Genomic DNA, 51,005 nt, shown 5'->3' with positions numbered 1-51,005 from the left:
GAATTCACACGATCTAAAGGAAGCTTCCGATGGACAGCCTGGTAAGCCGTATATCCAGCGGTAGGAAGAGCAGCCGCTTCAGCAAAAGACACTCCCGACGGAATGCGGGACAGAATATCCGCATCTGCTACATCAAATTCCGAGTATCCTCCGCTCGTGCGCAGATCCCCGTGATAGACGACCGGGTCTCCAACTTTCCATCCTTGTACATCCTCTCCGACCCCGGCAATCGTACCCGCAACGTCCAACCCGAGAATATGAGGATAACTCCATGCCGGGTTGCCGTTCGTACCTGTTTTATAGTCCACTGGATTCAGTCCTACCGCCTGTACCTCCACCAGTACTTCTCCATTGCCAGGATCCGGGGTAATCACTTCTTCTATCTGCATCTCACGCCATTTATTTTTATTCTTAAGAACCAATGCTTTCATGATGACACTCCTTTATTTAACATTCACACTTTCATCCTCTATACTAAAACAGATGCCGGTCTGCGGACAAGAAGGCACTTTTCCGTAACGTAGTTACCAGACAGTAACATAGGCGGTTTATTTGGAGGAATGAATATGAAGAAATTACAACCGGAATATACATGCGCCATCGATCTCGTCATCGATATCATTGGAGGGAAATGGAAGGTGCTTCTGTTATGGAACTTGAACGAGGGTACGAAGCGTTTCAACGAACTGCAGCGATCCGTGCCGGGAATCACACGTAAGATGCTGGCACAGCAATTAAGGGAATTGGAAGAACACGGCTTGGTGGAACGCACTGTTTATGATGAGGTACCCCCGCGGGTAGAATATACAACGACAGATCTCGGCCGCGGTCTGCAGCCTGCTTTGTACGCGATGTGCCGCTGGGGTGATGAGTACGCAGAGGGCCACGGAATTCAAATGAACAGGTGTTGGACGCAAACGGATTTTATAAAGGAACAGAACTAAAAAAGGAGGCCCTGTTACGGCCTCCTTCTTTATCACGCCTCATACTTCACTCAGGTAAGAAATAAAATACTTAGGACATCCATTTCGGGGGAGTATTCTTCTCCCAGTATACCTCACCGATTTGATGGTGCTTAACAAATTGATCATCTTTCAAATGGTAATGGAAATTGAACCAGTACCCTTCGCCCGGCCGTTTATCTCTGCGGACATGGAATCTGGCTATTTCTTCTTTTGTCCGTTGGTTATATACATTAAATATCTTCTCTCCATAACCTGCTGTCGGCTCTTCTGTTATCTCCAAATATGGTACTTCTTCATCCCCGGCGTTCACCAAAAGATCTGTGACGACCTCTTCTATTTTCGGAAGAATCTCCGAAGTCATATCAGCGTCCACTTTTTTTATAATTCTTGGTCCCATCTTGATCACCGTCTGTGATTTCGCAGACTCCGTTAATTGTTGAATACGCTGCTCTGATGTCTGCGCTTCGAACGGCGGTGCGTCTAAATCAAGTTCTTCTTCGGAAAGAAGGCCGCTCTGTTCTTTAATGGACCCTTCCCCTGCGATATGTTTCTTCTCTGCAGCATCTGCATCTATATGAATGGGAGGGACATACATCCCCAATGTCATAACGGATATAAGAACAACGAATATTCTCTTCATCAACGGTTTCATTGCATTTACTCCCTTTTATGTAATCACTTATTTATAATTGTATACCATTTTCAGACAGCTTGTCCATACATGCGCTGAAATCGCTTCCAAAATACTATGCATCATTTACTATTCATGAATACAGCCAGCTTGGGAATCCATAAGATGTACCAAGATCTTAAGGAGGATGTATCTATGAACGTAACTCAAAACCAAGCCCAACAACAGGCGCAAATGCCGACGAACCATACGAGCCAGGCCCATGGAGGGCATGAGCTGTTTGACGCTCATGAAGTCATTGCTGGAATCATAACGATGCTCGACCAGTATCAAATGTACGACCAGCATATAAAGGATCAAGAGTTGAGGGATATTTTAAAGCGTCAGGAAATGTTCGTCACTCAGCTCTACAATACCATTGTGGAAAGCTTCCGCAGCGGACAGGATCCATCTGTAGACACACAGCAGTATAAAATGCAGCAGAGTAATGAAGTCGTCTATGGAATCAAGCCTGGGCAACCGAAAAAGCCGAATCAGTCTGTCAATGATCTTTCTGAGAATGGTCTTTCCGCCTATATGCTCGGCCAAACGAAAGGACTTGCAACACTCCTTTCCATGACCGCGCTTGAGATGACAAACCCCGTTCTTCGTCGTGTCATCGCAGACAGCGTTCCCAACTTCATTGAAATGAGCTATGAGATTTTTCTTTATCAGAACAAACATGGCTATTACCAAGTGCCGCAGCTGCAGCAGCAGGACATGAATCAAATGCTGCAAAGCTATACGACGGTGCAGTCCCAAAACCAAATGCACTGATCTACAGGAAAGAGATCCGGCTGCCCGGGCCTCTTTCCTCTTTCATATGTTGAAAAGAAGCATCGTATAATAGAAACAACCGCTCCCATAAAGGAGGAATTGGATGTTTTTCAGTTACATACTACTCGGCATCTCCCTATCCGCTCCCCTCGGTCCTATTAACGCCGCCCAGTTGGACAAAGGAGTTCGTTACGGTTTTCTCCATGCATGGCTTGTCGGAATCGGAGCGATGGCAGCAGATGCCCTGTTTATGCTGCTTATTTATCTTGGACTGGCCCAGTATGTCGATTTCCCTCTTGTTAAGAGTTTCCTCTGGTCGTTCGGGGCTTTCGTTCTTCTCTATACGGGAGTGGAAAGTATCCACTCCTCCGGAGGGTGGAACGAAGAGGAGCACATATCCGGCAGCTCGAAAAGGAAATCGTTTCGGACAGGCTTCCTTATGGCCCTGACAAATCCTTTGAACATTCTGTTTTGGATGGGGATTTACGGTTCCATTCTCGCCGAGGTTTCGTCCAGATATGATGACGCAGAGATACTTCTATACAGCGGCGGCATATTTCTCGGCATCATGTTATGGGACATCCTGATGGCACTCGCCGCATCCGGCGCACGCCGTCTACTCACCGGACGACTGCTTCGCGGCGTATCCATTACGTCCGGAATCATGCTGATGGGCTTCGGAGTGTATTTTGGCTTTCAAGCATACCGAATGATTTTCGGATAGACAAACACCCTCATTCTCCTCCTTCCATACGATAGGTATGTATCCCCAGGAAGGAGCGCGCTTGTTTATGCTTTACAGAAAAACAGAACTGGAGAATGCTCCGGAACGAACCACTTGGCAGTCTAAAGCCTTCACAAGCTTTTCCGAAATGATGCTCTCCAGAGAGAGCCCCTATCCATGTGTTCCCGGTATCCAAGGATTCAAAGCGGATATGCTGCGGTTCGCATTTTTATCCGATCCAAGCGGATCCGCTGCGCCGGAAACACTTGGACAAATTTTAAAGCAATACGGAACAATTTCAAGAGAAACGGGTGATTACGCTTCTCTTGTCGTTTTGTGTGAGCCTTGCCTCCATTCTTATCAAATCAAAGATTATGAGTCGTTGTTCTGGAACCTTCTAAATGAATGTCACGCTGCGGACGAAAGAGAATGGCCCGAACATATCCCACTTGATCCATCAGATCCTGCCTGGGAATTCTGTTACGACGGAGAGCCTTACTTCGCTTTCTGCGCGACTCCCGCTCACGAACGAAGGAAGAGCAGACACTTTCCTTATCTGCTTCTCGCCTTCCAGCCCCGCTTTGTATTTGAAAAAATAAACGCCTCCACTCCGCTAGGGAGAAAACTGCAGAATGTTATAAGGAAACGTCTTTCTATTTATGATGACCTCCCTATCCACCCTTCCCTTAAGTGGTACGGAGAAGAGAATAACCACGAATGGAAACAATATTTCCTGGCAGAAGAGAATACCTCGCCTTCTAAGTGCCCGTTTATGGCAATGAAACAGAAATGGAACAGTCTCCGATCATGACTTCATGATCGGAGACTGTTTTTGCTTTATATAGGTGGCAATTGCGATCACAATGAGAAACAGCAGACTTACATAAAAGCCGGTTCTTGCAATCTTTTCAAGAAGTGTACCTGTCACCGCTGACAATAGAAGCAGGAGACCGGTTGTAACCCTGATCTTGGCAAACCATGCCCGAGCCATTAATTTATAATAAGAGAGGAGGATGAATGCCCAGTTATAAAGAAGGAGCAGTCCCGCAGCCGTGGTGATATACTCGAAGATCGTCTCAGGCAGCCAGACGGCGAGAATAACCGAAGCGGCGACCACGATCACAGTAAGCAAGAATGCTGCTCCGGAAACCCTTCCCGATTTCTCTTCCTTAAACCGAGCCGGAGCATCCCCCTCCTCACTTAAAGTCATTAACATCGTAGTGACAGCATACAGCGAGGCGACCATCGTCGAAAATCCGGCAACAATCAAAAGACCGTTGAAGATATCAGGGACCAACGGAAGGGAGAACGTCTTCAAGGCCGAAAGAAAAGGACTCTCATCGGGCGATATCGCTGCCCACGAAACAATCTCCATAACAAGCCAGAACCCCAGAATATAGAGGACCGTCAACGCAAGAAGCATCCACTTACCCGACCTTAATGCGTCCTTAGGATCTTTTAATTCCTTTGCCATCAGCCCCATCACTTCTATTCCACCAAAGGCATAAAAACAAAAGATCAGAGCTGCCCATATCCCGTTGAACCCCTGCGTGAAAAATTCTTCCAGCGGAGAGGAAAGGGTTTGTCCGGCGGATTCCTCAAAGCCCCCGAAGAGAGCGACAATCGCTAAGATAAGAAACATGACGAGTGCTGCCAATTTAATCAGCCCACATATATTCTCAAGTTTCTCAATTAATTGTGTACCGATCCACAACACACTCAGACCAAGCACCGCGAAACAGGCCGCACACAACCAAAGAGGCACATTCGGGAACCAGAACCTGGCGAATATTGCTAAGGCAGTTAATTGACTCCCCATAATAAGCATTTCGGAGCACCAGTACAGCCAACCGTTCCCAAATCCCGCCCACGTTCCAAATGCCTGTTTCGCATACGTACGGAAGGACCCTTTCTCTGGATGGTGTGCCGTCATAGAAGCAAGGGCGTGAAAAACGATATAGGTACCGATTCCGGCTGCCAGATAACAAACAAGGACCGACGGCCCGGCCAGTTCTATCGCTATGCTTGACCCTAAGAAAAATCCTGTTCCGATAATACAGCCCACGCCTATGAAGGACATCTGCCACCAAGTCAGCTTTCCATCCACGGTTTTCTCCCCCTTTTTATTTCTTAGTCTTAGGGGAAATGAGAAGTTTATGTAAACGAATGGATAAAGCACGTAGGGACAAACTAAATTTAAAAATGACCAGGGGGAACGTGTTATGCTGAATCCGAACTGCTGGAATGAATTTGATCGTTTGAAGACTGTCATCGTCTGTACACCATCCTGTCTCGATATTCCCGATCAGAAAACTGCGGATTATGTGCAGTGGGAAAAGCCCGTCCAATCCGACAAAGCTAGGGCCTCTTTCGAAGGCATGGTGGATGCGATGAAGACAGAGGGTGTGGAAGTGATCAACTACTGCAATTACTTGTCTAAAGAGGACCAAAACACCCATAAACAATTAATCAACCGTTATTTCACAAGAGATCTTGCCTGCAGTTTCGGATCGATATTCATCCCTGGTGAAGCTGGCACCTCTCTAAGACGGCCGGAATACCGGCTTGCGCATCCTCTTTTTGAGAAATGGACAAGTCCTGACCAATATTCTGTTGACTGGAACGATCCTCTGCACGCGCTCGAATTTGGAGATGTTCTCCTTCTCAGCAGAGATGCCGTCTTTATCAATGTAGGATTACGCTCCAGTCACGAGAGCGCACGACTTTTGAAAGATCGACTGCTTGCAAGCGGATTCTCAGAAGTCGGTATCATTGATCTGCCCCGACAAGGAGCGGAAATGCACTTGGATATGAACTGCGCCATCATAGGTGCGACTTCCATCCTCTGCAAAAGCTACATGCGTTTCTTTCCTGTGGAAGTATGGAAGGAGGATGGTGCTTCGTATATGATGACAGGCCCCTTCCTTGAGCGTCACGGTTATTCCCCCGTGTGGACCGATGATGTAAAGCATACTGTCGCAGATATTAACTTTCTTAATTTGGATCCGGAAACCATCCTGATCAGTACGAAAGCCAACAAAAAAATTCTTAAAGAAGATGTCTTCCGAAAGAAGCGGCTGATTGAAATTGATGTTGATGAACTGGAAAAAGGCGGTGGTGGAATACGCTGCATGACGCTGCCTGTGACAAGAGAATAAAAAAAGCTGCTCCTTCAGGGGCAGCTTTCTGTTTTTTAAGCATAAAAAACCACCAATAGTATGTATTGGTGGAGACGGTGGGAGTCGAACCCACGTCCGGAGATATCGGCACTCGGGCTTCTACGGGCGTAGTTGATATATTATCATTCACTACCTCTTCGGCCTATCAACAGGCTTCCGAGGAGCTAGCCTGATTAGTCTCTTCGTCTCTCCTCAGGCGGTGGAGAAACGCGTAGCCCACTTCAGTTTGAGACCCTTCATCCAGCACATGGGCGATGCCGGGAAGGATCAGCTATAGACTACTTACGCAGCTACAGCTAGGTTTTGTTTAGATTCGCCAGTTATTATAGGCAAATGACGGTTTACGAGACGTCGCTCGACTCGCGACCCGAGCTCGACCTATCCCCGTCGAATCCGTAACGTCCCCGTTAGGATTAAAAGGGAGTACAGTCAAGCTGTATCCAATGTCATATTGACGACAAATATTATTATAACAGAAACATTTATTTTTTCAACCCGGAGCTACCGCAGGCTGTCTTTCATGGCGCGGTCAATTTCCCGCTTCTGCTGTTTCTGCTTCAAGTCTTCCCGTTTGTCATATTTCTTCTTCCCTTTACCGAGTCCAATTAAAACCTTCGCTACCCCGTTTTTTATATAGACTTTGAGCGGTACGACCGAATACCCTTTCTGCTGGGTCTGACCAATAAGCTGGTTGATTTCTTTTCGGTGCAGAAGCAGTTTACGCGCCCGAGTCGGGTCGTGATTGAAGATGTTCCCCTGTTCATAAGGCGAAATATGCATGTTATGGAGAAACACTTCCCCTTTATTAATCCGGGCGAAGCTGTCTTTCAAATTTAGGCGTCCATTACGGATCGACTTGATCTCCGTGCCCTGAAGGACAATGCCCGCTTCAAACGTCTCTTCTATATGGTAATCATGACGTGCTTTTTTATTTTGTGCTAATGTCTTTCCGTTTCCCTTAGGCATAAGCTTTCCTCCTCTTTCGCGTACCTTCTATTGTACCAAATGTACCCGTTGTTTCCAATTCCAAACGAACGTCGCAATTATCTGATTTATTAGAATAGACTTCTTTAAACGGCATATGAGAAGATGGATGTATATATAGAAAAGGAGAACAAGCGATGGCTGATATAAGGCGCTTAACACGAAACGACTATGATGTCTTTAAGCGAATGGATACAGGAATAGAAGATGATTACGTGCTGCGTATCTTTCCACGTTTAGTGGAATCGGATAGCGAGTACTTGTACGGGATGTTTGAAGACGATGCCCTCCTTTCCATCTGCGGCATCAGTCTATATGGCAAGGGACGTTATGCGATGCTGGGGCGGCTGCGGAGTGACCGACGGCACCAAGGAAAGGGCTGCTCCACCAACCTGCTTTCCCGCGTTATTGAAGATTTTCAAATAAATGAGAATATCCGTTGGTTCGGAGGGCACACACAAATAAACAACAAAGCAGCGAGAAGAGTATTTTCCAAACTCGGTTTTCACGGTGAATCGGTTACTCATGCCGTCATTCTTAAGAAACCAGAGCACTTGAAAGGGCACACACCAGGGCCTGTCTGGGAGGAAGTCACCGATCCCTCTCATAAACGCAGCCTTCTGATGCAGTACGTTTCAAAGGTTTTCCCTTATGAATGCTACTATCCCCTTCCCTACGACGAGGTATTCTTTACAGATGCTTACATGAAAGCTTCCTCTTTCTACATAAACAAAGCAGAGGATCGTTTTATGATCATTAGAAATGATGTAAAAGGTGAAGCATATGCCCATGTGAAATACAGTTGGGATGATGCTTTTCATCAACCCGGTTTTTATGAAACCGTGCTGGAGTACTGGAAGAAGAACAGCGAAAATGATGGGTGCTGGTTTGACTTTACCGAAGCAGGCTTCCAAACCATCCCAAACACGACTGCCTTTGAATTTCAGGACCCTTGGATCCTGTACGGACAATGGAAGCGGAACCATCTTGACTTTTTAATGAAATCAACCTGTAAGTATTGACACGAGTGGGTTTAGTCTTTAAAATCCTGATGGTGAAACTTCTTCTCCAGAAAGGATAAATGATAAAATGAACTTTATTCAAGCCGTACAGCTGTTGGACGAAGGTAATGCATTACGACGTACTTCATGGACAAGTGCTGGATATATAACAAAAGACGAACAAGGAACGATAAGCTTCTTCGATCACAATGAACCGGCTATCTATCAACTCTCCACGACAGACGCTCTCGCAGACGACTGGGAGCAGGTAGAAAAAGACCGCTGGACGATTGTTTCCGTTTCTCACGATCGTGAACTGATGCAGGGCAGACTGTTCGTTTCCTACCAAATCTGCGCAGAACACAACGGCGAGGTTTTGAACAATCATTTGATCGACGAGCAGGAGCTGCCTCAATGGGCGCGCTATGTCGATGTAGACCTAAAGACCTCTGCCCGTCACCTCAACGAAAAAGACATCGAGAACGTACAGAACAAACTCAGTGCCTAAACAAAAAAGCCGTCCGCAATGGACGCTTTTTTGTTATTTTTTCTTTTTCTTGCTTCCTTTTTTAGGAACGCCTTTATTTCTATAAAATGGTTTGTTTCCTTTTTGCTTGTTTTTCTTCTTATCTTTCTTCCGTTCCGGTCCTTTGGATTTAATCTGCTTTGGACGCTCCGGACGGGGACGCTGTTTACGGGGCTTCATACCGTCAATTTCGAAATCCACAACCCGTTCATCAAGATTTACATTCGTCACACGGATGGTGACTTCATCTCCAATACGGAAGACGTTCCCGGTCCTTTCTCCAATCATAGCGAACTGGTTTTCGTGGAAGGAATAGTAATCATCTGTTAAAGTACTAACATGAACAAGGCCCTCCACTGTATTTGGTAATTCAACGAACATACCGAAACTGGTGATGGAACTGATGACACCTTCAAACTCTTCCCCGATTTTATCCTGCATGAATTCCGCTTTTTTCAAATCATCTGTTTCCCGTTCGGCATCAACTGCCGCCCGTTCCATTTCGGACGAATGGCGGGCGATCTCCGGCATTTGATCTTTCCAATGCTTACGCGTCTTATAATCCAGCTTATCTTCTACAAGGTAAGTGCGGATCAGGCGATGCACAATTAAGTCCGGGTAACGGCGGATCGGAGATGTAAAGTGCGTATAGAAATCCGTTGCAAGACCGAAGTGTCCAAGGCTCTGCGGATCATACTTAGCCTGCTGCATGGATCTGAGCATCAGTTTTGATATGATCATGTCTTCCTGCGTCCCTTTGACTTCTTCCAACACTTTCTGCAGCGCCTGCGGGTGAACACTCTCGGCAGAGCCTTTCACGACATAGCCCAGGTTTGCTACAAATTCAAAGAACTTTTGCAGTTTCTCTTCATCCGGGTCCTGGTGAATCCGGTGAATGAAAGGGACCTCCATCCAGTGGAAGTGCTCCGCAACGGTTTCGTTGGCTGCAAGCATGAATTCTTCAATCAAACGCTCTGCCACCGACCGTTCCCGAAGCTTGACATCGACTGCTTTTCCTTCTTCGTCCACAACGACGCCGGCTTCTTTGAAATCGAAATCGATAGCTCCGCGTCCCATGCGTTTTCCGCGCAGCGTGCTGGCCAGTCTTTCCATTTCCCGGAACATCGGTACAAGGCTCTCATATTTCTTAATGAGTTCCTCATCCTCATCTTCAAGAATGCTGTTTACATCTTTATATGTCATTCGTTCATTTGTCTTGATCACACTTTGGAAAATTTCATGTTGGACTACTTCACCGCTGCTGTCGATTTCCATCTCGCAGGACAACGTCAACCTGTCCACCTGAGGATTCAGAGAGCAGATTCCATTCGATAACCGGTGAGGAATCATAGGAATAACCCGATCCACCAAATACACACTGGTCGCGCGTTCCCTCGCTTCTTTATCAATAGGAGATCCGTCTTTGACATAATAGGAAACATCTGCGATATGAACACCGAGTTTGAAATGGCCGTTATCCAGTTTCTTCACTGTAACCGCGTCATCCAAGTCCTTCGCATCCGCCCCGTCAATCGTAACGATCGTTTCATCACGAAGATCCCGACGGTTCTTAATTTCATCTTCACTGATTGTCTCCGGTGTATCCGCTGCCTGCTGCAGCACTTCTTCCGGAAAGTCCACCTTAATTCCGTGCTTATATATAATGGAAATGATATCGATACCCGGGTCATTTTTGTGACCAAGTATTTCAACAATTTCACCTTCCGCACTCATACGCCCTTCAGGGAATTTGGTGATATTGACGATGACTTTATGGCCGTCCACCGCACCATTCGTCTGTCCCTTCGGAATGAAAATATCATTAGGGATACGTTTATCATCCGCAATGACAAAACCGAAATTGCGGCTGGATTCATAGGTCCCCACCACGCGGGTTGTCGCTCTTTCAAGAATTCTGATAACCGCACCTTCCGGCCTTGTTCCATCTTCCTTCCGCTTCTCAATTCGAACAAGTACTTTGTCATTGTTCATGGAAGAATTCAAATCGGAATGATGGATGTACACATCATCTTTGTCTTCCTCATCAGGAATGAGGAATGCGAAACCTTTGGCATGCATTTGGATTCGGCCACGGATCAAATTCATCTTCTCCGGTAGACCGAAGCGGTTTTTCCTAGTACGAACGAGCTCCCCTTCCTCTTCAAGACTGTTCAGCGTCTTCATTAATTCCTTAAATGAATCAGCCCCATCAAGTTCCAATGCATCCTGCAATTCTTCGACGGATAATGGTTTGGAAATATGCTCCTGGAATAAATCTAATATCTTCTGCTTTAATTCTGAACTCAATTTGTCTTACCTCCTTTTAAATGAAGGACAAGACTCCGGTGTTTATGACCAATCCAATGATTCAAGGAATTCAAGTATATCTTCGTGAAGCTGTTCCTTTTCCTTATCCATCGTAATGACATGCCCGGAGTTTTTGTACCATTTAATATCTTTTTGATCTGCTTCCACCTGCTCATAGATGTAGTCAGCACTATCTGTGTTGATCATGTCATCCTGTGCAGCCTGGACAACGAAAGTCGGTGTGTAGATTTGGTCGACTTCATCGTGTACGCTTGTGATAAAAGCGCCAAGTTGTTTGAACATTTCAGACGATTCATCGAGCAGCTCAGCTACCTCTTTATCAATCGTTTCTTTATCTTTGCCTTCCAGTTGTTTGTACTGTCTTGCTTTGAATTCAAATCCTTGTGTGAGCTGTTTTTCGTTATCGAAGAACATCGGTGCACACATCGTAACAAGACCTTTAATCGGTTCGGAATAAGCGGTTTTCAATCCGAGCACACCGCCTAGGGAAAGACCAGCGACTGCAATCTTCTCGTAACCGGAATCCCTTAGATGGTTTAAGGAATCCTGTACATCCTTCCACCAATCCTCCGGTCTTGCATCGATCAAAGCTTCCAGTTCACGGCCGTGCCCTCTGTAAATGGGCGCATGAGCCGTATATCCGTTCTTTTGAAGGAATCGTCCCAGCATTCTCACATCGGCAGAATGCCCCGTGAATCCATGTAGTAATAATACCGCACGTTCTCCTCCTTCAAACGTAAATGGCTGAGGTTGTTTGATTTTCATATGTCATTCTCTCCTTACCTTCATCATTGTCCTAATTACGCAATTTCATTCTCTTACACAATCGTTTCTATTTTATCAAATGCAAGAAGAAGTGGCATTTCCTTTCCATGCATGCAGATCATGGAAGCAGGGGAATAAATAGAAAAACCGCGCTTAAAATAGGCGCGGTCTTATGTGCATCATTTTGTTTTACCCGAGAATATATGTCGCCAAGAAAGCGAAAACGAAGAACAGAACTCCTGTCACGATAGTTGCTCTGTGAAGGACTGCATCAATCCCTCTTGCTTTTTGCTTACCGAACAGCTGTTCCGCTCCGCCGGAAATAGCTCCGGACAGCCCGGCACTCTTTCCTGACTGCAGAAGAACCAGAATGATCAAAATAACCGTATCAATCGTCAATAAAGTAATCGCAAGTGTTTCCATAATATCCAACACCTCCCGGAAGACGTACAAATAACTAGTTTAAATGTAGCATAAACACCTTGTTCCAGCAAGATAATTATCCATTCCACTCTAAAATTTTTTGTAGGTTTTTCGCGTATTTTGACGAATTTCGTGTATAATGTTGAAAGTTATTGATTGTTTTTGATTATTTTTGGTTGCTTTATGTAAGTGCTTACTTTATTATGGTTGTAGGAATCATCGGAGAGGAGGATCGTGCATGCTCACGCCAGATCGTCACCAACTCATCCTGAAAGCAGTCAAAAACAATCACACAGCTAAGATACAACAACTGGTCGATGCTACGGGTGCTTCTGAATCAACGATCCGTCGTGACTTAGATCATTTGGAAAAGGAAGGGTTGCTGAGACGCGTCCACGGCGGTGCCTCCCTGAAGAGCTCTGCGAATACGGAACCGACGATGCGCGAGAAAGCTACCAAGTTTCACAAAGAAAAAACTCACATAGCAAAATTTGCCGCATCCCTTGTACAGGACGGCGATTGCATATTTCTTGATGCGGGTTCCACAACATTCGAAATGATTCCGTACCTTAAGCAAAACGACATCACTGTTGTAACGAACGGTCTATCCCATCTGGATGCCCTCAATGACCATCAGATAGCGACATACGTCTTAGGTGGAAGGGTCAAACACCGGACCGGCGCAGTCATAGGAGCCGGCGCTTTGGATAACTTGAAGCAGTATCGCTTTGATATCTGTTTCATGGGAGCGAACGGCGTCACCCTGGAGGACGGTTTTACGACACCGGATCCTGAAGAAGCTGTTATCAAACAAACGACGATCCGTTTTTCGCGGAAGCGTTATGTATTGATTGATCACTCGAAATTCGGGGAAGTCAGCTTCACTAAGATTTCCGATCTATCGGATGCTGAAATTGTGACAGACTATGATGGAGAAGACTTGAAAGAATATCAAAGCAAAACGAACATAAAGGTTGTGACTACATGATTTATACTTGTACATTGAATCCTTCCATTGATTACATTATGCATGTAGATGGATTCGAAGCCGGTGAATTGAACCGCGCAGAACGGACCTTCTACTACCCGGGCGGAAAAGGAATCAACGTGTCCCGCGTCATGGGCAGACTCGGTGTCGAAACAAAAGCACTCGGGTTCCTCGGCGGGTTCACGGGAGCGTTTGTAAAAGAAGCTCTTGAAGCGGAAAATGTATCCCACGACTTCATCGACACGAAGCAGAACACGCGTGTCAATGTTAAGTTGAAGAGCCAGGGTGAGTCTGAAATTAACGGTCCAGGACCTGAAATCTCAGAAATATTACAGGAAACCCTCCTTACACAAATCCGCAGTATGGATGAGAACGATACGCTTGTGCTTGCAGGAAGTGTCCCTTCCTCCCTGCCATCTGATTTCTACGTAACCGTTGTAGGTATCTGCGCAGAGAACGGAACGAAAGTAGTAGCCGATACTTCAGGAAAAGCACTCGAACAGCTGATCGGCCTTCCTTTATTCCTGCTGAAACCCAATCACCATGAACTTGGAGAGTTATTTGATGTAACGATAGACTCCAAAGAACTCGCAGCGGAGTATGGGAAGAAACTTTTGGACAAAGGTGTGGAGCACGTCATTGTATCAATGGGCGGCGAGGGCGCCGTTTATGTAGGAAAAGAGAGCGTTCGTTACGCCAATGTTCCGAAAGGTGTATTGAAGAATTCAGTAGGAGCCGGCGATTCTGTCGTATCCGGTTTTCTATCTGCCCTTCACCACGGCAAGCCGGAAGAGGAAGCATTCCGCTACGGCGTAGCTTCCGGAAGTGCTACAGCCTTCCAGGATGACCTTTGTCAGCAGGAAGACGTGGAGAAATTACTGCCAGAAATTAAATTAACTACTATTAAATAAGGAGTGTAACCATATGAAAATCACAGATCTTTTGACAAAAGACACCATTTTGTTGAACATGTCTGCCGCTTCTAAGCCGGAAGCGATCGATGAACTTGTCGGTAAGCTTGATACCGCAGGAAAATTGAATGACCGCGCTGCATTCAAACAGGCCATCGAAGCTCGGGAAGAACAAAGCACAACAGGAATCGGTGACGGAATTGCTATTCCTCACGCCAAAACAGCTGCTGTAAAAAATCCAGCGATCGCTTTTGGACGTTCCACAGAAGGATTGGATTACGAGTCACTGGACGGACAGCCGACAAACTTGTTCTTCATGATTGCGGCTTCTGAAGGTGCAAACAACGCTCACCTGGAAACGCTGTCCCGCCTTTCTTCCTTCTTGATGGACACGAATTTCCGCGAGAAGCTGGAAGCAGCAGAGACGGATGAAGACGTTCTCGCTGCTATTAACGCTAAAGAAGCGGAAGAAGAAGGCGAAGAAGAAACAGGAGACGGCGCATCCGGTAAAGTCCTTGCAGTCACTGCATGCCCAACAGGTATCGCTCACACGTACATGGCGGCTGATAAGTTGAAAGCAACAGCTAAAGACATGGGTGTCCAGATCAAAGTACAGACTAACGGGTCCAGCGGTGTAAAAAACCGTCTGACAGCAGAAGATATTGAAGAAGCAGACGCTATCATCGTAGCAGCTGATGTCAATGTGGATATGTCAGGATTCGCCGGCAAGCCGGTCATTCAAGTACCTGTTGCCAAAGCAATCCACGAAGCGAAAGAACTTATTCAGAAAGCAGTAGATAAAGACGCACCGATCTATCAAGGCGGAGGCGAGAAGCAAGACAGCGGCTCTGATGCTAAAGGACGTTCCGGATTCTACAAGCACCTGATGAACGGTGTATCCAACATGCTTCCATTTGTTGTCGGAGGCGGAATTCTGATCGCTATTTCTTTCTTCTGGGGAATTAACTCCGCAGATCCGGCCAGCGGCGAATACAACCGCTTCGCAGAAATGCTGAACATCATTGGCGGCGCAAACGCATTCTTCCTGCTCGTTCCTGTCCTTGCCGGTTTCATCGCATCCAGTATTGCTGATAAACCAGGTTTCGCCCCAGGTATGATCGGTGGTTTGATTGCCGTTACTCAAACAGTTGAAGGTGCTGGAAACGGTTCTGGTTTCTTAGGCGGATTAATCGCCGGTTTCCTAGCCGGTTATTTGACACTCCTTGTGAAGAAAATGCTTGAAGGCCTGCCAGCTGTTATGGACGGATTGAAGACGGTTCTTCTATATCCTCTTTTTGCGATTTTCCTTACAGGAATGATTATGTTACTCATCAACCCTGCTCTAACAAGTGTATACACATGGCTCTTTGATTTACTTGACAGCATGAGCGGTTCCAACCTTGCCCTTCTCGGGTTAATTGTCGGCGGTATGATGGCTGTAGATATGGGTGGTCCCGTAAACAAAGCGGCTTACACGTTCGGTATCGCAGCTCTTGAGGCTGGAAACTACACGTTCATCGCAGCAGCGATGGCAGGTGGAATGGTTCCACCACTGGCTATGGCTCTTGCCACAACGCTGTTCAAAAATAAATTTACGAAAGAAGAACGCGAAACTGGAAAAGCAGCCTATCCACTCGGCGCATTCTTCATTACCGAAGGTGCGATTCCGTTTGCAGCAGCGGACCCGGCGCGTGTTATCCCGTCCATGGTGGCTGGTAGCGCCCTCGCCGGAATGTTGACAATGTTGTTCGGCATCGACCTACAGGCACCACACGGCGGAATTATTGTAGCTCCGTTGGTGGCAGGTGGAATAACGCAAATTCTGCTTTACCTGGTGGCAATTATTGCCGGATCGATTCTTGGCGCAATTATTGTAGGATTGTTGAAAAAAGACCTAAGAAAAGCTTAAAATGATAAAGTTAGGGTATTTTCATCATTAACACTAATTCTTAGGAGGAATTATCATGGTAGAAAAAACTTTTAAAATTACATCTGCTGACGGTGTACACGCTCGTCCAGCCACTGTTCTTGTTCAGAATGCTGGTAAATACGAGTCTGATATCAACTTACATTACAAAGAGAAGGCCGTGAACCTGAAATCCATCATGGGAATCATGAGCCTTGGCATCCCTGCCGGCGCAGAAGTGAAGATTACTGCAGAAGGCAACGATGAACAAGAAGCAATCGATCATTTAGAAAACACTATGAAGAATGAAGGCTTGGGGGAATAACAGCATGACACAGCTTCAAGGTATTGCAGCTTCCAGCGGCATCGCCATAGCGAAAGTATATCGTCTGGAAGCTCCAGACCTTTCGTTCACGAAAAACGATATTGAACAACCAGAAGAAGAAGTAAAACGCCTGCATGAGGCTTTGAACACTTCTAAATCAGAATTGGAGAAAATCAAGGAACATACGAAGAAATCACTTGGTGACGAACATGCAGAAATCTTTTCTGCTCACCTTTTGGTCCTTAGTGATCCGGAGTTGATCCAGCCTGTAGAAGATAAAATCAAGAGTGATAATGTAAATGCTGAGTTTGCCTTATCTGAAACGGCGGATATGTTTATCAACATGTTTGAAAGCATGGATAACGAGTACATGCGCGAACGTGCTGCTGATATCCGCGACGTTACAAAACGTGTTATGGCCCACCTTCTGGGTGTGACCTTCCCGGATCCAGCATTGATCAACGAAGAAGTAGTCATCGTTGCCGATGATCTTACTCCTTCTGATACAGCTCAATTAAACAAACAGTACGTTAAAGGGTTTACTACAGACATCGGAGGACGTACATCCCACTCCGCTATCATGGCCCGCTCGCTTGAAATCCCTGCGGTCGTAGGTACGAAGAACATCACTTCCCAGGCTGATAAAGATACGATGATCATCGTTGACGGTATCAGCGGAGATGTCATCATCGATCCTTCTGACGAGCAGATTGCAGCGTACAAACAGAAGCAGGATGATTTCGAGAAGCAGAAACAGGAATGGGCGAAGCTTAAAGATGAGCCGACCATCACTTCTGAAGGGGAGCACGTGGAGCTTGTTGCCAACATCGGTACTCCGGAAGACGTAGAAGGAGTTTTGAACAACGGCGGTGAAGGTGTCGGTCTGTATCGTACAGAATTCCTATACATGGGCAAAAGCCAGCTTCCAACAGAAGAAGAGCAATACGATGCGTATTCCTCCGTTCTGAAGCAAATGGGAGACAAACCAGTTGTTGTCCGGACGCTTGACATCGGCGGCGACAAAGAATTGGACTATTTGGAACTTCCACATGAAATGAACCCGTTCCTCGGCTATCGTGCTATCCGTCTCTGCCTTGAGCGCGACGATATTTTCCGTGTGCAGCTGAGAGCACTACTTCGTGCGAGCGTTCACGGGAACCTTAAAATCATGTTCCCAATGATTGCTACGCTGGACGAGTTCCGTCAGGCAAAAGCTCTTCTTGAAGAAGAGAAAGCCAACTTGGTGAAGGAAGGTCAGGAAGTATCGGATGACATTGAAGTCGGTATGATGGTTGAGATCCCTGCTACGGCGGTCATCGCTCGTCAGTTCGCTAAAGAAGTCGACTTCTTCAGTATCGGTACAAATGACCTTATTCAATACACGATGGCTGCTGACCGTATGAACGAACGAGTATCCTACTTGTATCAACCATACAACCCTGCCATCCTGAACCTTATCAATAACGTGATTGAAGCTGCTCACGCCGAAGGCAAATGGGCCGGCATGTGTGGAGAGATGGCGGGAGACGAAATCGCTATCCCTATCCTGCTTGGACTCGGCTTGGACGAATTCAGTATGAGCGCCACATCCATTCTTCCTGCACGTACACAAATCAAAGATCTATCCAAGAAAGAGCTTGCTTCCTTCAAGGATCAGATTCTTTCTATGGGTACTGCAGAAGAAGTCGTTGATTTCATTAAAGAAAAGACACAGAAATAAAACTGGTATAACTAATTGCTTTGTGGGACAATAAGTGTGTGCTGATGCAAGTCTCAGTACGTCGAATCTGACGAAAGAGATGTGTTTCCATGACATTGACGATTCTCTTAATCGTGTGCATCGGTATTGTACTACTGATAGCCGCTATGTTTGGTTTTGCTGTCTCTAAAGGCTATGACTATAAACACACCGTCGATCCTTTGCCCGCAGAGGATCTCCATGAAGACAAACACAAAAAAGCTGACGCCCCTTAAGCGTCAGCTTTTTTTCTTTATTAGAGACCTTCTATGATCTTTCTGCCTATTACAAACCCCAAACCCTGCCACGCAACGAAAACGCTTCTAACCATGGTCTTTGTCGCTTATAATGCCCACGTCGGGTTCACTCTGTTTATTATCGATCGATAATACTCAACTTCTTACCTATCTCCGTCCGCAGCTTCGGCTTAGGAACTCTCGCCGGATACCCCATCTGCAACACAGACACGAGACGGTGAATGTGCGGATCCAATCCGATATCACGGACGAACTCCGAATCGTACAAATAAGGATTCGTCGTCCACAGAACACCCACTCCAGATTCCCAGGCGAGAAGCTGAACATTTTGGATATAGGCGCATACCGCAGCATAATCTTCATCGTATTTCCTCTTATCCGGGTCCTTCTCCATATAAATAAGGGCATGATGAGGAATGCGCAATAAGAAATCACGGATACCTTCTCTCACTTTTGTTTGACGGTCTTCTTTGTATCCCGAGAAGAAGCCCTGCCTCTCATAGCTGCGGAGCACATTGTCCGCATACATTTTCACCCCCGCCCCCTGGTACATATAAATATTCCAAGGCTCCTTCATATGGTGGGTGGGAGCCCAGGAAGCTTTTGTGAAAATTCCCTCTAATACTCCTTCGGGAACCAACTCCTGTTTATACTCATGAACGGATCTTCGCCCGAGAATCGCATCTTCCAGCTCCATAAGTCACCTCACACAATTAAAATCTTCGTTACCTGCTGGCCCATCGAGTACCCCCACTCCTTCAGGAAAAAGGGTACTTTCGTTTCCAACGTCTCATAAGCACTATATTTCGTCGGGACGCCTCGTACGTTCATTCCCTGGTTCTTCGCCATCCCTACCGCACGCTTGAGGTGGAATTGATCACTGACGAGAATATACGTGTGAATCCCTTTTTGTTCGGCTACCTCTTTTGCATTCGTCAAATTCTCTTCCGTCACCATGGAACGATCCTCATAAAGAATATGCTCTTCCGGGACCCCATGCTCCATCGCATAGGCCTTACCAGTCTCCCCTTCCGAAGAAGCTGCGTTTTCACTTCTACCACCTGTCAAGACGAGGTAGTCCACTTTCCCGTCCTTATACAGTTCAATCCCCTGTTTCAGTCTTCCTTCAAAGACAGGGCTTGGTTTTCCATTCCATTGAGCGGCTCCGAGGACGATGGCTGCATCTGCTTTTTGAACAGGCTCCTCTTCTCCATAGGTCCACACAGAATATGCGGTATAAATACTGTATATAAAGACAATTAAACATACGAATTTGGCTACTCGTTTCATACATTCGTTCTCCTACTCCTGATAATCTTTTCCTATCATATCATAGAAAAAAGCCCCTCTGAATAATCAGAGAGGCTCAATTTGAAAAAATTATTTATTCAGGTTGTAGAACGCTTTTTCACCTGCATAGTTAGCTGTTCCAAGCAACTGATCTTCAATACGAAGAAGCTGGTTGTATTTAGCTACACGGTCTGTACGGGACGGTGCACCAGTCTTAATTTGACCAGCGTTCGTCGCAACTGCGATGTCAGCAATAGTAGCGTCTTCTGTTTCACCGGAGCGGTGGGAGATGACTGCTGTGTAACCTGCACGTTTAGCCATTTCGATCGCTTCGAATGTTTCTGTAAGCGTACCAATTTGGTTAACTTTAATCAGGATAGAGTTGCCAACGCCTTCTTCAATCGCACGGCTTAGTTTAGCTGTGTTTGTAACGAACAAGTCGTCACCAACAAGCTGTACGCGGTCGCCGATACGGTCTGTAAGAAGCTTCGTACCTTCCCAGTCGTTCTCATCAAGACCGTCTTCAATTGATACGATCGGGTACTTGTTAACAAGCTCTTCGTACCAGTCAACCATTTCTTCAGAAGTACGTACGACACCTTCACCTTTAAGGTTATATTTGCCGTCTTCATAGATTTCAGAAGATGCTACGTCCATAGCAAGCTTAACTTCTGCATCCGGCTTGTAGCCTGCTGCTTCAATTGCTTCAATAATAGTAGATAGTGCTTCTTCGTTGGATTGAAGGTTTGGAGCGAATCCGCCTTCGTCACCAACACCAGTGTTGTAGCCTTTGTTCTTAAGAACTGTCTTAAGGGAGTGGAAAATTTCCGCACCCATACGTAGAGCTTCTTTGAAAGTAGGAGCGCCCACAGGCATGATCATGAATTCTTGGATATCTACGTTGTTATCCGCGTGCTCTCCACCGTTTAGGATGTTCATCATCGGTGTTGGAAGAGTAGAAGCAGTGAATCCTCCAAGATATTTGTAAAGTGGAAGACCTACAACATCTGCAGCCGCGTGTGCAACAGCCATGGAAACACCAAGAATTGCATTCGCACCAAGGTTTCCTTTGTTTTCTGTACCATCAAGTTCTCTCATCATTTGGTCGATAAGGACTTGTTGTGTAACGTCCATTCCAAGAAGTTTTGGAGCAATTGTTTCATTTACGTTGGCAACTGCTTTTTCAACACCTTTACCAAGGTAGCGTTCTTTGTCACCGTCACGAAGTTCAACTGCTTCATATTCACCAGTTGAAGCTCCACTTGGTACAAGTGCTGTACCGAAAGCTCCGGATTCTGTATAAACTTCTACTTCTACAGTTGGGTTACCACGAGAGTCAAGGACTTCGCGTGCATATACGTCAGTAATGTATGGCATATAAATTCTCTCCCTTAATTATTTGATTAATGATTTTCCTGTCATTTCTTCTGGTTGCTCGACATCCAATAGTTCAAGAAGCGTCGGTGAAAGATCGCCCAGAATTCCGCCTTCGCGAAGTTCTACGCCTTCTTTCGTTACGATTACAGGAACCGGGTTCGTCGTGTGTGCCGTCATCGCATCACCGTCCAAGGTCGTCACCTCGTCGGAATTACCATGATCGGCCGTGATGATCGCATGGCCGCCTTTTTCAAGGATTTTGTCTACGATTTTACCTAGACATTCATCGACAGCTTCTATCGCTTTGACTGTCGGCTCAAGCATGCCGGAGTGACCAACCATATCCGGGTTGGCAAAGTTGAGGATGATAGCATTATGCTTATCCGCATCCAATTCACCCAGTAGAGCATCCGTTACTTCGTAGGCGCTCATTTCCGGTTTAAGGTCGTATGTCGCCACTTTCGGAGAATCGATGAGGATGCGCTCTTCCCCTTCAAATTCCTGCTCGCGGCCACCGCTCATGAAGAACGTTACGTGCGGGTATTTCTCCGTTTCCGCAATACGCAGCTGCTTCATATCATTAGATGCAAGTACTTCTCCGACCGTATTCTTCAGATTGTTCGGAGGAAAAGCAACTTTACTGTTCACTTGATCGCTGTATTGAGTCATTCCTACGAAGTGAAGATTCTTAGGAGCTTCTTCTCCACGATCGTAGTCACTGAAATCATCGTTGGCGAACGCCTTGGAAAGCTGGATCGCACGGTCAGGACGGAAGTTGAAGAATACAACACTTTCTTCATCTTCTACCGTTCCGAGCGGTTGTCCGTTTTCATCAGTCAGAACGACCGGCTCAACGAATTCATCGTACACGTTTTCTGCGTAGGAATCATCCATCGCTTTAATTGGATCCTGATACTTAGATCCTTCTCCATAAGCGATGGCGTCATAAGCCTTCTTCACACGTTCCCAGCGATTGTCACGGTCCATCGCAAAATAACGACCGGAAAGCGTCGCAATTTGACCAATACCAATTTCTTTCATCGCTTCCTGTGCCTGCTTGATGTACGTTTTCGCTGACTGCTGTCCTACGTCACGACCATCTAGGAATGCGTGGATAAATACTTTCTCCAGCCCTTCCTGTTTAGCAAGCTTTAATGTTGCAATCATATGATCGATATGACTGTGAATTCCACCGTCGGAAAGCAGACCGAAAATGTGAAGCGCTTTGCCGTTTTCTTTTGCATGGCGAACGGCGTTCAGCAATACTTCATTTTCAAAGAAATCTCCTTCACGGATGGAAAGATTGATTCTTGTCAAGCTTTGGTAGACCACCCGGCCTGCACCAATATTTAAGTGACCCACTTCTGAGTTACCCATTTGACCTTCCGGAAGCCCAACCGCTTCTCCACTAGCCGTAAGCTGGGAGTGGGGGTAATTGTTCCAGTACCGATCAAAATTTGGTGTGTTCGCCTGTTTGACGGCATTCCCCTTCTCTTCCTCGCGGATAGCGAAGCCGTCAAGGATGATCAAGGCAGCAAGGTTTTGATTACTCATGCTTACCTGCCTCCACTAATTTCAAGAAAGAATCCGCTTCTAAGCTGGCACCGCCGACAAGTGCGCCGTCGATATCAGACTGGGATAGAAGTTCCTCTACGTTAGCAGGCTTCACGCTTCCACCGTACTGGATACGTACAGCTTCTGCAGCTTCTGTGTTAACAAATTCGCTGACAACTTTACGAATGTATGTGCATACTTCATTTGCCTGCTCGGAAGTAGCTGTACGACCGGTACCGATCGCCCAGATAGGCTCGTAAGCAATGATGGATTCTGCACACTGTTCATTTGTAAGACCGTCCAACGCTTTCTTCACTTGCGTTTCAACAACGTCCATTGTCTGGTCCGCTTCACGCTGTTCAAGGGATTCCCCTACACAGATGATTGGAGTCAAACCGTGCTTGAATGCCGCATGGACTTTCTTGTTTACTTCTTCGTCTGTTTCTTTGAAGATCTCGCGACGCTCGGAGTGACCAAGTACGACATGGGACACGCCAAGTTCTTTCAGCATAACCGGACTAACTTCCCCAGTGAATGCTCCGTTTTCTTCAAAGTGCATATTCTGTGCACCGATTTTCAGGCTTGTACCTTCCGTCTCTTCTACCAGTTTCTGTAGAAAAGGGAACGGAGCACAAACGATGGATTCCACTTGCTCGGAAGAAGGAACCTCATTTTTTGTCGTCTGAACAAAATCAGCCGCTTCACGGTGATTCTTATTCATTTTCCAGTTACCTGCAATGACTTGTTTACGCATAATGATTCACCTCTCCTTTATTATTTATCGTTCAATAGAGCGACGCCTGGAAGTTCTTTACCTTCCATGAATTCAAGAGAAGCACCGCCGCCTGTGGATACGTGATCCATGGCGTCTGCAAATCCGAATTTCTCGACAGCCGCCGCAGAGTCGCCTCCACCAATGACTGTATATCCTTCCGTTTCAGAAAGAGCGTTGGCTACAGCTTTCGTACCGTTAGCGAAAGATTCAATTTCAAATACGCCCATTGGTCCGTTCCAAATTACAAGTTTGGAATCCTTGATGACTTTAGCGTATTTCTCTCTCGTTTTCGGTCCGATATCAAGCGCTTCCCAATCAGCAGGAATGCTGTCGATCGCAACTTCTTTTTTATTGGCAGAATCAGAGAAGTCGTCGGCTACGACAACATCTTCAGGCATATAGAAGTTCACGCCTTTTTCTTCTGCTTTCTTCATGTATTCCTTCGCCAGATCGATTTTATCTTCTTCCAACAGGGATTTACCAATTTCGTGGCCAAGAGACTTCACGAATGTATAAGCAAGTCCTCCACCGATAATCAGATTATCGACTTTGTCTAGCAGATTATCGATCACACCAATTTTGTCTTTAACTTTCGCGCCGCCGACAATTGCCGTGAACGGACGCTCCGGATCTGATAGAGCTTTACCGAGTACATTGATCTCTTTCTCCATCAAGAAGCCAGCTACAGCAGGAACATGCTCGGCAATACCAGCTGTAGAAGCATGTGCACGGTGAGCTGCACCGAAGGCATCATTCACATAGAGGTCAGCCAAATCTGCGAATGCTTTCGCCAAATCTGCGTCATTCTTCTCTTCACCAGGGTGGAAACGGACGTTTTCGATTAGGACGATGTCGCCGTTTGCCATGTCAGACACAGCTTTGTTCACTTCGTCTCCTACTACTTCGTCTGTCTTCGTAACCGTCTGCCCCAGCAGATCGCTTAGACGCTTCGCAACAGGATCAAGACGCAGGTCTTCTACTACTTCTCCCTTAGGACGTCCAAGGTGACTTGCAAGAACGACTTTCGCTCCGTTGCCAGTCAGGTGTTTGATGGTAGGAAGGGCAGCTTTAATTCTAGTGTCATCTGTCACTTCTCCATCAGCCATAGGTACGTTGAAGTCCACACGGCAGAAAACCGTCTTCCCTTGTACTTCTACGTCGCGGATTGTTTGCTTGTTCATAGAATGACAACCTCCTTAGAGTTGTGTTTGATGTCCCCTTATGTACGTTTCCACATCTTCCTGATATGGAAACGCCGTCTGAACGGGAACCAATAAAACATGGATAAAGGAGGAGGACATGAGACCCCCTCCTTTCCATTTTTTTATAGTATTTTCAAATCAGGCTTTCGGCTTACAGGCCTTGATTTTTAAGGTAAACAGCTAGGTCTACACAACGGTTGGAGTATCCAGTTTCGTTATCATACCAAGATACAACTTTAACCATGTTGTTTTCAAGGATAAGAGTAGATAGACCATCTACTACAGAAGAGTGAGTGTTGCCATTGTAGTCAGTAGATACAAGTGGCTCGTCGCTGTATCCAAGGATACCTTTAAGTTTGCCTTCTGCTTCTGCTTTAAGCGCTTCGTTAACTTCTTCAGCAGTAACGTCTTTGTCAAGCTCCGCAACCAAGTCTACGATAGATACGTTCGCAGTCGGTACACGCATAGCCATACCGCTAAGTTTACCATCAAGGTGTGGAAGAACTTTAGCAACTGCTTGAGCAGCACCTGTTGTTGTAGGAATGATGTTTTCCGCTGCTGCACGCGCACGACGGTAATCCTTGTGTGGAAGGTCAAGGATCTGCTGGTCATTTGTGTAAGAGTGAACAGTTGTCATCATACCGCGTTTAAGACCGAATTTCTCGTCAAGTACCTTAGCATATGGAGCAAGGCAGTTAGTCGTACAAGAAGCGTTAGAGATTACATGGTGAGAATCTTTGTCGTATTTGTCTTCGTTAACTCCCATTACGACTGTAAGGTCTTCCCCTTTAGCTGGAGCAGAGATGATAACTTTCTTCGCGCCTGCATCCAAGTGTTTCTTAGCATCTTCACGTTGAGTGAAACGGCCGGTAGATTCAATTACGATATCTACACCGTGATCTCCCCAACCAAGTTGCGCAGGATCTTTTTCAGAAAGTACTTTAATTTCTTTACCACCAACGATAAGGTTGTCACCGTTTGTAGATACTTCCTGATCCAACTTACCATGTACAGTATCGTACTGTAGAAGGTGTGCAAGCATGTTAGCGTCTGTAAGGTCGTTTACTGCAACTACCTCAACGTCGTTGTTTTTCAACGCAGCGCGGAATACGTTACGTCCAATACGTCCAAAACCGTTAATACCAATTCTTACTGTCATGCAAAATTCCTCCTTGATGATTAAAAAATCATTTATTTAAAGGGATAAACCCCTTATTAACTCTTGTGCAGCCCCTTCATCCGTGATGAGGACATTACTTTGTCCGGGCTGGAAATAAGATGCGATCGCCTGGGCTTTGGAACGGCCGCCTGCGACAGCGATGACGTGCTCTGCATCCTTCAGATCTTCTAATTGAAGGCCGACGGTGCGGACTTTATGAACAACTTCCCCACTTCTATTGAAGTAATATCCGAAAGCTTCCCCGACAGCATGGTTCTCTTTAATGAGCTCCAGCTGTTCCCGGGATGTTTTCCGTCGTTCAGCCATCGTCAGGGCGTCTCCTACTCCGTGGATGACGATATCCGCATGGCGGATGATTTCAAGCACTTCTTTAATGGAAGGCTCTTTTTTTATCGTCATATAGGATTCTTCACTAAGTGGATCGGGTACATAAAGAAGACGATAGTCTCCTTTTGCTTTTTTGGCCATTTCAGCACAGATCGTATTGGCCTGATTCTCCACTCTCTCCCCAAGACCGCCGCGGGCAGGCACATACAGGCACTGGTCGGCTCCACGGTATGGACGCATCATTTGTGCGACAGCGGCCATCGTGGATCCACCTGTAATGGCGATTGCTTGATTCGGGACAATATGCCTTTTCAAATATTCGGTACACGCTTTTCCCATCTCTTGTTTAACCCAAGGGAGCTCATCGCTGTCTCCAGGAACAACAACAGCATAATCTAGGTTTAATTTATCCTTAAGCTGCTGTTCTAAAACCTTTATTCCCGTGACCTCTTTAATAAACTCGGCTAGCTGCTCAAGAATGTTCTGCCCTTCATATGTCAAATGCATACCTCTGGACGTAATCTCGACGGCGCCTTGTTTATTAAGAAAATCAACCTCACTTCGAACGGTACGCTCAGCGAGTGCTATGTTCTCCGCCAACGCCCTCCGCCCGACTGGCTGCATGATCTGAATGTAGTACAACAACTGATAACGCCGCTGCATAACGTCCAGAACGTCGGGGAATAATTTCTTCTGTAAGTCGATGAACGCTCTCATGGAAAAAGCTCCTTCTTTGAAATAATACCAACCGGGATAATTTATGTCCCAGCCAGTCATATTCTGTCCCGCTTGGAGCAAAAAAATATCTTATTACAGGTTTAATATTAACAGTCGCTCCGGCTAATCGCAAGCAGAATACGACACGTTTTTTATTGTAAACGCTTTTCCAACTGGAAATAGTCTATGCTTCTATAATCCAATGTCTCGCCTGAGATATCGACCACCGGTATTTCAAGTATATATTTCTCCAATAGATCTGGATTATCCTCAATATTTACTTCCAATACATGTGCATCGAACAGTTCGATCAACTGTTTTACCTCTTCACACAATTTACAACCCGGCCTGCTGTACAAGACTACCTCCTTCATATGAACACCCCTTTCCTTACAAAAAAGGCACGCTTATGAAGCGTGCCCGGTCTTATCGTAAAAACCATTGTCGATTTTCATTTTCCTCTTTTTCAGAAAGTCCGTTAACTCTTCGCCTACATAATTCTCGGGTGTACGTTTCAGCGACTCATAATTGAAGGACAGCTTCCGCTGACGCTGCATGTCGAACACGTGGATCCGTCTGTCTTCAGATATTTCCTCAGTCGACAACATTTTGTAACGGATTAGGTTTGTCATATATACCCCTTTTCTATTCCAAAGCGAAAAGTATCTCATCTATTATATAAATTCTAACATACTCCGACCCTTTAAGGAACTACATTACGATAGCAAAACCAAATAAATGTTCGTATCGTATTTGTGCGTATTTTGTATAACTTTAATCTAAAGAACATCTTTGTAACCGCAGTTCATCCTTCGAAAATCATTATATTTATATAATAACAGATACGCACAAAATAAAAACCCCGATCTTCTCAATGAATGATCGGGGTTTTTATCACATTATGTATTTTCAGCGCGCCTGAGAGGATTCGAACCCCCGACTGACGTAGAACCGGAATCTACCGCTCTATCCAACTGAGCTACAGGCGCATTAGCGACATGCAAAATCTATTATAAGGTTATTCTTAAAAAAACGCAACCTTTTCCACTACATTCCTGAAATCTTATTTATCAAGGAGGGAAATAAAGAGGAAAGGCAGAAAAATTATTCAATTACGACGTGCGACGTTTAGTAAGGAAATTTAAGGGTATGATGGTAGAAGGAAAATCGAGAAAAAGGTCGATCGTTTTTGTTTGACCTTCATTGACCTTAATTGTATGATTAATGTATTCCATCATATTGACTTGATGATAAGGAGGAATTTGAAATGAATCTAGTCCCAACAGTTATTGAACAGACAAACCGTGGAGAGCGTGCTTACGACATTTACTCCCGCTTACTTAAAGACCGTATCATCATGCTCGGCAGCCCGATCGATGATAATATCGCGAACTCTGTCGTTTCCCAGCTGCTATTCCTTGCCGCTGATGATCCGGAGAAAGATATCTCTCTATACATTAACTCTCCGGGTGGATCTATTACCGCAGGTATGGCCATCTATGATACGATGCAGTTCATCAAGCCTGATGTATCCACCATCTGTACAGGTATGGCAGCGTCTATGGGTGCGTTCCTCCTTAATGCAGGAGAACCCGGCAAACGTTACGCACTTCCTAACAGTGAAGTAATGATCCACCAGCCGCTTGGAGGTACGCAAGGACAAGCGACGGACATCGAGATTCACGCGAAACGAATTATTAAAATGCGTGAAAAATTAAACCAAATCCTTTCCGAGCGTACAGGTCAGCCGATTGAAGTAATCGAGCGCGACACAGACCGCGACAACTTTATGTCCGCACATGAAGCGGTAGAGTATGGTTTGATTGATAAGGTTATGACAAAAGTTACAGACAAATAACTCCAAAAAATCCTCTCCGGCGGTCAGCCGAAGAGGATTTTTTATTTTTTTGAAATCGATACCTGCTTTGCGCTCATTCTTTCACAAGAATGTCGTCAATTCTTCACGAATGCTGTCAGACGCTCTATCGCTTCCTGTTCATCTGTACCGTCAGCAATCAATTTGATTTCCTCGTCTGTTCCGACAGCAAGACTCATTAATCCCATAATGCTTTTCGCATTTACACGCTTCTCCGCCTTTTCTATAAACACATCAGCAGAAAACTTGTTGGCTTCCTGGACAAACTGCGCGGCCGGTCTTGCCTGAAGCCCTGTGTCCAATTCAATTTTCACTTGTTTCTCAATCATCACTCACGCTCCTCTCTATAAATACCGCTCCGTTGTAAGCGGATTCAGTCCGGTGTAAAAAAGAACGCTTTCCAAAATTATGAAAGCGTTGGATTACCTAATATTATAGCACGGATTTGTTGAGCTTACATCAGTTTCTTGAGTTTTCTGCAACTTCTCCTCTGCGTACCTTTTCAGCAAACTCGTCTATTTTCCGTAAACGATGATTGATTCCTGATTTACTGATGGCACCGCCTGAGACATACTCGCCCAGTTCTTTCAAGGAAACTTCCTGATATTGAAGCCGAAGCATAGCTATCTCCTGGAGTTTATCCGGAAGAGCTTCTAAACCAACCGTACGTTTTATGAACTTGATGTTCTCTACCTGACGGAACGCTGCACCGATCGTTTTATTCAAATTCGCCGTTTCGCAGTTGACGAGACGGTTCACCGAGTTTCGCATATCGCGTACAATACGTACGTCTTCGAATTTGAATAAAGCCTGGTGTGCTCCGATGTTACTAATCAATTCTGTAATTTTATCTGCTTCTTTCAAATACGTGATATAGCCCTTTTTTCTGCTCAGAGTGCGTGCATGAAGACCGAAACTGTTCATCAACGTACACAACGCTTCGTTGTGTTCCTCATCGGATGAGTAAATCTCTAAGTGATAGGAAGATGTCTCTGGATTGTTAACAGATCCCCCTGCAAGAAATGCGCCTCTTAAGTATGCACGTTTACAGCAGGTTTCTTGCAAATACTTCTCGGGAATCTCAGGATTTATCGACAGCGGCCCCTTTAATATTTCCAAGTCCTCCAGAACGATTTTCGCATTCTCCGTCAGCCTGACAATATAGACATTATTCTTTTTCAAACGCATTTTTTTCCTAACAAGCAGTTCTACCGGGTAGGGATAGAGCTTCTTGATGAGCGTATAGATTCTCCTCGCAATAGCCGCATTTTCCGTTTGGACATCGAGGATATATTCTCGATTTGAGAAGGAAAACGTCCCGTTCATTCTCACTAAAGCCGCCAATTCTGATTCCATGCAATGTGTGTCCGACTCTACATTGGTCAATTCTTTCTTAATTTCTGATGCAAATGACATGATGTCCACCCCCTTTGTCGAGAAGTTACCGTTTAAAGCATGGATTGCAGTAAACGGGCAATTTTCTCTGTATCATGACGAAGCATTGGCTTGCTCCTGTCTATGATGTCTTCTTCTATTACTTCTATTCCCATCGATTTGATCCGATCGATGTCATAAACTACCGGTTCTGCATTTTCCTCGGCGTATGCCTTCCTGACACCTCGATCAATCGGCTGATTATGGACAATGACCGACTGGAGTACACCTTCACCGATATGATCGAACAGTGCCTGGATGTGATCTGCTGCCGTATAACCGGAAGTTTCCCCTTCCTGGGTCATCACATTGCAGATATACGTCACTTTTGCTTTCGTTTCCCTTAATGCCTCTCCAATTTCCGGGATGATGATATTTGGAAGGATACTGGTATACAGGCTCCCCGGAGAGATGACAATCAAGTCTGCAGCATTGATTGCTTCGACCGCTTCCGGAAGTGGCTGCACCGGTGTAGGGCTTACAAACACCTTCTTGATCCTTTTATTCTGCTTAGGAATGAGCGATTCACCTGTAACAATGGTTCCGTCTTCCATTTCTGCATGCAGGCTCATCGAATGATTGGCGATCGGGTATATGTTTCCGCGCACGTTCAGCACCCGGGAGATTTCTTTAATACCCTGATAGAAGTCCCCGGTCATCGATGCCATCGCAGCCAGTAAAAGGTTTCCCATAGAGTGACCGGATAAGCCGTTCCCATTTGAGAATCTGTGCTGAAACAATTCCAGAAGCATTGGTTCTGCATCCGACAACGCAGCTACCACGTTTCGAATATCACCAGGAGCCGGGATTGCCATTTCCGTCCGCAGACGACCCGAGCTGCCTCCGTCGTCTGCTACGGTAACAATTGCGGATAAATCAATGGGGAGATACTTCAAACCGCGTAACAAGACCGGCATTCCAGTCCCGCCTCCTACGACGACGACGCGTGGTTTCGTCTTCTTATCCATCCCTTACCGACCCTTTCCCTTCTCAATGTCTCGATGAGTCACGTGGGTGACAAAGTCTGAGGAGAAATATTCGCACAAATGCTCAGCCAATGCGACAGAGCGGTGCTGACCGCCTGTACAACCGATCGCAACTACGAGCTGGCTCTTTCCTTCCCTTTTATACTGGGGAAGCATGAATTGGAGAAGATCCTTCAATTTCTCAAGGAATTTCTGAGTGTCCGACCATTTAAAAACATACGAAGACACCTCTGTATTCAATCCGGTTAGAGGACGCATGTGTTCCACGTAATGGGGGTTTGGGAGGAAACGAACGTCAAACATTAGATCTGCATCAATAGGCACCCCGTACTTAAAACCGAACGACACCATCTGGACAGAAAAGACCTGCTGTTCTCTCTGACGATAGTTCTCTATGATTTGTTCACGTAATTCTTTAGGCTTTAATGTGGTGGTGTCAATAATTTTCTGTGATCTTCCCCGAAGCTCATCCAACATCTTACGTTCTTTCCTTATCCCTTCAAGGGGAAGCCCGTCTTTCGCAAGTGGATGAGAACGCCTTGTTTCTTTATAGCGGGACACAAGTGATTGATCCTCTGCGTCGAGAAATAGAATATGCTCCTGCAACCACTCTTCTTTACCCAGCCGGTCCAGCGAGTCAAATAAGGAATCAAAGAATTCTCTTCCACGCAGATCCATGACAAGAGCCACGTTTTGTATATTATTGCTCGAATCTTTCATCAGTTCCAGGAACTTTGGAAGGAGAGCGGGTGGTAAATTATCGACACAAAAAAAACCGAGATCTTCAAAACTTTGAACAGCCACGGTTTTTCCTGCACCTGACATTCCTGTGATAATGACTAACTGCGTTTCATCTGTATCCATATGCATCGTTTGCATCGCTCCTCATTTTTCAGGCTGAGACGGTCCAGTTCCTTATCAAGCAACTGGAAGTCCGTCGTATATACAAATGTTCCATATACTTGTTCCTTACTGTTGAGAAGATGGCGGAAAATTTCCCGGTCTCCTTCAGCCATCGGCTTTTGAAGCACGTCGTCTACGTGTACCCACTCCAGTTCACCTTCTTCGCTGATTTCGAGGAGTTCTCCTGTATAGGAAGTGCTGTAAAAAGTGAACATCATCCATTCCTGAACGGTCGTTCCTTCTTCACGCATGACGAACGTGAAAGAACCGCGCATTTCAGGATCTGTGACGGTCAATCCCGTCTCTTCCCAAAATTCACGGACAGCTGAATCTTTGATGTTTTCGCCTGCTTCCATTTTCCCGCCCGGTGCTACATACCATCCTCGGCGCGGCTTTTTCAATAACAGTACATAATCATTCACATGTAATACACAGTTTGCTACACGTTGCATTCTCCAGTCACCTCTGTTTCTTTCTGAAAAGGCATCTTCCCCCATTATACAATGAATACACAGACGCCCACAATGATTGGATTGATACGCCTGGTCCAAAGCGCAAAAAAGGCACAGATGACATGCACCTGTGCCTGATGGAAAAATCTATTAAAGGGGGGTCAATTGCTTGATTTCATCATAACAAGTGAATGTTTCACACGTGTTACACATGCGTTAAAAAGCTGTGTTAATTGACCACTTTCAATTCTTCTAAAAGGTTCTCGATGTAGTGCTGCGCAGATTGAGCGGCGATACTGCCGTCACCAGTCGCAGTGACGATTTGCCGCAGCTCTTTCTCACGAATATCCCCGGCTGCAAAAATACCAGGAACTTTCGTTTCCATGTTTTCGTCTGTTTCAATATAACCTTGTTCATTCGTAATCCCAAGGCTTTCAAAAGGCTTACTCAGAGGATTCATTCCAATATAAATGAATGCACCGTTCGTATCAAATTCCTGCGTTTCGCCTGTTTTATTGTTGTGAAGTGTGACACTTCCCACTTTCCCGTCTTTATCATTGATGGATTTAACAACCGTATCCCAGATGAATTCGATCTTATCGTTATCAAATGCACGGTCTTGAAGGATTTTCTGTGCACGAAGCTCATCGCGACGGTGTATAATCGTAACTTTGCTGGCAAAGCGAGTGAGATATACCCCTTCTTCTACAGCGGAATCTCCGCCTCCTACAACGACGAGTTCTTTATCACGGAAGAAAGCTCCGTCACACACCGCGCAATAGGACACACCACGACCTCCGAGCTCTTTTTCACCCGGTACACCTAGTTCTTTATACTGGGCGCCGGTCGTCACGATGACAGCACGGGCTTTATACTCCTTATTACCGGCACGGACCGTTTTATATTCCTTGCCGTCTATAACTTCTTTAATATCTCCGTACGCATACTCCGCACCGAATTTCTTCGCGTGCTCGAACATTTTATTGGAAAGGTCCGGACCAAGAATGCTTTCATATCCAGGATAGTTCTCTACATCTTCCGTGTTTGCCATCTGACCGCCGGGTACGCCGCGTTCAATCATAAGCGTATCCAGGTTGGCACGGGAAGCGTATACGGCAGCAGTCATTCCAGCAGGACCGGCTCCTGCAATGATTACATCATAAATACGTTCTTCCGTCATTGATTATCCACTCCTTCGTTAGCATAGACACTGTTGTCTGATGTCTTAATCATAATAAATCAAGTGCAACCCGTCCATCAATGTGCTTAAATAAGCGGACTGCAAAACCGCATCGACATAAGACAAGCGCCGCAGTGAAGGACTGGACTTCACAGAAGCGCTCAGCTTATGTCCGTGTATGCAGGAAGGGAAGCCGCAGGATATTTATTATACCTCTTCCCACGGTCCGCCTTCATCCGCCATCTTAGGAAACTGTTTGCAGCCTTTTTCCCAAAGCTGAAGGGCCTTGGAAGGGTTGCCTGTATGATATACAGCAATGCTGTACCATTTATAATAGCCTCTCCGTCGAGTCACTTGTCTATCCTTCAATAGACGGAACCGATCCACGGCTTCCTGATAGTGGCCCGCCCTTGTAAGAATTTCGGCAATTGCCACCTTCTGTTGCTCATGCATCGGATAAACATTACGCAGCAGACGGACATAATTCATCGCTTCCTCCGTCTTTCCCTGTTTTAATAAAAAGACGGCCAGATTCACATAACTTTGGATGTTAGAATGATCTTCTTCCAATATCGAACGTTCAAATTCCAAAGCCGCCTCCTGATCGCCGTTCATAAATAATGCATAGGCATATTTATGCTTCGCAAGCGAAAATTCCGGAAATGATTCCATCATTTCCTCCAGAACACTCAATGCCTGAGGCCACTCTTCGTGCTCTAGGTGATAAAAAGCTGTCTCCTGATAGATAAGAAGTTCATCTTCATCTTCAAATGCCCAATCATCTTCTTCGTCCTCTTCTTCTAAGTTATCCAACATGTCCCGAAGCTGTAAGGCAGCGTCCTCGAACTCTCCGTCCTCTGCCTGTTCCAAATAGGTTTCTACATACTTCTTCGCGTCACTTAAAAGACCAAGATGTGCATAATTGTTCGCCATCAAATAATAGCAATCGACATATTCTTTGCCGAACTGCGCCAACACTTCCGTCAATACCTGATTGGCAGCATGATAAGAACCAACTTCCGTGTACACGACAGAAAGTTGGCACTGATAGAGCGGTTCATCGGGAGAAGCTTCCATCGCTTTTTTCAGCCACTTCACAGCAGCACTGAAACGACGCTTTTTGAAAGCCTGAATCCCATGGGTGAAATAAAACGACCCTGATGGAAGAAATGGGATAATATTCGTATCCTTTTGTGCCGCTGTTTCTTTTAGTGATGTCGTCATGACTGTCCCCCTATTTCCGTTTCCAATCTCACTAGTTATGCAGTATAACATAAATGTCGATATAGAAATAGGAGAAAAAGGTAACAAAATCAGGAGTGTCTCTGCTCCAACACTTTCAGCACTTCATCAAGAGGAACACCACAATCCGTCAGAACCATCATCAAGTGGAACAGAAGATCGGCCGATTCCATAGCCAGTTCTTTCGGATCGTCGTTCTTCGCTGCGATAATCACTTCCCCGGCTTCTTCTCCTATTTTCTTAGCGATTCTGTCGATGCCTTCTGCAAACAGCTGCCCTGTATAAGAATCCTCAGGGAGTGATGCTTTCCGTTCTGCAAGAATCGTCTGCAGTGTATCAAGAATCTGATACCGCTCTTCTTTAGGCTCTACGCCTGTGTTTGTCAGCTCCTCTGAAAAACAGCTGTAGTCCCCTTTATGACAGGCAGGACCAGCCGGGATAACCTGTACGAGCAAGGCATCCTGATCACAGTCATAGTGGATACTTGTTACACGCTGCGTATTCCCGGAAGTCTGACCCTTGTACCAAAGTTCTTCTCTGGAGCGACTGTAAAACACCGTTTCTTCTTTACGAAGGGTTTCTTTCAAAGATTCTTCACTCATGTAAGCAAGTGTCAATACAGTTTTAGATCTTGCATCCTGGACAATCGCAGGGACCAAGCCCTTTTCATCGTACTTCACATCGCTCATATTCATCGCACCGGCACTCCTTTTTCCTTCAAATAGGTTTTCACATTTGCTACGGATGTTTCTTTATAATGGAAGATCGAAGCTGCCAGGGCAGCGTCTGCATCGACCTCCGTGAATACTTCATGAAAATGTTCGGCGTGCCCCGCTCCTCCGGAAGCAATAACAGGAACGGAGACGACTTGCTGAACAGCTTTCAATAGCGGAAGGTCAAATCCGGTTTTTTCGCCATCTTTATTCATGGAAGTAAGGAGGATTTCACCGGCACCCAGTCGAACTCCTTCTTCCGCCCATTCGGTCACAAGCCAGTCTGTCGGTGTCCTCCCGCCGTGCGTGTAAACCCTCCAGTCTCCCGCTTCTTCGTCATACCTTGCATCAATGGCAAGCACGATGCATTGACTGCCGAAAAAATCTGAACCTTCTCGTATTAAATCCGGCCGTAATACTGCTGCGGAATTAAGGGACACCTTGTCTGCGCCGTTCCGAAGCGTCTCCTTCATATCTTCAAGGGTGCGAATGCCGCCACCTACAGTGAACGGTATCGCAAGCTCGGAAGCGACAGCCCTTACGACGTCAATCATCGTTTTCTTCCCTTCATGGGTTGCGGAAATGTCAAGGAAGACCAGTTCGTCCGCTCCTTGTTCATCATACACCTTCGCCAGTTCCACAGGATCACCGGCATCACGGATGTCGACAAATTGGATACCTTTGACAACCCGTCCCTCTTTTACATCCAAACATGGAATGATCCGTTTCGATAACATCAGTCCTCCTCCACTTCTAATGCTTCACGCAAAGTGAATTGATTCGTGTATAGCGCTTTACCGATTATAGAACCGACTACGTGCTTATCGCTGTATTCTTTCAGTTCTGTTAAATCATCCAGTCCTTTAATTCCACCGGAAGCAATGACATTAACACCGGTCTCTACGGCAAGCCGGGCTATTTCTTCCGTATTTGGTCCGGAAAGCATTCCATCTTTAGCAATGTCCGTATAAATAAACGTTTCCGCTCCTGCTTCGGCCAGCTCTTTACCTAAATCCACCGCACGAACCTTGGATTGCTCCAGCCATCCGGCTGTAGAAACGAAGCCATTCCTTGCATCAAGACCGATGGCAATCCTTCCGCCGTATTTCTTCAACAGTTGCTTCGTGGCTTCTGTGTCGCTGACGGCAAGTGAACCGATAATGACACGGTCAACTCCTTTATCCAAGTAGTAGCGTACATCATCTTCCGTACGGATGCCCCCGCCGATCTGGACACGACAATCGAGCTCTTCAGCTGTACGAATAACATATTCCGCGTTCTTTCTTGAACCCGCTTTGGCACCGTCAAGGTCCACCATATGGATCCATGATGCACCGGCTTCCGCGAACTCTTTTGCTACTTCAAAAGGGTTCTCGCCATAAATCGTCTCTTTTGCGAAGTCCCCCTGTTCTAAACGAACACACTTGCCGCCACGCATATCGATGGCCGGGTATATAGTGAAAGTCATGATTATACCACTCCCTGTTTACACATTACTTTGCAAAAATTCTCGAGCAGCTGCATCCCTGCCCGCCCACTCTTTTCCGGATGGAATTGACTTGCAACGAGATTTTCTTTACCGATGATCGCAGGAACTTCGACATGATAGTCGGAAGTCGCATAAAGAATTTCCCTGGCTTCAGTCCTGGCCACATAAGAATGGACAAAGTAGACATGTTCCGCTTTCACATTGGCAAGGAGAGGCTCGCCCGGCTTGTGAATATCAAGCTCGTTCCATCCCATATGAGGAACCTTATAAGACTTACCTTCTTCATCTACACCTGGAAAACGGGTGATGGTTCCTGGAAAGAGGCCTAAACCCTCCGTCCATCCGCCCTCTTCACTGGATTCGAATAGCAGCTGCATACCAAGACAGATCCCGTACAACGGAACACCTCTCGATACCTCCGCTTTGATGAATGGGATGAACCCATGAAGATCGAGAGCTTTCATCGCATCTGGGAAGGCTCCCACACCCGGCAGTATGTAGCCGTCGCAACCTTCCAGCAGTTCGGGACGGTCTCCGATACAATAGTCGACACCGATTCGCTCCAGCGCCTTGGAAACACTGAATAAATTGCCCATTCCATAATCAATTATTCCGATCATTTCACAAACTTCCTTTCGTACTCGGCACACCCTTCACACGCGGATCAATGGTCGTTGCTTCATCTAAGGCTCGCCCAAGCGCTTTGAACATAGCTTCGATAATGTGATGGGTGTTTATGCCGTGGTGTAGAACAATATGTAGGTTCATCCGCGCTTCGACTGCAAGCTTCCAGAAGAACTCATGGACGTTCTCCGTATCAAATGTACCTACCTTATCTTTGGGAAGTTCTGCTCTCCATTCCAAGTGCGGTCGATCACTCAAATCAACAGCCACCGTTACAAGCGTTTCATCCATAGGGAGCGTCATAGACCCGTAGCGCTTCATCCCGTACTTATCCCCGACAGCCTTCCTCAGTGCCTGTCCAAGGCAGATGCCTATGTCTTCGGTCAAGTGGTGATCATCCACTTCGATGTCCCCTTTACCATCCACCTTTAAATCGAACAGTCCATGCTTCGTAAACAGCTCCAGCATGTGTGACAGAAAGGGCACCTGCACATCCAAATCCGCTTTCCCCTGCCCGTCTACATTGAATTCCAGTCGGATATCTGTTTCTCTTGTCGTACGTTCAATTGCTGCACTTCTCGTCAATTCCATCGCTCCTTCCTGATTTCTACTGCTCTGGCGTGACCTTCGAGACCTTCAAGACGCGCAAAGCGGGCAATTTTATCTGCATTTCTTTTCAAGGCTGCCTCGCTGTAGGATATAACACTGGATTTCTTTAGAAAATCGTCGACCGTCAAAGGGCTGGAGAACCGGGCTGTACCGTTCGTCGGAAGCACGTGGTTGGGTCCAGCAAAATAATCCCCGACAGGTTCCGAGCTGTAAGGACCTAAAAAGACGGCTCCGGCGTTTTTGATCAGAGCAAGGTCGCGGAACGGATCCTCTGTTAGAACTTCCAGGTGTTCCGGTGCTATTTCATTCACCGTATCCACGGCCTCCTGCCATGTATCACAAATGATGATCATTCCGTAGTCTTCTACACTCTTTCTGGCAATATCTGACCTTGGCAGCACTTTAACCTGCGTCCGCACTTCTTCCTTTACAGCTTCTGCGAGCGCTGCACTTGTTGTTACAAGCACGCTTGAAGATCGCGCATCATGTTCCGCCTGGGAAAGGAGGTCGGCCGCCACTTCACCCGGAAACGCTGTGTCGTCAGCGAGGATGGCGATCTCACTGGGACCAGCTATCATATCGATATCCACATCCCCGAAAACTTCCCGTTTCGCAAGAGCCACGTATATATTGCCGGGACCGGTTATTTTATCAACAGGAGCTAAACTTTCTGTTCCATATGCCAATGCCGCAATCGCCTGGGCACCGCCCACTTTGAACACATTATCCACGCCCAGAATACGCGCCGCGACCAGGACACCCGCCGGCACTTTGCCATCACTTCCAGGAGGAGTGACCATGACAATACGTTCCACTCCGGCTACCTGCGCGGGAATGACATTCATAAAAACAGAAGATGGATAGGCAGCTGTCCCTCCCGGCACATACACACCTGCTGCTGCGATTGCTGTAATCTTCTGGCCGAGAATCGAACCGTCCTGCGTGGTGTCAAACCATGAATTCGGGAGCTGCTTTTCATGGAATCGGCGAATATTTGCCGCTGCCTCTTCCAAGATTTCTACATACCCGCCCTCTAGCGATTCGTAAGCCTCCTCGAATTCTGCTTCCGACACTTGGATGGAATTCAGCATAATACCGTCAAACTTTTGTGTGTAGTCTATAAGTGCCTGGTCCCCCATGACTTTAACATCCTGGATGATAGACTGCACCGTCTTCCGCTGCTCTTCTGTTCCTTGATCAACACTTCGCTTCAAGGAGATCCGGTCACTCTTCTTTACTATCTTCATGCCTTTTCTCCTTCCATGACCAGACTCAAATTGGTAACCATCTGTTCGATTTCCTCACTTTTCAGTCGGTAGCTGACCGGGTTCACAATTAAACGGGACGTAATTTCTGTGATTTTTTCATATTCGATCAGACCGTTCTCCTTAAGCGTACGACCTGTCGATACAATATCGACAATTCGATCAGCGAGACCGATCAGCGGTGCCAGTTCGATGGAACCATTAAGCGGAATGATTTCTATCTGTTCTCCCTGTTCACGGAAATAGTCGGAAGCGACTTTGGGATACTTAGTCGCAATCTTTGGAGCAATTCTGCTGAGCGGCTGATCAGGAAGACCAGCAACAGCAAGGTAACAAGGGCTGATTTTCAAATCGAGAACTTCATATACATCCCGGTCCTGTTCAAGTAGGACGTCCTTGCCGGCGATGCCGATATCTGCTGCCCCGTACTCGACATAAGTCACGACATCCATCGGTTTTGCCATCATCACTCGGATATTCTCATCAGGAAACTCCAAAATCAATTTTCTTGATTCATCAAGATCGGCGCCCAGTTCATAACCTGCCCGCTTCATTAGTTCCGCTGCTTCTTCATAAATACGTCCTTTCGGCATGGCAATCGTCAATGGTTTACTCATTCCCGCTACCACCTTTCGTTACATCCACCGTTTCTGCTAACTCCTTACGAAATGCTTGAATATCCGGGATTTGATCCATATGCTGAAGCAATACTTTTCTCCCCGTCTCCCGATAGTCAGAAGCTAGAGAAAGACCCTTCTGAAAGCTGTCATCATCGACAATGATTCCTACCCGTTCGTCGCTTCCTTCCCTCTCGTCCAATGCTTCCACTAGACGTTCCAGGTGAATGGCAAAGCCTGTAGCTGATGCATTCAGCTGGAAAGAAGGAAGCAGTGTATCGTATCGGCCGCCGTTGCAGAGCAGCGCACCTATGTGTGGTGCATACCCTTCGAATAGAATTCCTGTGTAGTAGTCCATATGGCTGATCAAATTCAGGTCGAAATGAATGTAGCGTTCGACGCCATATTGTTTGAGCAGTCGGAATAACTGCTTCAATTCATTTACCGCCTGCATACATGATTGATTACGGGCAAGGGACCGGCTTGCATCGAATATTTCTTCTCCGCCCTTCAAGTTTAAAAGCTGGAGCAAAGCATCCTGCTTATCCCCGCTGATCGTAAGTTCCTTGACCGCTTCTCTATATCCCACATAATTCTTACGGTATAAGTAATTCAAGAGCTTTTCCATTGTTTCCTGCTCTTCTCCGAGGAGGTCCTGGAAAAATGCCTTCACATAGCCGATATGCCCGACTGTAACGACAAAGTCCTGCAGCCCCGTCCGTTTCAAAGATTCGACGAGTAGTGCGATTACTTCCGCATCGGCATATGACGAATGATCACCAATCAGCTCCGTGCCTACCTGCTCGAACTGGGCAGGCTTCCCGCCTTCCGTCTGTTGCGCACGGAACACCGGTCCATCATAAGCAAGCCTGAGAGGGAACTCTGAGTTTTTAAGCTGGGATGCAGCCACTCTTGCAATTGGTGCGGTCATATCCGGGCGCAGCACCAACGTGTGTCCCTGCTGATCGAGAAGCTTGAACAATTGTGTATCAAGCGTAGCACTCACTTTTCCAACTGTTTCGTGATATTCCATGATCGGCGTATCCATAAAAGAATAGCCATAAGATAAGATTGTATCGGCTAATTTTTTACGTGCATTCGTTTTTTGATTATGAAAGAAGGGCAGCGTGTCTCGCATCCCTAAAGGTTTTTCAAACATTAGACGTTTAACCAACGGAACTCATCCTTTCCCCAAATCCTTTAGTCTGCTAACATGCTAACAAAATAAAGATAGTGCGTCAAACATCTTTTCCTTTTTTTGCTTTTATTCATCAATGATAGCAGAAAATGTCGAAATATTTCTGTAAATACGACATCTTATCATAAAAATATGCTTGAAATAGACGCTTTTCTCGTTTATTGCTAAAAATGGATTATATTTATTGCCTTCTGTTAACCTTTTCTCGAAGCACAGAAAAAGAGCCCCTCCATTAAGAAAGGCTCTTTTATCTTTCCCTTGTATTCATTAAAAATAAGAAAGCAATTAAAGAGGCTGGAATCTTCCCCCTCTCTTTCCACTCAATCAAACAGCCGGGCATCTTCTCAAACCGGTCCGCCGCTTCCGAAGGGATCGCACCACGCTTGATCATTGCCCATTCCTTACCAGCTTGATCTTTAACAAGAAAATGACCGATAAAGGCATCCCCTTCTGCAGTCCAGCGCTTATTATCCGTCCCGACATAGACAATCGTACGTTTCCCGGATTCCCGGTCTTTTGTTTCTTTGGTATAAGCGACGTACTCACCCGCATGGTTCTGAACGTACCCTCGCCAAGCAAATCCTCCTTTTTTCTCCATCGTGTACAAGAGGTTTCCTTCTCTGTCCGTCACTTCACATTCAAAGGAACGAATGTCAGACACAGAAAGCAATACAGAAAGCTTTCTCCAAAGCGGATACTTCCCCAGTTTCCTTTCCTCTGCTTCTGCATATACGGCTCCATCCATATCCACCAGCACCGCATGGGCGGAATCTAATGTTTTCTGACCGACATACATCCTGCCTGGGACCCTCTCAATGGTCAAGGACGTTTCGTCAGCCTTGACATGCATATCCGTTTTCTTTGCTTTCTTCCAATCAACAAAACCAGTTCGCAAAAGGCCGATTCCGCCCAGCGTGAAAGCGAATGAGTATAAACCCATGAATGCAATAGAGACAGACCGGTACCAAAATAGTTCAACAAGGAAAAGAACCGCTAATATGGACAGCACCGTCCCTGCCAGCAGTTGGCGTTTCGCATCCTTTTTAATAAGTTCCTCTACACTCGTCATATGTATCCCTCCTCTAACTGTTTCTACGGTTTGACTTAGAGAAAGGTTCCACTTCGCTGAAAACTGACTGTTGTTAACAAAAAAGCCTCTCCTAATTTGGAGAGGCTTCTTTAGAACGTCTTTATACAAACTCCACCGGTTTAACTGCTTCTTCAAGCAGAAGGTTCAGTTCTTTCGTGTACTCTTGTTTCTGCTGTTCGGAATACCCAAGTGCAGTCGTCAAGTATTCAATAACGGAATCCTTGTGCTCATGTACCCAGTTGATATCAAAGAACAGGGCACCTGTACGGCGGACAAAGAAATCGACCGGCTTCATAACCAGTTCATTCTCCAATCCGTACGTAAGCTGAGCGAATACAACAGGATCCACGCCGGCTTGTTCCGCTTCCTGCCTGCGATTCTTAAGGTTTTGGAAAACCTTATCGACATTAGCACCATACAGGCGGATCAATTTATCCGCTACTTTAGCGTCCAGGCCGATGGAATCTCCAATTTTCATCCGTTCTTCTTTGAATTTCTTAAAGCCTTTGGATCCGCCGACTTCCCCACCGGAAATAGGCATATGTTTCGTTTCTGAATCAGAGTAACGAATGCCGTACTCTTCCGTCAATTGATCACGAACAAGATCAACGGCTGTCTGTGCCATTTTACGATAACCGGTAAGTTTACCTCCGGCCATGGAAATAAGCCCGGAATCCGAAACGAAAATTTCATCCTTACGGGAGATTTCAGACGGATCTTTTCCTTCTTCATGAATAAGTGGACGAAGACCGGCCCAGCTGGATTCCACGTCATTGGCGTTAATTTCTACAGACGGGAACATCATATGAATAGAATTCAAGATATAGTCGCGGTCATCTTCAGTCATAGTCGGATGCGCAATATCTTCGTCATACGTCGTATCTGTTGTACCCACATAGGTCTTTCCATCACGAGGAATGGCAAAGACCATGCGGCCGTCCGGAGTATCAAAATAAATCGCTTGTTTCAATGGGAACTTGGCTTGGTCAAACACAAGGTGGACACCTTTCGTCAAATGAAGGGTCTTCCCTTTTTTGGAACCATCAATTTCACGTAATTCGTCTACCCACGGACCACCTGCATTAATAATTTTCTTCGCTTTCACGTGGTACTGTTCATTCGTTACTGTATCTTCGACTTTAGCACCGGCAAGCTTGCCGCCGTCATCATAAATGAAATCAACAACTTTCGTATAGTTCGAAGACAAGGCGCCGTGTTCAACTGCTTTCTTCATGACTTCCAGAGTCAAACGGGCATCGTCTGTTTTATATTCTACATAATAGCCGGCACCTTTCAGCCCCTCACTCTTAATCAAAGGCTCACGTTTAAGCGCTTCTTCCGCACTCATCATGGTACGGCGTTCTGATTTTTTAACACCTGCCAGGTAGTCATATACCCGCAGACCGATGTTCGTGGAGAACGGACCGAAGTTACCGCCTTCATGGAACGGCAGCAGCATCCATTCAGGAGTCGTTACATGTGGACCGTTCTCATAGACGATCTCCCTTTCTTTCCCTACTTCAGCGACCATCTTCACTTCAAATTGCTTCAAATAACGCAACCCTCCGTGAACGAGCTTTGTCGAACGGCTGGATGTACCTGCTGCATAGTCCTGCATTTCTACGACAGCTGTTTTCATTCCCCGGCTTGCCGCATCTAAAGCGATTCCGGAACCGGTGATACCTCCACCAATTACTAGAACATCCCACTCTTCCTGTGCCAAACGATTTAATTGATCCTGTCTTTCATAACTAGAAAGTGATTGCATACGATCTCTCCTTCTTCCATTGATGTTCAATTTAATCGGTCTGATAGGGGTATTCCCTAAAACGGGCCCAAATATGTGTCCGATTGCTCATCGAGCGGCCGTCTCTTCCGTAGGAGAATACAAAAAAAGAGACCACGAACACCTTTATGTATAAACATAAAGTTTCGTGGTCTCTCCGTATCTCCGACCAATTTGATTAACTTATGGGTATATTATATCCTACGCTCATACGTGTGTCAAAGGCTTTACTCTTCCTGTTTAAACACCCTTGTCGCCTCCACAGCCTTCTGCCAGCCTTGATAAAGTTTTTTCCTCTTCTCTTCCTTCATGGCAGGGTCGAACTCCCGCTCCATTTCCCATTGGGAATCTATATCTTTACGGTCTTCCCAGAATCCTACCGCAAGTCCCGCCAAATAGGCAGCACCAAGAGCCGTCGTTTCATTAATTCTCGGACGCTCCACCGTAACATTCAGAAGATCACTTTGGAACTGCATCAATAAGTTGTTTTTGACCGCTCCTCCATCAACACGCAGCTTTTTCAACTCAATTCCGGAATCCTCCACCATTGCATCAACGACGTCTTTCGTCTGATACGCAAGAGAATCGAGAGTTGCACGTACAAAATGGGCTTTCGTTGTTCCGCGCGTCAGTCCGAACACAGCTCCTCGTGCTTCACTATCCCAATACGGCGTTCCCAATCCTACAAAGGCAGGTACGACATACACACCTTCCGTTGAGTTGACACTGCCGGCAATTTCTTCACTGGCAGGAGATGATTCGATCATCTCCAGTCCGTCCCTGAGCCACTGAATAGCAGAACCGGAGACGAAAATGCTCCCTTCCAGTGCATATTCCACTTTTCCATCCAACCCCCAGGCAATTGTGGTCAGCAGGCCGTTATTGGACTTAACCGCCTCTTCTCCGGTATTCATCAACATGAATCCACCAGTACCATAGGTATTCTTAGCCATGCCTTTCTCAAAACAAGCCTGCCCGAACAAAGCTGCCTGCTGATCGCCTGCTATGCCGGCAATGGGAATATTTTTTCCGAAGAAGTGATAATCCACCGTTTCTGCATAGACTTCTGATGATTCTTTTACTTCCGGAAGCATACTGGACGGAACACCAAGAATTTCAAGGAGTTCATCATCCCACTTCAAATCGAAAATATTGTACATCAATGTCCGGGAAGCATTGGAATAATCCGTTACATGAGCCGCCTTCCCGGACAACTTATAGATAAGCCACGTGTCAATCGTTCCAAACATCAACTCTCCTTGATCCGCTTTTTCACGTGCTCCTTCTACATTGTCGAGAATCCATTTGACCTTCGTACCGGCAAAATAGGGATCGAGCAGCAGCCCCGTCTTTTCACGGAACGTCGGTTCATGTCCCTGCTCTTTTAACTCATTGCAGATCGGCTGCGTTTGTCTGCTCTGCCATACAATTGCCTTATGGACCGGCTTCCCTGTATTCTTGTCCCACACAACGGTTGTTTCCCTCTGATTTGTTATACCGATGCCGGCTACTTGATCCGCTTCGACATCCGATTTTCTAAGTACATCTGCAATACACGCAAGCACAGATGTCCAGATTTCATTGGCATCATGCTCCACCCAGCCCGGCTTAGGAAAATATTGTTCAAACTCCTTTTGACCGGTCTCCACGATTTCGCCTTCTTTATTGAATAAAATTGCTCGTGAACTGGTCGTCCCCTGATCGATCGATAAAATATATTTTTCCATCTTCATCACTCCTTTAATTGACTTGAGCCGCTTTTCTTAATTCCACCCTCATGGATGAGAGCAGGATGGCACCGACAAGGATTGTCCCGACCCAGAAAACGATCGTTGGTTCGCCCTCAAAAATGGCTTTATAAAACAATCCTCCATACATACCGCCGATGGCAGGACCAAGCACTGGTATCCAGGCATACCCCCAGTCCGACCCGCCTTTACCCGGAATTGGAAGAACCGCATGAGCGATCCGCGGTCCAAGATCACGGGCGGGGTTAATGGCATATCCCGTTGTAGAACCGAGCGACATCCCGATCGCTACAATCAATAATCCGACAATAAGCGGATTCAGACCATCCGTGAAATCATTGGCACCTATGAATAACAATCCCATCACCAATACGAATGTTCCAATCATTTCACTGACAAGGTTGGAGATTGGGCTCCGAATCGCGGGATCCGTACAGAAAATAGACTTTATAGCAAGCTGGTCCTCTGTATCTTTGAAATGGGGCAGGTAATGAAAATATACAATTGCAGCACCAATGAAGGCACCAATCATTTGAGCGGTGATATACTGTGGCACCTTTGACCATGGGAAATCTCCGACAATAGCGAATCCGAGCGTCACCGCTGGATTAATATGAGCATCGGTGATCCTTCCTACAGCATAGACACCTAAAGCTACCGCAAGCCCCCACGCGATGGTGATCAACACCCAATTCCCATCGGCCTTTGTTGCTTTTAAGTTAGCACCTGCGATGACACCGGCACCAAAAATAATCAAGATCATCGTCCCGATCAGTTCCCCGACGAATTCCGTCATATGCAACGACATCCCCTTTCTCCTATTGAACAGATCGAACAAAAAAACCACACAATATTAGTCACGCTAATGATTGTGTGGATCCGTCTGTCCCCTCACGAAAGGTGGTATGTATTCGTGATGCTAAAACTTCCATAATTCTGAACGTGAGGTGGAAACAGCTGAAGCTCCGGACGCAAGCGCTTTCTCAACCTCTTCATCTGTGCGTATCAAACCACCCGCAATCACCGGAACTCCTATACGATCCTTAATCTCTTTTATCATACCCGGCAAAATACCCGGTAAAACTTCCACATAGTCCGGGGATGTCTTCTGGATGATCTTCACGTTGTGTTCTATCGCCTGACTGTCTATCAGAAATAAACGTTGGACGGAGAGAATGCCATACTTCTTAGCCTGATGGATGACATGGGCTCTTGTACTGATCACACCATCCGGTTTTACTTCCTGACCAATGTATTCCATGCCGTAATCATCGGCCTTCAAACCTTGAATCAAATCGACATGGACCAATACTTTCTTACCTGCTTTCTGCCCCACCTTCACGAGCTTCCGCAATAGTCCGAGCCGGCTCTCCAGAAGAATAATGTAATCCGTGTTACTTTCCAAAAGCGTTTCAAATTCCTTTATTTTCTTAACAGCGGGCAGTACCGGCTGGCTGAAGCTCATAACGTCTCCTCTTTTCCCTGCATGTTGTTCCTCTCTTCCATTTGGTCTTTCGTATAGATGATCTGCATCGGGTTACCACCGACAAAGGCTCCGGCAGGAACGTCTTTATGCACAAGCGTCCCTGCCGATACAACAGCTCTGTCTCCAATTGTGACACCAGGAAGAATCGTCGTGTTTGCACCGATCAAGACTTCATCTCCAATGTCAATTATCCCCAAACGATATTCATCGATTAAATATTCATGAGCAAGAATCGTCGTATTGTAGCCGATAACCGAATTCCGTCCGACACGGATCTTCTCCGGAAACATAATATCCACCATGACCATGAGCGCAAATGCCGTCTGCCCTCCGACTTCCATCCTTAAAAAGGTTCGATAAAGCCAATTTTTCAACCCGAGAAACGGCGTGTATCTTGCCACCTGAATAATGACAAAATTTTTTACCACTTTAGTGAACGGAACGGTCTTGTAGATGTGCCAAAGTGAGTTGCCGCCTTCCACCGGATAACGATCCGTCTTCCTCATTCCTTCAACCCCTTGTAATGGAAAGCAGGTCGCGCATGTTGGACAGCATGTAATCCGGATTTAACTCATCCAAAACGCGTCTTCCCTTTATTGTCCACGCCACGCCTGCGGTCTTTGTGCCGGCGTTCTGTCCTGCTTCAATATCATGCGTGTTGTCTCCGACCATCAATGCTTCCGATGCTTTGGAACCTAAATGATCGAGTGCTTTGACAATTGGTTCCGGATGCGGCTTCGCATTCGTGACATCATCCAGGGTGATGATCGTTTCGAACATACCGGCAAGACCGGTCATTTCCAGCCCCATCTGGACGGTGTGACGCATTTTCGTAGTGACGATTCCGAGGTGGTATCCCTCTTCCTTCAATGTCTGAATCGTCTCCACCACTCCTTCATATGCTTTCACATACTTGTCATGATTTTCCACATTGTGTTCCCGATAAACTTCAATCATTTCCTGTACTTTATCAGGGTTAACTTTCCTCAGACTTTCTATAAGAGGCGGACCGATAAAATCAAGGATTTCCTCCCTGCTGTAAGGACGATCTGCAAATTGCTCAATGGTGTGTGTAAAGGAAGCGATGATCAGTTCGTTCGTGTCGATCAGCGTTCCGTCCAAGTCAAAGAGAATGGTACGTATGCTCATTAGTAGAATCCTTCCTATCTTGGTGTAGTCTGTTCCAAACAAAACCGATGACCGCAGTCAAAATAACAGCCGTGAGCAACCGGATAACAAGCAGAGGCCATACCGGTATTCCGAGCGGGATAAAGACAAGCGTATCTTCGACCACTGCGTGACAGGAGACAAGAAAGATCACTGCGAGTGTCATATCTTTCTTTGAAACGCCGTCTTCTTTGACCGCCTGAATCATCAACCCGGCCCCATACGCGAGACCGATCGTTAACCCGGCAACAAGCGTCATAGACGTGTTTCTCTCCATACCGAGGAAGCGGGTCGCAGGCGCAATCCAGCCCGAGAAGCGATCGAGCCACCCTCGTTCCCTTAAGTACTGCATGACAATCATGAGCGGAATAACAATCAATGCCAGTTGGACGATCCCCATGAAGGCCGTCTGAACTCCGTGAAAGATAATTGCTGACCAGCCTTCCGGATCAGCTGCCTGCTCAGGAGCGAGGCCGTATTGGGCGATTTCACTGCCGCCGTTCCAGACGAGGTTGACCGTCACCGCAGCAAGAAGTGCCAAACCCACGCGGACGCAGATAACGATCCACCAGCTGACTCCAACTTTCTTGGCAACCGTCGATTCAATTAATAGGTTGTGCGAGAAGGACAGCATGATTGCCATGATGAATACTTCTTTGACCGTGAATTCAAATGACAAGATTGCGGCTATTCCCGCATACAAGTTCAATGCATTACCTAAAACAAGTGGAACCGCCGCTTCTCCAGATAGACCAATCCACCGCATCATCGGTTCCAACCGATCAATGACCCAAGGTAAAACAGGGGTGTATTGAAGAATCGTTACAATCAACGTTACAGGAAAGATGACCTTCCCCAACGTCCATGTCAAATCAATCCCTTTTCGAGCCCCTCTTTTCGCAACACCCATCATGGCACATGCTCCTTTATTTTACTTTTTTTCCACTATAATATTTATCCGCCATTCCTGACTTCCTGCGATAAATGATCAGAATGACAGATAAGACAATCAGCACGATCGAAATGAACTGAGCTGTGCGGATTTCAGCAAATAGATACAGGCTGTCCGTCCGCATTCCTTCGATAAAATAGCGTCCGACGGAATACCAGATGACATAGCTCAGGAAAACTTCTCCTCGACGAGGATCGAATTTGTGACGAAGAATCAGCAATAAGATGAATCCGATGATGCTCCAAAGCGATTCATAGAGGAACGTAGGATGATAGACGGTCCCTTCTATACACATCTGTTGATTAATAAAGTCGGGCAGATACTGCATGTAATTATTATAGAACGATTCAGAGACCGGGCCTCCGTGCGCTTCCTGATTCATGAAATTACCCCAGCGTCCGATTGCCTGTCCGAGAATGATGCTCGGTGCGGCAATGTCGGCCATCTGCCAAAAGGACAGCTTCTTCGCACGGGTATAAAGATAGGCGGTTAATACAGCTCCGATCAAACCGCCGTGTATAGCAATTCCGCCTTCCCATACGGCGAAAACTTTCCACCACGGCCCTCCCGCATACCGATCCCATTCAAACAGAACGTAGTAGGCACGGGCACAGATAATAGCTGCCGGAATCGCATAAACCACGATATCCACCATGTAATCTTTCTTTAAACCAAGTCGTTCCGTCTCCCTTGTTGCTATGAGCAGCCCAAGAAAGGCTCCGGTGGCGATAATCAACCCATACCAGTAGATGGTGAGAGGACCGAGCTGGAGGAACACCGGATTCAACGGTTCTGGTGTACAAACTTGCATGATGTATTTCCTCCTTTACTCCGTCTCTTTATCTTGGTCAATCACTTTAGTCAAACGTTCTGAGAACTCTTCTGCTGCATTGACGCCCATCCGTTTCAAACGGAAATTCATTGCTGCCACTTCGATGATAACAGCCAGGTTTCTTCCCGGTCGTACAGGAATGGTCGCCTTCGGAACTTCGACATCCATGATCTTCATCGTTTCTTCTTCGAGACCGAGACGGTCGTATTGTTTATTCTTATCCCAAAGCTCCAGATCAATGACAAGAGTGATTCGCTTGAAACTGCGGACAGCACCGGCACCGAACAATGTCATCACATTGATAATGCCGAGACCACGGATTTCCAATAGATGTTCAATCAAAGGGGGACTGTTCCCGATCAATGTATCGTAGTCTTCTTGACGAATCTCTACACTATCGTCCGCAACGAGCCTGTGCCCTCTCTTGACAAGTTCGAGCGCTGTTTCACTTTTACCGACGCCGCTTT

The 51,005-nt window shown here is 46.2% G+C and carries 55 protein-coding genes, 1 tRNA gene, 1 other RNA gene and 1 pseudogene; 14 read left to right on the top strand and 44 right to left on the bottom strand.

Features of this window, described 5'->3' with window-relative positions:
- A partial coding sequence (locus D479_RS04475; protein WP_008634138.1) for an alcohol dehydrogenase catalytic domain-containing protein occupies positions 1-431 on the bottom strand: 431 nt, incomplete at its 3' end.
- 135 nt (positions 432-566) lie between these two features.
- Between D479_RS04475 and D479_RS04470 the strand changes: the two genes are divergently transcribed.
- Positions 567-944, top strand: a complete 378-nt coding sequence (locus tag D479_RS04470; RefSeq protein WP_008634136.1) for a helix-turn-helix domain-containing protein — start codon at positions 567-569, stop codon at positions 942-944.
- 70 nt (positions 945-1,014) lie between these two features.
- On the opposite strand, the gene D479_RS04465 is transcribed toward D479_RS04470, so the two are convergent.
- Positions 1,015-1,617: a YpjP family protein gene (locus tag D479_RS04465; protein ID WP_008634133.1), complete on the bottom strand. Its 603-nt coding sequence runs from the start codon at positions 1,615-1,617 to the stop codon at positions 1,015-1,017.
- Positions 1,618-1,791: 174 nt separating this feature from the next.
- Between D479_RS04465 and D479_RS04460 the strand changes: the two genes are divergently transcribed.
- The 3 genes from D479_RS04460 to D479_RS04450 all read left to right on the top strand — a co-directional run bounded on the left by D479_RS04460 (position 1,792) and on the right by D479_RS04450 (position 3,947).
- Positions 1,792-2,412, top strand: a complete 621-nt coding sequence (locus D479_RS04460) for a spore coat protein (protein WP_008634131.1) — start codon at positions 1,792-1,794, stop codon at positions 2,410-2,412.
- A 103-nt stretch (positions 2,413-2,515) separates the two neighbouring features.
- A complete protein-coding gene (locus tag D479_RS04455) occupies positions 2,516-3,136 on the top strand; it encodes a LysE family transporter (protein WP_008634130.1) in 621 nt (206 codons plus the stop codon).
- A gap of 67 nt (positions 3,137-3,203) precedes the next feature.
- On the top strand, positions 3,204-3,947 hold the full coding sequence (locus D479_RS04450) for a YqcI/YcgG family protein (RefSeq protein ID WP_008634128.1): 744 nt from the start codon (positions 3,204-3,206) through the stop codon (positions 3,945-3,947).
- On the opposite strand, the gene D479_RS04445 is transcribed toward D479_RS04450, so the two are convergent.
- Positions 3,942-5,243: an amino acid permease gene (locus D479_RS04445; protein ID WP_008634126.1), complete on the bottom strand. Its 1,302-nt coding sequence runs from the start codon at positions 5,241-5,243 to the stop codon at positions 3,942-3,944. The genes D479_RS04450 and D479_RS04445 overlap by 6 nt on opposite strands.
- A gap of 115 nt (positions 5,244-5,358) precedes the next feature.
- Here D479_RS04445 and D479_RS04440 point away from each other — a divergent pair, with 115 nt between their 5' ends.
- Positions 5,359-6,294 carry an arginine deiminase family protein gene (locus tag D479_RS04440; protein WP_008634124.1) on the top strand — a complete coding sequence of 312 codons (936 nt, stop codon included), beginning with the start codon at positions 5,359-5,361 and terminating at the stop codon, positions 6,292-6,294.
- A gap of 66 nt (positions 6,295-6,360) precedes the next feature.
- Here the strand turns inward: D479_RS04440 and ssrA are convergent.
- Both ssrA and smpB read right to left on the bottom strand, forming a co-directional pair.
- Positions 6,361-6,721, bottom strand: a transfer-messenger RNA (tmRNA) gene (gene ssrA, locus D479_RS20135).
- A 95-nt stretch (positions 6,722-6,816) separates the two neighbouring features.
- Positions 6,817-7,281 (bottom strand): SsrA-binding protein SmpB, encoded by a 465-nt coding sequence (gene smpB / locus D479_RS04435; protein ID WP_008634122.1) that lies wholly within the window; start codon positions 7,279-7,281, stop codon positions 6,817-6,819.
- 155 nt (positions 7,282-7,436) lie between these two features.
- On the opposite strand from smpB, the gene D479_RS04430 reads away from it, so the two are divergent.
- Both D479_RS04430 and D479_RS04425 read left to right on the top strand, forming a co-directional pair.
- Complete coding sequence (locus tag D479_RS04430) at positions 7,437-8,321, top strand: GNAT family N-acetyltransferase (protein WP_008634120.1); 885 nt, start codon at positions 7,437-7,439, stop codon at positions 8,319-8,321.
- Positions 8,322-8,388: 67 nt separating this feature from the next.
- Positions 8,389-8,808, top strand: coding sequence for a hypothetical protein (locus D479_RS04425; protein ID WP_008634118.1), 420 nt, complete (start codon positions 8,389-8,391; stop codon positions 8,806-8,808).
- 33 nt (positions 8,809-8,841) lie between these two features.
- Here D479_RS04425 and rnr read toward each other — a convergent pair whose 3' ends face one another.
- The 3 genes from rnr to secG form a co-directional block, all read right to left on the bottom strand.
- Complete coding sequence (rnr, locus tag D479_RS04420) at positions 8,842-11,133, bottom strand: ribonuclease R (RefSeq protein WP_008634116.1); 2,292 nt, start codon at positions 11,131-11,133, stop codon at positions 8,842-8,844.
- 42 nt (positions 11,134-11,175) lie between these two features.
- Positions 11,176-11,919, bottom strand: coding sequence for an alpha/beta fold hydrolase (locus tag D479_RS04415; protein ID WP_008634114.1), 744 nt, complete (start codon positions 11,917-11,919; stop codon positions 11,176-11,178).
- A 189-nt stretch (positions 11,920-12,108) separates the two neighbouring features.
- Complete coding sequence (gene secG, locus D479_RS04410) at positions 12,109-12,342, bottom strand: preprotein translocase subunit SecG (RefSeq protein WP_008634112.1); 234 nt, start codon at positions 12,340-12,342, stop codon at positions 12,109-12,111.
- Between the two features lie 238 nt (positions 12,343-12,580).
- On the opposite strand from secG, the gene D479_RS04405 reads away from it, so the two are divergent.
- The 6 genes from D479_RS04405 to ytzI all read left to right on the top strand — a co-directional run bounded on the left by D479_RS04405 (position 12,581) and on the right by ytzI (position 18,446).
- Positions 12,581-13,330 carry a DeoR/GlpR family DNA-binding transcription regulator gene (locus D479_RS04405; RefSeq protein WP_008634110.1) on the top strand — a complete coding sequence of 250 codons (750 nt, stop codon included), beginning with the start codon at positions 12,581-12,583 and terminating at the stop codon, positions 13,328-13,330.
- On the top strand, positions 13,327-14,241 hold the full coding sequence (pfkB, locus tag D479_RS04400) for a 1-phosphofructokinase (RefSeq protein ID WP_008634109.1): 915 nt from the start codon (positions 13,327-13,329) through the stop codon (positions 14,239-14,241). Before D479_RS04405 ends, pfkB begins: the two co-directional genes overlap by 4 nt.
- A 13-nt stretch (positions 14,242-14,254) precedes the next feature.
- Positions 14,255-16,150 carry a PTS fructose transporter subunit IIABC gene (locus D479_RS04395; RefSeq protein WP_008634108.1) on the top strand — a complete coding sequence of 632 codons (1,896 nt, stop codon included), beginning with the start codon at positions 14,255-14,257 and terminating at the stop codon, positions 16,148-16,150.
- Between the two features lie 55 nt (positions 16,151-16,205).
- Positions 16,206-16,472 (top strand): phosphocarrier protein HPr, encoded by a 267-nt coding sequence (locus D479_RS04390; protein ID WP_008634107.1) that lies wholly within the window; start codon positions 16,206-16,208, stop codon positions 16,470-16,472.
- 4 nt (positions 16,473-16,476) lie between these two features.
- Entirely contained in the window at positions 16,477-18,192 is a 1,716-nt protein-coding gene (gene ptsP, locus D479_RS04385; protein WP_008634106.1) for a phosphoenolpyruvate--protein phosphotransferase, read from the top strand.
- An 89-nt stretch (positions 18,193-18,281) separates the two neighbouring features.
- Entirely contained in the window at positions 18,282-18,446 is a 165-nt protein-coding gene (gene ytzI / locus D479_RS20130; protein WP_008634105.1) for a YtzI protein, read from the top strand.
- A gap of 139 nt (positions 18,447-18,585) precedes the next feature.
- Here the strand turns inward: ytzI and D479_RS04380 are convergent, their stop codons facing one another.
- The 11 genes from D479_RS04380 to D479_RS04330 all read right to left on the bottom strand — a co-directional run bounded on the left by D479_RS04380 (position 18,586) and on the right by D479_RS04330 (position 27,878).
- Positions 18,586-19,164, bottom strand: a complete 579-nt coding sequence (locus tag D479_RS04380; RefSeq protein WP_008634104.1) for a nitroreductase — start codon at positions 19,162-19,164, stop codon at positions 18,586-18,588.
- A gap of 8 nt (positions 19,165-19,172) precedes the next feature.
- Positions 19,173-19,757 carry a YdcF family protein gene (locus tag D479_RS04375; protein ID WP_008634103.1) on the bottom strand — a complete coding sequence of 195 codons (585 nt, stop codon included), beginning with the start codon at positions 19,755-19,757 and terminating at the stop codon, positions 19,173-19,175.
- A 90-nt stretch (positions 19,758-19,847) separates the two neighbouring features.
- On the bottom strand, positions 19,848-21,134 hold the full coding sequence (gene eno, locus D479_RS04370; protein WP_008634102.1) for a phosphopyruvate hydratase: 1,287 nt from the start codon (positions 21,132-21,134) through the stop codon (positions 19,848-19,850).
- A gap of 18 nt (positions 21,135-21,152) precedes the next feature.
- Positions 21,153-22,688 (bottom strand): 2,3-bisphosphoglycerate-independent phosphoglycerate mutase, encoded by a 1,536-nt coding sequence (gene gpmI, locus D479_RS04365; protein WP_008634101.1) that lies wholly within the window; start codon positions 22,686-22,688, stop codon positions 21,153-21,155.
- On the bottom strand, positions 22,681-23,442 hold the full coding sequence (gene tpiA / locus D479_RS04360; protein ID WP_008634100.1) for a triose-phosphate isomerase: 762 nt from the start codon (positions 23,440-23,442) through the stop codon (positions 22,681-22,683). Before tpiA ends, gpmI begins: the two co-directional genes overlap by 8 nt.
- 20 nt (positions 23,443-23,462) lie before the next feature.
- Positions 23,463-24,644 carry a phosphoglycerate kinase gene (locus D479_RS04355; RefSeq protein ID WP_008634099.1) on the bottom strand — a complete coding sequence of 394 codons (1,182 nt, stop codon included), beginning with the start codon at positions 24,642-24,644 and terminating at the stop codon, positions 23,463-23,465.
- Between the two features lie 172 nt (positions 24,645-24,816).
- Positions 24,817-25,824, bottom strand: coding sequence for a type I glyceraldehyde-3-phosphate dehydrogenase (gene gap / locus D479_RS04350; RefSeq protein WP_008634098.1), 1,008 nt, complete (start codon positions 25,822-25,824; stop codon positions 24,817-24,819).
- A 36-nt stretch (positions 25,825-25,860) separates the two neighbouring features.
- Positions 25,861-26,889 carry a sugar-binding transcriptional regulator gene (locus tag D479_RS04345; protein ID WP_026578235.1) on the bottom strand — a complete coding sequence of 343 codons (1,029 nt, stop codon included), beginning with the start codon at positions 26,887-26,889 and terminating at the stop codon, positions 25,861-25,863.
- Between the two features lie 152 nt (positions 26,890-27,041).
- Complete coding sequence (locus D479_RS04340) at positions 27,042-27,263, bottom strand: glutaredoxin family protein (RefSeq protein WP_008634095.1); 222 nt, start codon at positions 27,261-27,263, stop codon at positions 27,042-27,044.
- Positions 27,264-27,296: 33 nt separating this feature from the next.
- Positions 27,297-27,521 carry a hypothetical protein gene (locus D479_RS04335; protein ID WP_008634094.1) on the bottom strand — a complete coding sequence of 75 codons (225 nt, stop codon included), beginning with the start codon at positions 27,519-27,521 and terminating at the stop codon, positions 27,297-27,299.
- A gap of 281 nt (positions 27,522-27,802) precedes the next feature.
- A tRNA-Arg gene (locus tag D479_RS04330) sits at positions 27,803-27,878 on the bottom strand.
- Between the two features lie 278 nt (positions 27,879-28,156).
- Here D479_RS04330 and clpP point away from each other — a divergent pair.
- The gene (gene clpP / locus D479_RS04325; protein ID WP_008634093.1) at positions 28,157-28,747 is read left to right on the top strand and encodes an ATP-dependent Clp endopeptidase proteolytic subunit ClpP; all 591 of its coding nucleotides are present in this window, start codon (positions 28,157-28,159) and stop codon (positions 28,745-28,747) included.
- A 95-nt stretch (positions 28,748-28,842) separates the two neighbouring features.
- Here clpP and D479_RS04320 read toward each other — a convergent pair whose 3' ends face one another.
- The 25 genes and pseudogenes from D479_RS04320 to D479_RS04200 all read right to left on the bottom strand — a co-directional run.
- Positions 28,843-29,094, bottom strand: a complete 252-nt coding sequence (locus D479_RS04320; protein WP_008634092.1) for an HPr family phosphocarrier protein — start codon at positions 29,092-29,094, stop codon at positions 28,843-28,845.
- Positions 29,095-29,224: 130 nt separating this feature from the next.
- A complete protein-coding gene (gene whiA, locus D479_RS04315) occupies positions 29,225-30,181 on the bottom strand; it encodes a DNA-binding protein WhiA (protein ID WP_008634091.1) in 957 nt (318 codons plus the stop codon).
- A gap of 32 nt (positions 30,182-30,213) precedes the next feature.
- The gene (locus D479_RS04310) at positions 30,214-31,167 is read right to left on the bottom strand and encodes a YvcK family protein (protein ID WP_008634090.1); all 954 of its coding nucleotides are present in this window, start codon (positions 31,165-31,167) and stop codon (positions 30,214-30,216) included.
- A gap of 3 nt (positions 31,168-31,170) precedes the next feature.
- On the bottom strand, positions 31,171-32,055 hold the full coding sequence (gene rapZ / locus D479_RS04305) for an RNase adapter RapZ (RefSeq protein WP_039870772.1): 885 nt from the start codon (positions 32,053-32,055) through the stop codon (positions 31,171-31,173).
- Positions 32,025-32,540 (bottom strand): 8-oxo-dGTP diphosphatase, encoded by a 516-nt coding sequence (locus D479_RS04300; protein ID WP_008634085.1) that lies wholly within the window; start codon positions 32,538-32,540, stop codon positions 32,025-32,027. Before D479_RS04300 ends, rapZ begins: the two co-directional genes overlap by 31 nt.
- A 229-nt stretch (positions 32,541-32,769) precedes the next feature.
- A complete protein-coding gene (gene trxB / locus D479_RS04295) occupies positions 32,770-33,720 on the bottom strand; it encodes a thioredoxin-disulfide reductase (RefSeq protein WP_008634082.1) in 951 nt (316 codons plus the stop codon).
- 207 nt (positions 33,721-33,927) lie between these two features.
- The gene (locus tag D479_RS04290; RefSeq protein ID WP_008634081.1) at positions 33,928-34,944 is read right to left on the bottom strand and encodes a tetratricopeptide repeat protein; all 1,017 of its coding nucleotides are present in this window, start codon (positions 34,942-34,944) and stop codon (positions 33,928-33,930) included.
- Between the two features lie 89 nt (positions 34,945-35,033).
- Positions 35,034-35,657, bottom strand: a complete 624-nt coding sequence (hisIE, locus tag D479_RS04285; RefSeq protein ID WP_008634079.1) for a bifunctional phosphoribosyl-AMP cyclohydrolase/phosphoribosyl-ATP diphosphatase HisIE — start codon at positions 35,655-35,657, stop codon at positions 35,034-35,036.
- Positions 35,654-36,412 (bottom strand): imidazole glycerol phosphate synthase subunit HisF, encoded by a 759-nt coding sequence (gene hisF, locus D479_RS04280; RefSeq protein ID WP_008634077.1) that lies wholly within the window; start codon positions 36,410-36,412, stop codon positions 35,654-35,656. The genes hisIE and hisF overlap by 4 nt, the downstream gene beginning before the upstream one ends.
- Positions 36,412-37,143, bottom strand: coding sequence for a 1-(5-phosphoribosyl)-5-[(5-phosphoribosylamino)methylideneamino]imidazole-4-carboxamide isomerase (gene hisA / locus D479_RS04275; protein WP_008634075.1), 732 nt, complete (start codon positions 37,141-37,143; stop codon positions 36,412-36,414). Before hisA ends, hisF begins: the two co-directional genes overlap by 1 nt.
- Before the next feature lie 2 nt (positions 37,144-37,145).
- Positions 37,146-37,784 (bottom strand): imidazole glycerol phosphate synthase subunit HisH, encoded by a 639-nt coding sequence (gene hisH, locus D479_RS04270; protein WP_008634071.1) that lies wholly within the window; start codon positions 37,782-37,784, stop codon positions 37,146-37,148.
- A 1-nt stretch (position 37,785) separates the two neighbouring features.
- Positions 37,786-38,379 carry an imidazoleglycerol-phosphate dehydratase HisB gene (gene hisB / locus D479_RS04265; protein ID WP_039870769.1) on the bottom strand — a complete coding sequence of 198 codons (594 nt, stop codon included), beginning with the start codon at positions 38,377-38,379 and terminating at the stop codon, positions 37,786-37,788.
- Positions 38,370-39,644, bottom strand: coding sequence for a histidinol dehydrogenase (gene hisD / locus D479_RS04260; RefSeq protein ID WP_008634067.1), 1,275 nt, complete (start codon positions 39,642-39,644; stop codon positions 38,370-38,372). The genes hisB and hisD overlap by 10 nt, the downstream gene beginning before the upstream one ends.
- Complete coding sequence (hisG, locus tag D479_RS04255; protein WP_008634065.1) at positions 39,641-40,279, bottom strand: ATP phosphoribosyltransferase; 639 nt, start codon at positions 40,277-40,279, stop codon at positions 39,641-39,643. The genes hisD and hisG overlap by 4 nt, the downstream gene beginning before the upstream one ends.
- A complete protein-coding gene (locus D479_RS04250; RefSeq protein WP_008634063.1) occupies positions 40,272-41,453 on the bottom strand; it encodes an ATP phosphoribosyltransferase regulatory subunit in 1,182 nt (393 codons plus the stop codon). Before D479_RS04250 ends, hisG begins: the two co-directional genes overlap by 8 nt.
- Before the next feature lie 271 nt (positions 41,454-41,724).
- Positions 41,725-42,546: a hypothetical protein gene (locus tag D479_RS04245; RefSeq protein ID WP_008634061.1), complete on the bottom strand. Its 822-nt coding sequence runs from the start codon at positions 42,544-42,546 to the stop codon at positions 41,725-41,727.
- Between the two features lie 121 nt (positions 42,547-42,667).
- The gene (locus D479_RS04240) at positions 42,668-44,335 is read right to left on the bottom strand and encodes a glycerol-3-phosphate dehydrogenase/oxidase (RefSeq protein WP_008634058.1); all 1,668 of its coding nucleotides are present in this window, start codon (positions 44,333-44,335) and stop codon (positions 42,668-42,670) included.
- Between the two features lie 245 nt (positions 44,336-44,580).
- Entirely contained in the window at positions 44,581-46,080 is a 1,500-nt protein-coding gene (gene glpK, locus D479_RS04235; RefSeq protein WP_008634055.1) for a glycerol kinase GlpK, read from the bottom strand.
- Positions 46,081-46,093: 13 nt separating this feature from the next.
- A complete protein-coding gene (locus tag D479_RS04230; protein WP_026578229.1) occupies positions 46,094-46,897 on the bottom strand; it encodes an MIP/aquaporin family protein in 804 nt (267 codons plus the stop codon).
- A 123-nt stretch (positions 46,898-47,020) separates the two neighbouring features.
- The gene (locus D479_RS04225) at positions 47,021-47,566 is read right to left on the bottom strand and encodes a glycerol-3-phosphate responsive antiterminator (protein ID WP_008634049.1); all 546 of its coding nucleotides are present in this window, start codon (positions 47,564-47,566) and stop codon (positions 47,021-47,023) included.
- A complete protein-coding gene (locus D479_RS04220; protein ID WP_008634047.1) occupies positions 47,563-48,093 on the bottom strand; it encodes an acyltransferase in 531 nt (176 codons plus the stop codon). Before D479_RS04220 ends, D479_RS04225 begins: the two co-directional genes overlap by 4 nt.
- A gap of 4 nt (positions 48,094-48,097) precedes the next feature.
- Positions 48,098-48,736, bottom strand: coding sequence for a pyrophosphatase PpaX (gene ppaX, locus D479_RS04215; RefSeq protein WP_008634045.1), 639 nt, complete (start codon positions 48,734-48,736; stop codon positions 48,098-48,100).
- A complete protein-coding gene (locus D479_RS04210) occupies positions 48,711-49,667 on the bottom strand; it encodes a nucleoside recognition domain-containing protein (protein ID WP_026578227.1) in 957 nt (318 codons plus the stop codon). Before D479_RS04210 ends, ppaX begins: the two co-directional genes overlap by 26 nt.
- Before the next feature lie 13 nt (positions 49,668-49,680).
- Complete coding sequence (gene lgt, locus D479_RS04205; RefSeq protein WP_008634040.1) at positions 49,681-50,517, bottom strand: prolipoprotein diacylglyceryl transferase; 837 nt, start codon at positions 50,515-50,517, stop codon at positions 49,681-49,683.
- Between the two features lie 15 nt (positions 50,518-50,532).
- A pseudogene (locus D479_RS04200) lies at positions 50,533-51,005 on the bottom strand (HPr kinase/phosphorylase); the annotation flags it as partial.

The organism is Halobacillus sp. BAB-2008 (genome assembly GCF_000328325.1).
Lineage (GTDB): Bacteria > Bacillota > Bacilli > Bacillales > Halobacillaceae > Halobacillus.
The sequence above is the reverse complement of the archived record's forward strand: the minus strand, read 5'-3'. Positions and strand labels throughout refer to the sequence as shown.

Bases quoted from the DNA above. Each gene is read 5' to 3' on its own strand.
- D479_RS04470 (WP_008634136.1), top strand. From the start codon at position 567: ATGAAGAAATTACAACCGGAATATACATGCGCCATCGATCTCGTCATC.
- D479_RS04465 (WP_008634133.1), bottom strand. From the start codon at position 1,617: ATGAAACCGTTGATGAAGAGAATATTCGTTGTTCTTATATCCGTTATG.
- D479_RS04460 (WP_008634131.1), top strand. From the start codon at position 1,792: ATGAACGTAACTCAAAACCAAGCCCAACAACAGGCGCAAATGCCGACG.
- D479_RS04455 (WP_008634130.1), top strand. From the start codon at position 2,516: ATGTTTTTCAGTTACATACTACTCGGCATCTCCCTATCCGCTCCCCTC.
- D479_RS04450 (WP_008634128.1), top strand. From the start codon at position 3,204: ATGCTTTACAGAAAAACAGAACTGGAGAATGCTCCGGAACGAACCACT.
- D479_RS04440 (WP_008634124.1), top strand. From the start codon at position 5,359: ATGCTGAATCCGAACTGCTGGAATGAATTTGATCGTTTGAAGACTGTC.
- smpB (WP_008634122.1), bottom strand. From the start codon at position 7,281: ATGCCTAAGGGAAACGGAAAGACATTAGCACAAAATAAAAAAGCACGT.
- D479_RS04430 (WP_008634120.1), top strand. From the start codon at position 7,437: ATGGCTGATATAAGGCGCTTAACACGAAACGACTATGATGTCTTTAAG.
- D479_RS04425 (WP_008634118.1), top strand. From the start codon at position 8,389: ATGAACTTTATTCAAGCCGTACAGCTGTTGGACGAAGGTAATGCATTA.
- D479_RS04415 (WP_008634114.1), bottom strand. From the start codon at position 11,919: ATGAAAATCAAACAACCTCAGCCATTTACGTTTGAAGGAGGAGAACGT.
- secG (WP_008634112.1), bottom strand. From the start codon at position 12,342: ATGGAAACACTTGCGATTACTTTATTGACGATTGATACGGTTATTTTG.
- D479_RS04405 (WP_008634110.1), top strand. From the start codon at position 12,581: ATGCTCACGCCAGATCGTCACCAACTCATCCTGAAAGCAGTCAAAAAC.
- pfkB (WP_008634109.1), top strand. From the start codon at position 13,327: ATGATTTATACTTGTACATTGAATCCTTCCATTGATTACATTATGCAT.
- D479_RS04395 (WP_008634108.1), top strand. From the start codon at position 14,255: ATGAAAATCACAGATCTTTTGACAAAAGACACCATTTTGTTGAACATG.
- D479_RS04390 (WP_008634107.1), top strand. From the start codon at position 16,206: ATGGTAGAAAAAACTTTTAAAATTACATCTGCTGACGGTGTACACGCT.
- ptsP (WP_008634106.1), top strand. From the start codon at position 16,477: ATGACACAGCTTCAAGGTATTGCAGCTTCCAGCGGCATCGCCATAGCG.
- ytzI (WP_008634105.1), top strand. From the start codon at position 18,282: ATGACATTGACGATTCTCTTAATCGTGTGCATCGGTATTGTACTACTG.
- D479_RS04380 (WP_008634104.1), bottom strand. From the start codon at position 19,164: ATGGAGCTGGAAGATGCGATTCTCGGGCGAAGATCCGTTCATGAGTAT.
- D479_RS04375 (WP_008634103.1), bottom strand. From the start codon at position 19,757: ATGAAACGAGTAGCCAAATTCGTATGTTTAATTGTCTTTATATACAGT.
- eno (WP_008634102.1), bottom strand. From the start codon at position 21,134: ATGCCATACATTACTGACGTATATGCACGCGAAGTCCTTGACTCTCGT.
- gpmI (WP_008634101.1), bottom strand. From the start codon at position 22,688: ATGAGTAATCAAAACCTTGCTGCCTTGATCATCCTTGACGGCTTCGCT.
- tpiA (WP_008634100.1), bottom strand. From the start codon at position 23,442: ATGCGTAAACAAGTCATTGCAGGTAACTGGAAAATGAATAAGAATCAC.
- D479_RS04355 (WP_008634099.1), bottom strand. From the start codon at position 24,644: ATGAACAAGCAAACAATCCGCGACGTAGAAGTACAAGGGAAGACGGTT.
- gap (WP_008634098.1), bottom strand. From the start codon at position 25,824: ATGACAGTAAGAATTGGTATTAACGGTTTTGGACGTATTGGACGTAAC.
- D479_RS04345 (WP_026578235.1), bottom strand. From the start codon at position 26,889: ATGAGAGCGTTCATCGACTTACAGAAGAAATTATTCCCCGACGTTCTG.
- D479_RS04340 (WP_008634095.1), bottom strand. From the start codon at position 27,263: ATGAAGGAGGTAGTCTTGTACAGCAGGCCGGGTTGTAAATTGTGTGAA.
- D479_RS04335 (WP_008634094.1), bottom strand. From the start codon at position 27,521: ATGACAAACCTAATCCGTTACAAAATGTTGTCGACTGAGGAAATATCT.
- clpP (WP_008634093.1), top strand. From the start codon at position 28,157: ATGAATCTAGTCCCAACAGTTATTGAACAGACAAACCGTGGAGAGCGT.
- D479_RS04320 (WP_008634092.1), bottom strand. From the start codon at position 29,094: ATGATTGAGAAACAAGTGAAAATTGAATTGGACACAGGGCTTCAGGCA.
- whiA (WP_008634091.1), bottom strand. From the start codon at position 30,181: ATGTCATTTGCATCAGAAATTAAGAAAGAATTGACCAATGTAGAGTCG.
- D479_RS04310 (WP_008634090.1), bottom strand. From the start codon at position 31,167: ATGGATAAGAAGACGAAACCACGCGTCGTCGTCGTAGGAGGCGGGACT.
- rapZ (WP_039870772.1), bottom strand. From the start codon at position 32,055: ATGCATATGGATACAGATGAAACGCAGTTAGTCATTATCACAGGAATG.
- D479_RS04300 (WP_008634085.1), bottom strand. From the start codon at position 32,540: ATGCAACGTGTAGCAAACTGTGTATTACATGTGAATGATTATGTACTG.
- trxB (WP_008634082.1), bottom strand. From the start codon at position 33,720: ATGACGGAAGAACGTATTTATGATGTAATCATTGCAGGAGCCGGTCCT.
- D479_RS04290 (WP_008634081.1), bottom strand. From the start codon at position 34,944: ATGACGACATCACTAAAAGAAACAGCGGCACAAAAGGATACGAATATT.
- hisIE (WP_008634079.1), bottom strand. From the start codon at position 35,657: ATGAATATGAGCGATGTGAAGTACGATGAAAAGGGCTTGGTCCCTGCG.
- hisF (WP_008634077.1), bottom strand. From the start codon at position 36,412: ATGTTATCGAAACGGATCATTCCATGTTTGGATGTAAAAGAGGGACGG.
- hisA (WP_008634075.1), bottom strand. From the start codon at position 37,143: ATGACTTTCACTATATACCCGGCCATCGATATGCGTGGCGGCAAGTGT.
- hisH (WP_008634071.1), bottom strand. From the start codon at position 37,784: ATGATCGGAATAATTGATTATGGAATGGGCAATTTATTCAGTGTTTCC.
- hisB (WP_039870769.1), bottom strand. From the start codon at position 38,379: ATGGAATTGACGAGAAGTGCAGCAATTGAACGTACGACAAGAGAAACA.
- hisD (WP_008634067.1), bottom strand. From the start codon at position 39,644: ATGAAGATAGTAAAGAAGAGTGACCGGATCTCCTTGAAGCGAAGTGTT.
- hisG (WP_008634065.1), bottom strand. From the start codon at position 40,279: ATGAGTAAACCATTGACGATTGCCATGCCGAAAGGACGTATTTATGAA.
- D479_RS04245 (WP_008634061.1), bottom strand. From the start codon at position 42,546: ATGACGAGTGTAGAGGAACTTATTAAAAAGGATGCGAAACGCCAACTG.
- D479_RS04240 (WP_008634058.1), bottom strand. From the start codon at position 44,335: ATGCAATCACTTTCTAGTTATGAAAGACAGGATCAATTAAATCGTTTG.
- glpK (WP_008634055.1), bottom strand. From the start codon at position 46,080: ATGGAAAAATATATTTTATCGATCGATCAGGGGACGACCAGTTCACGA.
- D479_RS04230 (WP_026578229.1), bottom strand. From the start codon at position 46,897: ATGACGGAATTCGTCGGGGAACTGATCGGGACGATGATCTTGATTATT.
- D479_RS04225 (WP_008634049.1), bottom strand. From the start codon at position 47,566: ATGAGCTTCAGCCAGCCGGTACTGCCCGCTGTTAAGAAAATAAAGGAA.
- D479_RS04220 (WP_008634047.1), bottom strand. From the start codon at position 48,093: ATGAGGAAGACGGATCGTTATCCGGTGGAAGGCGGCAACTCACTTTGG.
- ppaX (WP_008634045.1), bottom strand. From the start codon at position 48,736: ATGAGCATACGTACCATTCTCTTTGACTTGGACGGAACGCTGATCGAC.
- D479_RS04210 (WP_026578227.1), bottom strand. From the start codon at position 49,667: ATGATGGGTGTTGCGAAAAGAGGGGCTCGAAAAGGGATTGATTTGACA.
- lgt (WP_008634040.1), bottom strand. From the start codon at position 50,517: ATGCAAGTTTGTACACCAGAACCGTTGAATCCGGTGTTCCTCCAGCTC.